This is a genomic window from Devosia rhizoryzae, assembly GCF_016698665.1.
In the GTDB taxonomy this organism is placed as follows: domain Bacteria; phylum Pseudomonadota; class Alphaproteobacteria; order Rhizobiales; family Devosiaceae; genus Devosia; species Devosia rhizoryzae.
On the sequence record NZ_CP068046.1, the window covers coordinates 2,245,255 to 2,302,925 of the forward strand.

At 62.2% G+C, this 57,671-nt stretch carries 50 protein-coding genes (2 of these 50 only partly in view); 19 read left to right on the top strand and 31 right to left on the bottom strand.

Annotation, left to right across the window (positions count from 1 at the left end; genetic code table 11):
* The 6 genes from JI748_RS11120 to JI748_RS11145 form a co-directional block, all read right to left on the bottom strand.
* Positions 1 to 1,080, bottom strand: the 5' portion of a protein-coding gene (locus tag JI748_RS11120; RefSeq protein ID WP_201630521.1) for an amidohydrolase family protein. The gene continues 213 nt to the left of window position 1, outside the view; only the first 1,080 of its 1,293 coding nucleotides appear in the window; its start codon is at positions 1,078 to 1,080; its stop codon lies beyond the left edge, outside the window.
* 13 nt (positions 1,081 to 1,093) lie between these two features.
* Positions 1,094 to 2,041, bottom strand: a complete 948-nt coding sequence (locus JI748_RS11125; RefSeq protein WP_201630523.1) for an ABC transporter permease — start codon at positions 2,039 to 2,041, stop codon at positions 1,094 to 1,096.
* Positions 2,042 to 2,043: 2 nt separating this feature from the next.
* A complete protein-coding gene (locus JI748_RS11130) occupies positions 2,044 to 3,126 on the bottom strand; it encodes an ABC transporter permease (protein WP_201630525.1) in 1,083 nt (360 codons plus the stop codon).
* Positions 3,123 to 4,652, bottom strand: coding sequence for an ABC transporter ATP-binding protein (locus JI748_RS11135; RefSeq protein ID WP_201630527.1), 1,530 nt, complete (start codon positions 4,650 to 4,652; stop codon positions 3,123 to 3,125). Before JI748_RS11135 ends, JI748_RS11130 begins: the two co-directional genes overlap by 4 nt.
* 48 nt (positions 4,653 to 4,700) lie before the next feature.
* Positions 4,701 to 5,696, bottom strand: a complete 996-nt coding sequence (locus JI748_RS11140) for a BMP family protein (protein WP_201637265.1) — start codon at positions 5,694 to 5,696, stop codon at positions 4,701 to 4,703.
* A 111-nt stretch (positions 5,697 to 5,807) separates the two neighbouring features.
* Positions 5,808 to 7,673 carry an adenine deaminase gene (locus tag JI748_RS11145; protein ID WP_201630529.1) on the bottom strand — a complete coding sequence of 622 codons (1,866 nt, stop codon included), beginning with the start codon at positions 7,671 to 7,673 and terminating at the stop codon, positions 5,808 to 5,810.
* Positions 7,674 to 7,872: 199 nt separating this feature from the next.
* Between JI748_RS11145 and JI748_RS11150 the strand changes: the two genes are divergently transcribed.
* From JI748_RS11150 to JI748_RS11185, 8 genes are read left to right on the top strand one after another with little or no spacing between them, the layout of a single operon-like run.
* Positions 7,873 to 8,907 (top strand): ABC transporter substrate-binding protein, encoded by a 1,035-nt coding sequence (locus JI748_RS11150; RefSeq protein WP_201630531.1) that lies wholly within the window; start codon positions 7,873 to 7,875, stop codon positions 8,905 to 8,907.
* A 55-nt stretch (positions 8,908 to 8,962) separates the two neighbouring features.
* Positions 8,963 to 9,787, top strand: coding sequence for an ABC transporter permease (locus tag JI748_RS11155; RefSeq protein ID WP_201630533.1), 825 nt, complete (start codon positions 8,963 to 8,965; stop codon positions 9,785 to 9,787).
* Complete coding sequence (locus JI748_RS11160) at positions 9,784 to 10,575, top strand: ABC transporter permease (protein ID WP_233280679.1); 792 nt, start codon at positions 9,784 to 9,786, stop codon at positions 10,573 to 10,575. Before JI748_RS11155 ends, JI748_RS11160 begins: the two co-directional genes overlap by 4 nt.
* 4 nt (positions 10,576 to 10,579) lie before the next feature.
* Complete coding sequence (locus tag JI748_RS11165) at positions 10,580 to 11,641, top strand: ABC transporter ATP-binding protein (protein ID WP_201630537.1); 1,062 nt, start codon at positions 10,580 to 10,582, stop codon at positions 11,639 to 11,641.
* Entirely contained in the window at positions 11,638 to 12,969 is a 1,332-nt protein-coding gene (locus JI748_RS11170) for an amidohydrolase family protein (RefSeq protein WP_201630539.1), read from the top strand. The genes JI748_RS11165 and JI748_RS11170 overlap by 4 nt, the downstream gene beginning before the upstream one ends.
* On the top strand, positions 12,956 to 14,350 hold the full coding sequence (locus JI748_RS11175) for a M20/M25/M40 family metallo-hydrolase (protein WP_201630541.1): 1,395 nt from the start codon (positions 12,956 to 12,958) through the stop codon (positions 14,348 to 14,350). Before JI748_RS11170 ends, JI748_RS11175 begins: the two co-directional genes overlap by 14 nt.
* Positions 14,347 to 16,146 (top strand): adenine deaminase C-terminal domain-containing protein, encoded by a 1,800-nt coding sequence (locus JI748_RS11180; RefSeq protein ID WP_201630550.1) that lies wholly within the window; start codon positions 14,347 to 14,349, stop codon positions 16,144 to 16,146. Before JI748_RS11175 ends, JI748_RS11180 begins: the two co-directional genes overlap by 4 nt.
* Positions 16,139 to 17,029: a nucleoside hydrolase gene (locus tag JI748_RS11185; protein ID WP_201630552.1), complete on the top strand. Its 891-nt coding sequence runs from the start codon at positions 16,139 to 16,141 to the stop codon at positions 17,027 to 17,029. The genes JI748_RS11180 and JI748_RS11185 overlap by 8 nt, the downstream gene beginning before the upstream one ends.
* Here the strand turns inward: JI748_RS11185 and JI748_RS11190 are convergent.
* Entirely contained in the window at positions 17,026 to 18,192 is a 1,167-nt protein-coding gene (locus JI748_RS11190) for a M20 aminoacylase family protein (protein WP_201630554.1), read from the bottom strand. The two genes, JI748_RS11185 and JI748_RS11190, sit on opposite strands and share 4 nt — an antisense overlap.
* Positions 18,193 to 18,265: 73 nt before the next feature.
* On the opposite strand from JI748_RS11190, the gene JI748_RS11195 reads away from it, so the two are divergent.
* Positions 18,266 to 18,961 carry a phosphoribosyltransferase gene (locus JI748_RS11195; RefSeq protein WP_201630556.1) on the top strand — a complete coding sequence of 232 codons (696 nt, stop codon included), beginning with the start codon at positions 18,266 to 18,268 and terminating at the stop codon, positions 18,959 to 18,961.
* A gap of 831 nt (positions 18,962 to 19,792) precedes the next feature.
* Here JI748_RS11195 and JI748_RS11200 read toward each other — a convergent pair.
* The 12 genes from JI748_RS11200 to JI748_RS11255 form a co-directional block, all read right to left on the bottom strand.
* The gene (locus JI748_RS11200) at positions 19,793 to 21,451 is read right to left on the bottom strand and encodes a gamma-glutamyltransferase (protein ID WP_201630558.1); all 1,659 of its coding nucleotides are present in this window, start codon (positions 21,449 to 21,451) and stop codon (positions 19,793 to 19,795) included.
* 2 nt (positions 21,452 to 21,453) lie between these two features.
* Positions 21,454 to 22,341, bottom strand: coding sequence for an ABC transporter permease (locus JI748_RS11205; RefSeq protein WP_201630560.1), 888 nt, complete (start codon positions 22,339 to 22,341; stop codon positions 21,454 to 21,456).
* On the bottom strand, positions 22,334 to 23,287 hold the full coding sequence (locus JI748_RS11210; protein ID WP_201630562.1) for an ABC transporter permease: 954 nt from the start codon (positions 23,285 to 23,287) through the stop codon (positions 22,334 to 22,336). The genes JI748_RS11205 and JI748_RS11210 overlap by 8 nt, the downstream gene beginning before the upstream one ends.
* Before the next feature lie 78 nt (positions 23,288 to 23,365).
* Positions 23,366 to 24,979, bottom strand: coding sequence for a peptide ABC transporter substrate-binding protein (locus tag JI748_RS11215; protein ID WP_201630564.1), 1,614 nt, complete (start codon positions 24,977 to 24,979; stop codon positions 23,366 to 23,368).
* A gap of 53 nt (positions 24,980 to 25,032) precedes the next feature.
* Complete coding sequence (locus tag JI748_RS11220; protein WP_201630566.1) at positions 25,033 to 25,962, bottom strand: 2-hydroxyacid dehydrogenase; 930 nt, start codon at positions 25,960 to 25,962, stop codon at positions 25,033 to 25,035.
* Positions 25,963 to 26,125: 163 nt separating this feature from the next.
* Positions 26,126 to 27,118: an ABC transporter ATP-binding protein gene (locus tag JI748_RS11225; RefSeq protein WP_201630574.1), complete on the bottom strand. Its 993-nt coding sequence runs from the start codon at positions 27,116 to 27,118 to the stop codon at positions 26,126 to 26,128.
* On the bottom strand, positions 27,111 to 28,133 hold the full coding sequence (locus tag JI748_RS11230; RefSeq protein ID WP_201630576.1) for an ABC transporter ATP-binding protein: 1,023 nt from the start codon (positions 28,131 to 28,133) through the stop codon (positions 27,111 to 27,113). The genes JI748_RS11225 and JI748_RS11230 overlap by 8 nt, the downstream gene beginning before the upstream one ends.
* Positions 28,130 to 29,749 carry a DUF885 family protein gene (locus tag JI748_RS11235; protein ID WP_201630578.1) on the bottom strand — a complete coding sequence of 540 codons (1,620 nt, stop codon included), beginning with the start codon at positions 29,747 to 29,749 and terminating at the stop codon, positions 28,130 to 28,132. Before JI748_RS11235 ends, JI748_RS11230 begins: the two co-directional genes overlap by 4 nt.
* On the bottom strand, positions 29,746 to 30,861 hold the full coding sequence (locus JI748_RS11240; protein ID WP_201630580.1) for a Gfo/Idh/MocA family protein: 1,116 nt from the start codon (positions 30,859 to 30,861) through the stop codon (positions 29,746 to 29,748). The genes JI748_RS11235 and JI748_RS11240 overlap by 4 nt, the downstream gene beginning before the upstream one ends.
* Positions 30,858 to 31,940 carry a ketopantoate reductase family protein gene (locus JI748_RS11245; RefSeq protein WP_201630582.1) on the bottom strand — a complete coding sequence of 361 codons (1,083 nt, stop codon included), beginning with the start codon at positions 31,938 to 31,940 and terminating at the stop codon, positions 30,858 to 30,860. Before JI748_RS11245 ends, JI748_RS11240 begins: the two co-directional genes overlap by 4 nt.
* A 15-nt stretch (positions 31,941 to 31,955) precedes the next feature.
* Positions 31,956 to 33,140, bottom strand: a complete 1,185-nt coding sequence (locus tag JI748_RS11250; protein WP_210338804.1) for a hypothetical protein — start codon at positions 33,138 to 33,140, stop codon at positions 31,956 to 31,958.
* An 11-nt stretch (positions 33,141 to 33,151) separates the two neighbouring features.
* Complete coding sequence (locus JI748_RS11255; protein ID WP_201630591.1) at positions 33,152 to 33,562, bottom strand: VOC family protein; 411 nt, start codon at positions 33,560 to 33,562, stop codon at positions 33,152 to 33,154.
* Positions 33,563 to 33,688: 126 nt separating this feature from the next.
* Between JI748_RS11255 and gcvA the strand changes: the two genes are divergently transcribed.
* On the top strand, positions 33,689 to 34,579 hold the full coding sequence (gcvA, locus tag JI748_RS11260; RefSeq protein ID WP_201630593.1) for a transcriptional regulator GcvA: 891 nt from the start codon (positions 33,689 to 33,691) through the stop codon (positions 34,577 to 34,579).
* Positions 34,580 to 34,907: 328 nt separating this feature from the next.
* Here gcvA and JI748_RS11265 read toward each other — a convergent pair whose 3' ends face one another.
* From JI748_RS11265 to murQ, 8 genes are all read right to left on the bottom strand, one after another.
* Positions 34,908 to 35,330 carry a GNAT family N-acetyltransferase gene (locus tag JI748_RS11265; RefSeq protein ID WP_201630595.1) on the bottom strand — a complete coding sequence of 141 codons (423 nt, stop codon included), beginning with the start codon at positions 35,328 to 35,330 and terminating at the stop codon, positions 34,908 to 34,910.
* A 2-nt stretch (positions 35,331 to 35,332) separates the two neighbouring features.
* Positions 35,333 to 36,451, bottom strand: coding sequence for an anhydro-N-acetylmuramic acid kinase (locus JI748_RS11270; protein WP_201630597.1), 1,119 nt, complete (start codon positions 36,449 to 36,451; stop codon positions 35,333 to 35,335).
* Positions 36,452 to 36,461: 10 nt separating this feature from the next.
* Complete coding sequence (locus JI748_RS11275; protein ID WP_201630599.1) at positions 36,462 to 37,454, bottom strand: serine hydrolase domain-containing protein; 993 nt, start codon at positions 37,452 to 37,454, stop codon at positions 36,462 to 36,464.
* The gene (locus JI748_RS11280) at positions 37,451 to 39,181 is read right to left on the bottom strand and encodes an ABC transporter ATP-binding protein (protein WP_201630601.1); all 1,731 of its coding nucleotides are present in this window, start codon (positions 39,179 to 39,181) and stop codon (positions 37,451 to 37,453) included. Before JI748_RS11280 ends, JI748_RS11275 begins: the two co-directional genes overlap by 4 nt.
* Positions 39,178 to 40,020: an ABC transporter permease gene (locus JI748_RS11285; RefSeq protein ID WP_201630603.1), complete on the bottom strand. Its 843-nt coding sequence runs from the start codon at positions 40,018 to 40,020 to the stop codon at positions 39,178 to 39,180. Before JI748_RS11285 ends, JI748_RS11280 begins: the two co-directional genes overlap by 4 nt.
* Positions 40,020 to 40,979, bottom strand: coding sequence for an ABC transporter permease (locus JI748_RS11290; protein WP_201630605.1), 960 nt, complete (start codon positions 40,977 to 40,979; stop codon positions 40,020 to 40,022). The genes JI748_RS11285 and JI748_RS11290 overlap by 1 nt, the downstream gene beginning before the upstream one ends.
* A gap of 50 nt (positions 40,980 to 41,029) precedes the next feature.
* Positions 41,030 to 42,541 (bottom strand): ABC transporter substrate-binding protein, encoded by a 1,512-nt coding sequence (locus JI748_RS11295; protein ID WP_201630607.1) that lies wholly within the window; start codon positions 42,539 to 42,541, stop codon positions 41,030 to 41,032.
* Between the two features lie 360 nt (positions 42,542 to 42,901).
* Positions 42,902 to 43,837 carry an N-acetylmuramic acid 6-phosphate etherase gene (gene murQ, locus JI748_RS11300; RefSeq protein WP_201630609.1) on the bottom strand — a complete coding sequence of 312 codons (936 nt, stop codon included), beginning with the start codon at positions 43,835 to 43,837 and terminating at the stop codon, positions 42,902 to 42,904.
* Positions 43,838 to 44,029: 192 nt separating this feature from the next.
* On the opposite strand from murQ, the gene JI748_RS11305 reads away from it, so the two are divergent.
* The 7 genes from JI748_RS11305 to JI748_RS11335 all read left to right on the top strand — a co-directional run bounded on the left by JI748_RS11305 (position 44,030) and on the right by JI748_RS11335 (position 50,921).
* A complete protein-coding gene (locus tag JI748_RS11305) occupies positions 44,030 to 44,881 on the top strand; it encodes a MurR/RpiR family transcriptional regulator (RefSeq protein ID WP_201630611.1) in 852 nt (283 codons plus the stop codon).
* A 181-nt stretch (positions 44,882 to 45,062) separates the two neighbouring features.
* Positions 45,063 to 46,124, top strand: coding sequence for an ABC transporter ATP-binding protein (locus tag JI748_RS11310; RefSeq protein ID WP_201630613.1), 1,062 nt, complete (start codon positions 45,063 to 45,065; stop codon positions 46,122 to 46,124).
* A gap of 50 nt (positions 46,125 to 46,174) precedes the next feature.
* Entirely contained in the window at positions 46,175 to 47,413 is a 1,239-nt protein-coding gene (locus tag JI748_RS11315) for an extracellular solute-binding protein (protein WP_201630620.1), read from the top strand.
* A gap of 85 nt (positions 47,414 to 47,498) precedes the next feature.
* Positions 47,499 to 48,419, top strand: a complete 921-nt coding sequence (locus tag JI748_RS11320; RefSeq protein WP_201630622.1) for a carbohydrate ABC transporter permease — start codon at positions 47,499 to 47,501, stop codon at positions 48,417 to 48,419.
* The gene (locus JI748_RS11325; RefSeq protein ID WP_201630624.1) at positions 48,416 to 49,279 is read left to right on the top strand and encodes a carbohydrate ABC transporter permease; all 864 of its coding nucleotides are present in this window, start codon (positions 48,416 to 48,418) and stop codon (positions 49,277 to 49,279) included. The genes JI748_RS11320 and JI748_RS11325 overlap by 4 nt, the downstream gene beginning before the upstream one ends.
* A complete protein-coding gene (locus JI748_RS11330) occupies positions 49,276 to 49,941 on the top strand; it encodes an N-acetylmannosamine-6-phosphate 2-epimerase (protein WP_201630626.1) in 666 nt (221 codons plus the stop codon). Before JI748_RS11325 ends, JI748_RS11330 begins: the two co-directional genes overlap by 4 nt.
* Positions 49,938 to 50,921, top strand: a complete 984-nt coding sequence (locus JI748_RS11335; RefSeq protein WP_201630628.1) for an N-acetylglucosamine kinase — start codon at positions 49,938 to 49,940, stop codon at positions 50,919 to 50,921. Before JI748_RS11330 ends, JI748_RS11335 begins: the two co-directional genes overlap by 4 nt.
* A 544-nt stretch (positions 50,922 to 51,465) precedes the next feature.
* Here the strand turns inward: JI748_RS11335 and JI748_RS11340 are convergent.
* The 3 genes from JI748_RS11340 to JI748_RS11350 form a co-directional block, all read right to left on the bottom strand.
* Positions 51,466 to 52,116: a DUF2161 domain-containing phosphodiesterase gene (locus JI748_RS11340; RefSeq protein WP_201630630.1), complete on the bottom strand. Its 651-nt coding sequence runs from the start codon at positions 52,114 to 52,116 to the stop codon at positions 51,466 to 51,468.
* A gap of 143 nt (positions 52,117 to 52,259) precedes the next feature.
* Positions 52,260 to 52,673, bottom strand: coding sequence for an SH3 domain-containing protein (locus tag JI748_RS17605; protein WP_201630632.1), 414 nt, complete (start codon positions 52,671 to 52,673; stop codon positions 52,260 to 52,262).
* A 296-nt stretch (positions 52,674 to 52,969) separates the two neighbouring features.
* Complete coding sequence (locus JI748_RS11350; RefSeq protein WP_201630634.1) at positions 52,970 to 53,587, bottom strand: arylesterase; 618 nt, start codon at positions 53,585 to 53,587, stop codon at positions 52,970 to 52,972.
* A gap of 64 nt (positions 53,588 to 53,651) precedes the next feature.
* Between JI748_RS11350 and JI748_RS11355 the strand changes: the two genes are divergently transcribed.
* The gene (locus JI748_RS11355) at positions 53,652 to 54,356 is read left to right on the top strand and encodes an ABC transporter ATP-binding protein (RefSeq protein ID WP_201630636.1); all 705 of its coding nucleotides are present in this window, start codon (positions 53,652 to 53,654) and stop codon (positions 54,354 to 54,356) included.
* Entirely contained in the window at positions 54,353 to 56,890 is a 2,538-nt protein-coding gene (locus JI748_RS11360; RefSeq protein WP_201630644.1) for an ABC transporter permease, read from the top strand. The genes JI748_RS11355 and JI748_RS11360 overlap by 4 nt, the downstream gene beginning before the upstream one ends.
* 11 nt (positions 56,891 to 56,901) lie before the next feature.
* On the opposite strand, the gene JI748_RS11365 is transcribed toward JI748_RS11360, so the two are convergent.
* A protein-coding gene (locus tag JI748_RS11365) for an L-serine ammonia-lyase (RefSeq protein ID WP_201630646.1) crosses the window boundary here: on the bottom strand, positions 56,902 to 57,671 show its 3' portion. It continues 628 nt past the right edge of the window; 770 of the gene's 1,398 nt are visible here — the last part of the coding sequence; its start codon lies off the right edge, out of view; the stop codon is at positions 56,902 to 56,904.

Genomic DNA, 57,671 nt, shown 5'->3' on the forward strand with positions numbered 1-57,671 from the left:
GTCGAGATGAAGAATTTCGGCCGGGCCTGTGGTGACGGCGGCAAAACACTGGCGCATGGCGTCGCGGCTGGTCATCTGCGCGACATGGAGGCCCATATTGGCGACCTCAAGCATGTCGGCCGAGCCCAGCGAATACCAGGGGTCCATCATGCAATCCTGGCCGAAGGCGCCGGTGATGCCGTAGCTCAGCATTTCGGGGAAACGGTTCATGCCGCGGCGCTTAGGATAGGTGTCGTGGCGGCCCTGGATGACGATGTTGATGTTGGGATTGGCGATGGCGGCAACCCCGGCCTCGGCCATCAGCGGCAGGAGCTTTGAGACGTAGTAATTGTCCATGGAATGCATGGAGGTGAGGTGCGAGCCGGCGACGCGGCCGCCAAGACCGAGGCGCTGGGTTTCGTAGGTCAACGTCTCGATGTGGCGGCTGAGCGGATCGTCGGTTTCGTCGCAATGGAGATCGACCAGGAGGCCGCGCTCGGCCGCGATTTCGCAGAGGGCGGTGACGCTGGCGGCGCCATCGGCCATGGTGCGCTCGAAATGGGGAATGCCGCCGACGACGTCGACGCCCATGTCGAGGGCGCGGTTGAGAAGATCGACGGCACCGGGATAGCGGTAGTAGCCGTCCTGCGGGAAGGCGACGAGCTGCAGGTCGATATAGGGGGCGACGAGGCGCTTGACCTCGAGCAGGGCTTCGACGCCAAGGAGGCGGTCGTCGCAGATGTCGACATGGGTGCGGATTGCGAGGAGGCCCTGCGAGACGGCGAGGTCGCAATAGGCAAGCGCGCGCTCGATGACGGCTTCGTGGGTGAGGAGCGGCTTGAGCTCGCCCCAGATCTGAATGCCTTCGAGAAGACGTCCGCTTTCGTTCAGCCGCGGCAGGCCGAGCGACAGGGTCGCGTCCATGTGGAAGTGGCAATCGACGAAGGGCGGGGACACGAGTTGGCCCACGGCATCAATGACTTCGCCAGCCTCGCCGCCGAGATTGGCTTCGATAGCGGCGATGCGCCCGTTGGAGACGCCGATATCCATGCCGGTGCGGCCATCTGCAAGAGTGGCATTGGTGAGCTTGAGGTCGAACATGGCAGTCTTTCGGTTAGTGGCGCTGGCCCTTGAACCAGGGCTGCAGCAAGGCACGGGGATAGTCGGCGCGGCGGGCCACAAGGACAAGCGCCACGATGGACAAAAGATAGGGCAGCATCAGGAAGACCTGGCCCGGAACGACCTGGCCGATTTCGGCCTGGAGGCGGATCTGGAAGGCGTCAAATGCGCCGAACAGCAGCGCGCCCAGCAATGCCTTGCCGGGCTGCCAGGAAGCGAAGACGACGAGAGCGATGCAGATCCAGCCACGGCCATTGACCATGCCGAAGAAGAAGGCGTCGAAGGCCGACATGGTGAGGAAGGCGCCGCCCAGCGCCATCAGCGCCGAACCGGCCACGACGGCACCGATGCGCAGGCCTCGGACGGACAGGCCCTGGGCTTCAACCGAGGCCGGATTATCACCGACGGCTCGAATGGCGAGGCCAAGGGGGGTGCGGTAGAGCACGATGGCGACAAGGGCGACGAATGCCAACGCGAGAAAGGTCAGCGGCGTTTGCTGGAAGAGCGCCGGGCCGATGAAGGGCAGGTCGCTGAGGCCGGGGATATTGAGCGGGCTAAACGGGACGATGCGCGGCGGCGAGGTCACGTTGGGAAGCGCTGTGCGGTAGGTGAAGTAACTGAGGCTCGTGGCCAGCAGGGTGATGCCGATGCCCGAGACGTGTTGCGAGAGGCCGAGGATGACGGTGAGTAGCGCATGCAGCAGGCCAAAGACGGCGCCGGTGAGCATGGCAACCAGGACGCCGCCCCAGAGACCGGCACCGAGATAGACGGCGAGCCAGCCGGCCATGGCGCCAGCAACGAAGATGCCTTCGATACCGAGATTGAGCACCCCTGCCCGCTCGCAGATCAGCGCGCCGAGAACGCCGAAGATCAGCGGGGTGGCGATGCGGATGGCGGCGGCCCAGAAGTTGGCGGAGCCGAAGATTTCGATCAGCACGTCCATGGCTATTCTCCCGCTACCGGCGCCGCGGCGGGTTCATAGCGCACGCGGAAGCGGAGGAAGAAAGCGCCGACGAGGACGCAGAGCAGCGACAGCGCGACAACGAGGTCGGCGAGGTAATTGGAGATGCCGGTGGCGCGGCTCATGGAGTCGGCGCCCACGAAGACGGCAGCGACGAAGATGGCGGCGAATACGGTGCCGACGGGGGAAAGACCGGCCAGCATGGCGACGACGATGCCGGAATAACCAAAGCCCGGCGAGAGGTCGGCGGAGAGGTAGCCCTTGACGCCCGACACCTCGCTGACGCCGGCAAGACCCGCAAGACCGCCGGAGATCAGCGCGACCTTGAGCATGGTAGCATCGACCGGGATGCCGGCAAAGCGAGCGGCTGCGCGGTTTTCACCGACGGCCTTGATCTCGAAGCCGAGCACGGTCTTGCGCACCATGAACCAGAGGATCAGTGCGCCGCCGATGCCGACGATCAGGCCCCAATGCATGCGCAGGCGAGGCACGAGCTTGGCGAACTTGGCCTCGGCAAGGAGCGGCACCGACTGGGGCCAGCCCATGGCGAGCGGGTCCTTCAGTGGACCTTCGATCAGCATCTGCACGAGGAGGATGACGACGAAATTGAGGAGCAGCGTGATGACGACTTCATCGGCGCCGAACCGCTGCTTGAGGATAGTGGGGAGTACCATCATCATGCCGCCAGCGAGGAAACCGGCAATCATCACGGTGGGGATGAGCAGCGCTGGCGGCATCTGCAGGAGGCCGCTGCCGACAAGGACTGCGGCGAGCGCGCCGATATAGAGCTGCCCTTCGGCGCCAATGTTCCAGAGCTTGGCGCGGAATGCCACGGCTGCTGCAAGTCCGGTGAGGATTAGCGGCGTGGCGCGGTTGAGCGTTTCGGACAGGGCGAAGAGAGAGCCAAAGGCGCCCTGAATGATGAGGCCATAGGCTTCGATGGGGTTGCGCCCGGCGAACAACACGGGGACCGCGACGAGGAGCAATGCGGCAAGGCCTGCACCGAGCGACACGGAAAGCTTGAGCGCCACGGACGCATCGGTGCGTGGTTCGAGACGGAAGCTCATGCGGCCTGTCCTGCCATCAAGAGACCCACCGCGCCGCGATCCAGGAGATCGGACGGTCCGGCATCGCTGACTTCCCCGGCATGAACGACGAGGAACCGATCGGCGAGCGCGAACAATTCATCGAGGTCTTCGGAGATGACCAGCACGGCGGCACCGCGATCGCGGGCAGCGATGATGCGGCGATGCACTTCGGCTTGGGCGCCGACATCAAGGCCGCGCGTAGGCTGATTGGCGAGAATGATCTGCGGCGTGCGTTCGAGCACGCGGGCGAGGATCAGCTTTTGAACATTTCCACCGGAAAGGAGTCGCGCCTCGGCGTCCGGGCCAGGGCAGCGGATGTCGTAGGCGGCGATGGCGCTGGTGGCGCGGCTTTCCATGGCTTTGCGATCGAGCAGGCCCATGCGCGAAAAGGCAGCGCCACGAACTTCTTCGATGGCGATATTGTCGGCGACGCTCATGGTGCCGACGACGCCATCATGTTGGCGGTCTTCCGGCATGCGGGCGACACCAGCCGCGACGAGAGCACGAGGATCTGCGGCATTTATCGGCTTGTCGTTGAGGAGCACTGCACCAGTGTCGGGTACGGCAAGGCCCGAGATCAAGGCGGCGATACCGCCCTGCCCGTTGCCGGAGACGCCGGCTAGGCCGACGATCTCACCGGCACGCAAGGCAAAATTGACGCCGCGCAGGGACTGACGTGCCGAGCCCTGCTTGAGGTGAACGTTCGTAAACTCGAGCAGAGTCTTGCCCGGCGTGGCAGGGGTACGGGCGACTTCGGCAACGGCTTTGCCGACCATGAGATCGGCGATGGCGCGGCGGTCGGCATTGGCGGTGACGAGTTCGCCCGCCTTGCGGCCACCGCGCAGGACGAGGATGCGGTGGGACACGGCGAGCACTTCGCCGAGCTTGTGGGAAATGAAGATGACGCCCAGACCATTGCTGGCCAGGCGGCGCAGCACGGTGAAGAGGCCGTCTGATTCCTGGGGCGTGAGGACGGCTGTGGGCTCGTCTAGGATCAGCACCCGGACATTGCGGTAGAGTGCCTTCAAGATTTCGACGCGCTGCTTTTCGCCGACCGTCAGCGCGGCGACAGGGCGATCGAGGTCAACATCGAGCCCGCTTTCGGCTATGATCTGTGCGACTTTCTTGCGGGCAGCGGCTTTGCCGCCAAAGGCGAAAAGCCCTTCGGTGCCGAGGCGGATATTGTCGAGGCCGGAAAGATTTTCGGCGAGGGCAAAATGCTGGTGCACCATGCCGATGCCGGCATCGAGCGCGGCGCCGGGCGAGCCGGGTGGCAGGGTTTGGAGATTGCCTTGGGCATCGGCGGCGCGGACTAGGCCCTCATCCTGCACATAGTGGCCGAAAAGGATGTTCATCAGCGTCGTCTTGCCGGCGCCGTTTTCGCCCAGGAGCGCAAGAATTTCGCTGCGACGCAGTTGCAGGTCGAGCGCGTCATTGGCGACGAGCTTGCCGAAGCGCTTGGTAATGCCTTCGAGCGAGAGGACGATGCTGTCGGAAAAGGCCATGCCCGCCCCAGAAAGAAGAGCCGGGCACCCGGGGCGCCCGGCAGAAAACTACATGGTGGAGGACGGCTCGGAGTCGTTGATCTCGACCTTGAAGCTGCCGTCGAGGATTTCGGCTTCCTTGGCCTTGGCGGCGGCGACAGCCTCGGGACCAGCCAGAGCCTCGTCGTAAACGGCGCTCGAGCCACCATATTCCATGAAGGCATAGATACCGTAGTCGGAAGCGGTGAAAGAGCCAGCCTTCACATCGGCAATGGCTTTGTCGATCATCGGCTCGCCATGCCAAAGAGCGCTGGCGAGAATGGTGCCGGGGTAATCGGCTGCGGTGTCGATGACGTTGCCGATGGCGAGGATGCCGCGTTCCTTGGCAGCGTCGGAAACACCGAAACGCTCGGCGTAAAGAATGTCAGCGCCAGCGTCGACCATCGCGAAGGCAGCTTCCTTGGCCTTTGGCGGATCGTACCAGGAATTGATGAAGCTGATCGAGAACTTGGCTTCCGGATTGACCGACAATGCACCGGCCATGAAGGCGTTCATGAGGCGGTTGACTTCCGGGATGGCGAAGCCGCCGACCATGCCGATGACGTTGGACTCGGTCTTGGCGCCAGCGATCATGCCGGTCAGGTAGCTCGGTTCCTGAATGAAGTTGTCGAAGGTCGCAAAGTTGGGTTCGACGGGCGGCAGCGACGAGCCCATCAGGAACTTGACCTCGGGATAATCGGCAGCCACGGCGCGGGCCGGCGCCTCGACGGCGAAGGCTTCGCCGATCAAAAGGGCGATGCCCTGCTCGGCATATTCGCGCATGACGCGCTCATAGTCGGTGGCAGTGGTGTTTTCGGAATAAACGTATTCGATCTCGCCGCGCTCCTGCGCCGCGACCAGCGCATTGTGCAGGCGGCTTGCCCATTGCTGTTCGACCGGCACGGTCCAGACCGCGGCGACCTTGATCACGTCCTGCGCAAAGCTTGCGCCGGAAAGCGCAACAGCGGTGCCGATGGCCAGCATCGACACGAAGGCGCGGCGTCCGAGTTTAAGTTGATCCATCATCATAGTTCCCGATCTGTGTAAAAAACGCCCACGCTTCCCGACTGCTCATCTAAGTGGCAAGGCATGGCTGTTGGCAAGGCCAATGATGGCTGGATTAACAGGCGCTTATGTTTACCAGACGATATCGTGCGTCTCTCCGGTGGCGACGTTGACGAAGCCATTGGGCGCCAGCGGGGACGGCGCGACAAGCACCCAGCGCCAGGGGGCGCAGGTGAGCGTTGCAAAGGCGAGGCGTTCCGGAAAGCCGGGCCACCAGCGCGGCGAGAAGGTCGGCTCATACATCCAGTCGATGGTTTCGCCAGCCTTGTAGAGCTGCTGCATTTCCCTATCGAGTTCGGGTGCCGGGCGGCAGGTCATGAGGCCGCCGACCTCGTATTTGACGGTCGCCAGGAGTTCGCCGCGCCCCACCAGGGCCCAGCCGCCCTGAGTTTCCCGCAAGGCGTTGACGGCCTTGGCCATGGCGGCGTCAGAGGAGCCGACCACCCAGATGTTGTGCTTGTCGTGGCCCATGGAACAGGCCAGCGCCGTATCCTCGGTACGCGGGCCCGTACCGAGCCAGAACATGGCCGAGGTTTTGCCTTCGCCGGAGAAGCGGTCGACGATGGCGAACTTGGTGATGTTTCGATCAGGGTCGCGCTCGACGAGACCATCGCGTACGGGGAGCTCGGTGGTGATGAAATCGTCGGCCCAGTGGAATGGCCGCAGCAGCGCAGCGTTGACGCTTTGCCGGCCCTCGGGTGCGTGGATGGCAAAGTCGTCGGCGGTCATTTCGCGATCGATGGTGACGGTTTGCGTCGCCCAATCCGGCCAGTCGATACTCGGGAGCGCTCCCACATAGTCCCGGCCCTTAGACACCTGCTGCCCATCGGCCCAGACCTCGGCGATGGACAGGGTTTGGACGTCGTCGAGTAGGACCAGATCGGCGAAACGACCGGGCGCGATCGAGCCGACCCATGGCGTGAGGCGCATGTGGCGTGCCGGGTTGATGGTCACGAGCTGGATGGCGATTTCGGGCGCAAGGCCAGCTTCGATGGCGAGCCGTACATTGTGGTCGGTGGCGCCCAGCTTCATGGTGTCGGAGCAGGACCGATCATCGGTGCAGAGCGCAAACTGCGACCAGTCCTCCTGGCCGGACGCCAGGAGGCCGGTGACGATCTCTTTGAGCGAATGCGGGCGGATTTCCATGAAGAGGCCACGTCGCAGCTTGTCGGCGACTTCCTCAGGGGTCCAGGCTTCGTGGTCGGAGGCCATGCCGGCTGCGGCGAAAGCGTTGATATCGTCGATGGCGCGCATGCCGGCGGCGTGGCCTTCGACAACGCCGCGCTGCTCGAAGGTTGCGCCGATCATGCCCCAAAGCCGCTCGTAAGATGGGTTTTCCGGGTTCCAGACGGCAGGCCAGTCCATGACTTCGTCGAGGCCGGCCACCATCAACTGGCTGGAAAGAAAGTCACGTTGTTCATCATAGCCGAAGTGACCGCCGCCCCATTCATAGGCTGTCGGCGGCACTGCCGAGCCGGGCAGCGGGAAGATCTTCATCGGCGAGCCGGCGAGACGTGCCTTGAGCCAGAATTCAAGGTTTTTCGGCCCGTTGACGTTGGAAAACTCGTGGCTGGCTTCGCAGGTCCAGGTACAGCCAAAGGGCAGAACGAGAGCCGCCTCGTATTCGGGCGTCAGGTGGCTCGATTCGATATGCTTGTGCACTTCGCCAAAGCCGGGGACAGCCGCCAGATGCGAGCGATCGATACGCTCGTCGACGACGCCGGGGTATTTTCCGGTCGGTCCCACCCAGGCGATGCGCCGGCCCGAAACCACGATTTCCTGGTCGTCATGCCAGCGGCGGCCGTGAACATCGAGGAGCCGGCCGACGCGAATGGCGCGGTTTGCCGGCCGCTTGCCCAAGGCGACCAAAGCAAGATTCTGGCGGATTTTGACTTCGTCAGCGGCGCTGATCAGGAGGTCTTCTGGCGCCTGGCTCATAGGGCTGGTCTCTCGTGCTTGATCTCGCCGGCAAACTCGTCAGAGCGCCCTATCGGGTCAAGCAAATAGATGTGGTGCAAAGCTGGTGCGCGCTTAAAGATTGAGCTTGCAGTCGCACCGCCGCAAAAATAGGCTTTGCAGCGGGGAGCAAAATATTAATCAGCCGTCGTGCCTAGCCGACGCGAACAGGAAGCCGTCTATGAACAAGTTCTTCGTTACCGCTCTGGCGATCTCCGCCACGGCCATGCTGTCTGCTGCCCCGGCAATGGCACAGGGCAAGACGCTGACCATCTCCTGGTGGGGTTTTAACGGCGAAAAGCTCGAATCCATCGTGCTGGCGCCCTTCCGCGAGCAGTGCGGCTGCGAGATCGTGTTCGAAACCGGCAACAATGGCGAGCGCCTCAACAAGATCCAGATCCGCAACGGCGCGGGCGTCGACGTCGCCTACTTCTCCGACAGCTTCAGCCAGCAGGGCATCGAAGCCGGCCTGTTCCAGAAGATCGATCCGGCCAAGTTGCCGAACCTTGCCGGCATCTATGATCTCGCCAAGGACCCGCAGGGCGGCTACGGCCCGGCTTATACGATTGGCCGCGTCGGCATCGTTTACGACACCGCCAAAGTCGCGACCCCCATCACGTCCTGGGAAGATCTCTGGCGCGAAGACCTCGCCGGTTCGCTGTCCCTTCCCGGCATCACCACCACGGCCGGTCCGATGGTCGTGATGAAGGCCGGCGATCACGCTGGCGTCGACGCCTTTGCCGACCAAGACTCAGCCTTTGCAGCAGTCGAAGAGCTCAAGCCGAATGTGGTCAAGAACTACAATACCGGCTCGGAAATGATCAACCTGTTCTCGACCGGTGAGATCACTGCCGCCGTCGCACAGGACTTCACCCTCGGGCAGATCCAGGCCGCCGTTCCGACCGTCGAGTGGGCCGAGCTTGAAGAAGGCGCGATCGCAACGCTTAACACCGTCAACATCCCGACCGGTGCTGCCGAGCCCGAGCTGGCCTACGAGTTCATAAACTTTATCCTGTCGCCCGAAATCCAGCAGCAGCTGGCCGAACAGGGCGTCGATGCTCCGGTCGTGACTTCGGTTGAACTGACGCCAGAACAAGCATCGCTTTGGACCTATGGTGCCGACGTGATCGCCGGCCTGCAGCGCATCGACTATGCCAAGATGAACGCCGCCAAGGGCGGTTGGGTCGACCGCTGGAACGAAATCTTCGGCATGTAATCGACTTTGGCGGGGTGGCCACGGCCGCCTCGCCGCTCTGCTTGAAGGCCATAGTATGAAACGTTTCGCCGGCTGGACTCTGGCCTCCCCTGCCACGCTGTTGGTCGTGGTTTTTCTTGTTCTGCCGGTGCTGGCGACGATCGTCACCACATTCACGACGCCCGGCGGCCCGTTCGCCACCTATGCTGCATTTTTCGGCAGCGGCTTTCGTCGCGCAGTGCTGTTTCGCACTATCCAGGTGTCGCTGGCCGTCACCGTGATCGCGCTGGTGATCGGATTTTTGACGGCCTATGTCGTGTCGCGCGCGCCCGGCTGGCTCAAATCCATCCTGATCATCGCAGCGGTCTTTCCGCTCTTGACCGGCGTTGTCGTCCGCTCCTTCGCTTGGCTCATTATTCTGGGCAAGAACGGCATCCTCAACTCGACCCTGATCAATCTCGGACTGATCGCCGAACCATTCCAAATGCTCTACACGCAGGGCGCGGTGATCGTGGCCATGGTCTACCTCTTCGTGCCGCTGATGATCCTGACTCTGGTCGGCGTGCTGGAATCCATTCCGGACGATCTGATCCAGGCCTCGTCCTCGCTCGGTGCAAAGCCCTCGGCAACCTTCATGCAGGTCACCCTGCCCCTTGCCGTTCCGGGCCTGATCGTCGGCGCGGTGCTGGTTTTTACCGGAAGCTTCACCTCCTACGCGACGCCGCAGCTTTTGGGCGGCGAGCAGGTGATGATGATGGGCACGCTGATGTACCAGCAGGCCATGGTCACCTTTGACTGGGTCGCCGCCTCCACCATCGCCGCCGTCATGGTCGTCATCACCATCGCCATCGTCGCCGCGATGAACGCCATGGCCCGCCGCCTCAACCCGATGACCGCCTGATGACCCGCAATATCCATCCCCTGCTTATCGCCGGCACTGCGCTGGTCTTCATGTTCCTGGTCGGGCCGCTGATCATCGTGCTCGGCGCGGCGCTCAGCGACACGACCTACCTGACCTTTCCGCCGCAAGGCCTGTCGCTACGCTGGTTCGAAAACATCTTTGCCATCGACGCGTTCCGCCGCACGATCCTGACGAGCCTGCAGATTGCCCTGCTCTCGACGACGATCGCCCTGATCATCGGTATTCCGGCCGCCTATGCGCTCAATCGCCACCGCATCCAGCTGCCGGGCTGGCTCTCAACGCTGTTCATCCTGCCCGTACTGGTGCCCGAGCTGGTGCTGGGCTTTTCGCTGCTCAAGAACGTCGCCGTCCAGTTGAACTCGCCGATCTACCTCTCGCTGCTGTTCGGCCACGCGCTGATCGTCTTGCCCTATGTGGTGCGGGTGATCAGCGCCTCGCTGGCCTCATTCGATTTCTCCATCGAAGAAGCAGCGATCAGCCTGGGCTCTCCACCGCTCAAGACCTTCTTCACCGTGCTTTTGCCCAACGTGCGCTCGGGCGTCATCGCGGCCTTCATTCTCGCCTTCATCACCTCGATCAATGACGTCTCCATCTCGATCTTCCTGACGGGGCCGGGGCTTTCGACCCTTCCCATTCAGTTGCTCGCGCATATGGAGCAGTTCTTCGATCCCACCGTAGCTTCGGTTTCGGTGCTGTTGATGATCCTTACCGTGGCCGTGATGGCCGTTGTCGAGCGTACGCTCGGCCTCACCTTCCTGGCCAAATGATCTTATGACCCAGTCCCTTACCCTCGATTCCATTTCCGCGCATTACGGCACCACCAAAGTGCTGGAAGACCTCTCGCTTGCCGTTGGCGAAGGCGAACTCGTCTCCCTGCTCGGCGCCTCCGGCTGCGGCAAGACCACGACCCTGCGTCTTGTCGCCGGCTTCCTGCAGCCGACATCAGGCACCATTACCCTGGGCGGCCGCGACCTCACCCGCCTGCCGCCACACCAGCGCGATATCGGGCTCGTGTTCCAGAACTATGCGCTCTTTCCGCACCTGTCGGTGGCGGACAATGTCGGCTTCGGTCTCAAGCAGCGCGGCATTTCCGGCGAAGCGAAATCCAAGCGCGTCACCGCCATGCTGGAGCGCGTGGGTCTCGCCCATCTTGCCGACCGCCTGCCTGGCGCCCTTTCGGGTGGTCAGAAACAGCGTGTCGCCTTGGCCCGCGCGCTCGTCATCGAGCCGCCGCTCTTGATGTTCGACGAGCCGCTGTCCAACCTCGACGCCAAGCTGCGCATCGACATGCGCGTTGAAATTCGCCAGCTGCAGCGGGCCAATGGCACGACCTCGGTTTATGTCACGCATGACCAGGAAGAAGCGTTTTCCATCTCGGATCGCGTCGCGATCATGCATGCCGGCCGCATCATGCAGCTCGACACGCCCGAGCGGCTTTACCAGCGCCCGGCAAATGCCTTTGTGGCGCGATTTGTCGGCTTCGAAAACCTGATCCCCATGACGGTTGTGGAGCGCGATGGCGCAAAGATCACAGCCGAGATGGCGGGCGGGGTGCGCTTGACGCTGGGACTCGAGCAGTTCGGCGATATTCCGGATCGCTTCATCATGGCCTGCCGGGCCGATGGCCTCCAAGTCACCGACAATGCCGCCATGGAAGGCATTCCGGCAACGCTCGGGCTGCGCACCTATCTCGGGCGCGCCTATCAGTATCAGGCCGAAACGCCGGCGGGCGCACTGATAGCCAATGGCCCGCTAACCCGGCCGCTGGAGCCTGGTGTCACCGTCAAGCTCGTGCCCGTCCCCGAACAGTGCACGATCCTATCGCCGGAATGACGATCCTTCTCACCAATGCCTGGGTTTTGACGCTCGACGACACTCTGAGCGAGCACAATCCAGGCTGGGTGCGCATCGACGGCTCGACTATAACCGGGATCGGGTCTGGCCTTCCGCCTACAAAAACTGGCGCTGAGATCGTCGACTGCGGCGGCGACATCGTCATGCCGGGCATGGTCAACACTCACTGCCATATGGGGATGTCCGTTTTCCGCGGCTTGGCCGAAGATGTGGACGATCGGCTTTATCGCTACATCCTGCCGCTCGAGCGCAAATTCGTTACGGCCGAGATGGTGCGGATCGGCTCGACGCTATCGGCTGTCGAAATGATCCAGGGCGGCGTGACCACAGTCGCCGACATGTATTATTTCGAGACCGAAATGGCAGAAGTCTGCGATCTCTCCGGGCTGCGCGCCATCGTTGGGCAGACGCTGGCCGATTTCGATCCGCCGGACCACAAGAGTTTCGACGCGGGTTTTGCGCGCGTTGACGAGTTAGTCGATCGTTACCGCGATCATCCCCTGGTGACGCCCTCGATCGCGCCGCATGCGCCCTACTCTACTGGCCGTGCCGTCATGGAGCGCATTGCTGACTGGTCCCATGCCAACCCGGATGTTCCGGTGCAGATGCATCTGGCGGAAAGCACGCTCGAAGTGGAATGGGCGCGAAAAACGCATGATCAGAGCACGGTCGCGGTGACGCGCGATGCGGGTCTCCTCAAACCCAATCTCATCGCCGCGCATTGCCTGCAGCTCGACGATGCCGACATCACCATGATGAGCGAGGCGCAAATCTGCGTCGCCACCAATCCGCGCTCCAATGGCAAGGCAGGGCGGGGCATTTCGCCGGTGGAAAAGATGCGCAATGCCGGCCTGCCCGTCGGCATCGGCAGCGACGGCGCGATGAGCGGCAATACGCTCGATCTCTTCTCCCAGTTCGCGCCGGTCTCGATGTTTGCCAAGCTTCTGGGCGGTTCGCGCAAGCCGCTGCCTGCTGTGGAAGTCGTGCGCATGGCGACCATCGAGGGCGCCCGGGTGCTGAGCCTTAACCTGCAGACCGGTTCGCTTGAGGTCGGCAAGCAGGCGGACCTCATCCGCATCAGCCTCGCCGCGCCACGCCTGCACCCGATCTACGACCCATATTCGCTGCTGGTCTTTGCCGCGATGCCCAGTGACGTTACCCATTCGATGGTTGCCGGTCGATGGCTGATGCGGGATCGTCGGCTGGAAACGCTCGACCCGGTCGGCGCCCTGCGTGACGCCGTCCAGATCGCCAATTCCTTCAAGGCCGAAATGCGCCGCATCGACGAGAGCCATGACCCAGCTTGACCGCATCCTCGCCCGCGTCGACGCCGACATTCCTGCCAGCCTCGACCGCCTGTTCGAGCTGATCCGCATTCCTTCGGTTTCGACTGAAGCCCAGTATGCATCGGACTGCCGGCGCGCTGCCGAGTGGCTGCGGGATCAGCTGTCGGCGCTCGACTTCGATGCCAGCGTGCGCGCCACCGCGGGCCACCCCATGGTCGTGGCCCATGGCCCCTCCAGCGAGGGGCCGCATGTCCTCTTTTACGGCCATTACGACGTCCAACCGGTCGATCCACTCAACCTCTGGAACACGCCGCCCTTCGAGCCGTCGCTTTCCCCGCAGCCGGATGGCGAGACCCATATTCTTGGCCGCGGCGCTTCCGACGACAAAGGCCAGCTGCTGACTTTCATCGAGGCTTGCCGCGCCTGGAAGGCTGAAACGGGCGCGCTGCCGATCAGGGTTTCGATGCTGTTCGAGGGCGAGGAAGAAGCGGGCAGCCCGAGCCTTGGGCCGTTTCTTGAACAGCATGGCGACAACCTTCGGGCCGATGTCATGCTGGTCTGCGACACCGATATGTGGGACCGCGACACGCCGGCCATTACCACGATGTGGCGCGGCTTCGTATCGGAAGAGTTCACTATCAACTGCGGCGACCGGGACCTGCATTCGGGCATGTTCGGCAGCGCGGCGCGCAATGCCGCGCAAGTCATCGGCAGCATTATCGGCAAGCTGCGGAACGATGAGGATGGCAGTGTTGCCATACCCGGCTTCTACGATGGGGTGGCGGACCTGCCGCAAGAGGTCGTCGAGCAATGGAGCCGACTGCCCTTCGACGCCGAAAAATTCCTGTCCGATGTCGGACTGACGACGCCCGCCGGCGAGAGCGGTCGCTCGGTGTTGGAGCAGGTTTGGGCGCGGCCGACCTGTGAGATCAACGGGGTCTGGTCGGGCTATACTGGCGATGGCTTCAAGACGGTTATTCCGGCTCAGGCTAGCGCAAAGCTGAGCTTCCGGTTGGTTGCCGGCCAGGATCCGCACCGCATAAGGCAGCTTTTCCGCGACTATGTGACAAGCCTTCTGCCACCCGATTGCACGGTGTCGTTCAAGGCCTATGCTGCGGCGCCTGCCCAAGCCATGCCGCTCGACGGCGCGCTTTTGAACGCGGCGCGCACAGCGCTTAGCGACGAATGGGGTCGCGAGACGGCGCTTGCCGGCACCGGCGGCTCGATCCCGATCCTCGGTGAATTCAAGCAGCGGTTGGGCATGGATGCGCTGCTGATCGGCTTTGGCCGTTTCGACAATCGCATCCATAGTCCCAACGAAAAATACGACCTCTCGAGCTTCCACAAAGGCATCCGATCCTGGGTGCGCATTCTCGCAGCCTTCGCGGAGACCAAGCCATGACCCTTAACCGCTTCTCCGTCGCGCCGCTTCATGCCAGCACGATGCATCTGGCGGCCGTCGCAGGTGGCCGCGCAACGGCGGACCTCGTGATCACCGGCGCAAGGGTACTCTCGACCTATTCCGAGCGCATCTCCGCGGATCGCGAAATTTGGGTGGCCAATGGTCGCATCGCTGCGGTCATGCCGTCGGGTGCGCATCGCAAGGGTCCAGCACCCAAGGCCGTTTATGACGCGCGTGGTGGCATCATCGCACCGGGTCTGGTCGATCCGCATATCCATATCGAAAGCTCGATGGTCACGGCTTGCGCCTATGCGGAAGCCGCGCTGCTTAACGGCACGACGACGATCTTTTGCGACAGCCACGAGATCGGCAATGTCATGGATGTGGCGGGCGTCGCGGCGATGCTGGAAGACGCGCGCCTGGCGCCGCTATCGATTTTCCTTACCGTGCCCTCGACCGTTCCAGCGACGTCGCCAGAACTCGAAACCGCTGGTGGCGACCTGACGCCGGAAAAAATTGGCGCCTTGTTCGACAAGTGGCCCGAGGCGATGGCCCTGGGCGAGAAGATGGACTTCGTACCGGTTGCCATGGGCGATCCGCGCAGCCATGCGATTATCGCCGAAGCCTTGAAGCGCAACCGCCCGGTGTCGGGCCATATCTACGGACGCGAATTTGTGGCGCCCTATGCCGCGGCCGGCGTGACCGATACGCACGAAGCCATCGACCGTGACATCTCCAATAATTTCGTTGATGCCGGGGTCTGGGTGTTCTTGCGCGGCGGCAATCCGGCGACGCCCTGGAACTCGATCGTCGAGGCGATCAAGCCGATCACCGAGCTGGGCGCCAGTCACAAGCGGTTTTGCGTTTGCACCGACGATCGCGATGCAGACGACCTCTTAAGCTTCGGCCTCGACTGGGTCGTGCGCGAGGCGATCCGCTGCGGCATGAAGCCGGAACAGGCCTGGTCCATGGGATCGCTGCATGGCGCGACCCGCTTCGGCCTGGGGGACGAGATCGGCGGGCTGGGTGGCGGACGCCGCGCGGACCTCCTGCTGCTCGACGACAGCATGAAGCCGATCAGCACCTGGTATGGCGGCGAACTTGTAGTCGACGACCGCAAGATCACGCCGCTGCTCGAGGAGACGCTCAACCAGCGCTACCGCTATCCCGAAGCGGCGTATAATACCGTTCACCTGCCCACGGGCCTCAAACTCACGCCGGAACTTCCGACCGCCCCGGTGGTTGCCAATGCCATCGGCATCGAGATGCCCGGCATCGTCTTGCCGCATCGGAAGGTCGCGATCGAGCCGGCTAATGACTGTTCGACGATCCTCGAGAAGCACAACCTGAGCTTCGTCACCATCATCGAACGGCATGGGAAATCCGACGGTGGCATCGCGCATGGGCTGCTGCAGGATTTTGGCATCACCAACGGCGCGGTGGGTTCAAGTGTCGGTCATGACAGCCACAACATCATCCTTGCCGGGACGAATGAGGCTGACATGGCGCTCGCGCTCAAAACGATTGAGGCAGCCAAGGGCGGCATTGTCGTCGTGCAGAATGGGCAGGTGAAAGCCTTTGTCGGCCTGCCGGTCGCGGGCCTCATGTCGGACAAGCGCGTGCATGAGGTCGCGGCGGAAAACCAGGCGCTCAAGACCGCATGGCAAAATGCCGGCTGCACCATTCCCTATATGGGCTTCAACCTGATCCCATTGTCGGTAATCCCCGAGATCCGCATCACCGACAAGGGGTTGGTGAAGGTTCCGGAAATGGTGCTGGCGCCGCTTTATGAATAGAAAGGTCATCATCGATACCGATCCTGGCCTCGACGACGCGGTGGCCATTCTTTTTGGCTTGGCGAGCGACCGCTTCAAGGTGCTGGGCCTGACGACGGTGGCGGGCAATATCGGGCTGGCGCGGACGACGGCGAATGCGGGGGGCCTGCTTGCCGCGATGGGGCGGAGCGACATTCCGGTCGTGGCCGGGGCGTCGGGGCCGCTGCGGCGCAAGACCATCGATGCGGCCGAAATCCACGGCAATGACGGGCTAGGTGGCGTCACGCTCCCGGCAGCAGCGCCGCTTTTGAGCGATGACGCGGTGGACTGGATGGCCGAGACGTTGCTGTCGGAGCCGAGCGGCTCGATCGATATCCTGGCGCTAGGTCCACTGACCAATGTCGCGCAGCTGATCGAAACTCATCCGCAGGCGGCAAGCCGTATCGGGCACCTGATCGTCATGGGTGGCGCCATTGTGGAAAAGGGCAATGCCGGACCGACGTCGGAATTCAACTTTGCCGCCGATCCGGAGGCGACCGCACTGGTGCTTGCAAGCGGCGTAAGAACGACGCTGATCCCGCTCGATGTCACGCGTCGCATCCGCGCCGATCGGGACTATGTCGAGGGACTGCGCGGCACGGTGGCTGGCGATACTGCCGCGGCGCTGCTGACGGCCTATGTTCAGGATGAAAAGACCAGCAGGCCGCTACACGATCCGTGCGTCATGGTGCTGGCGCTGGCGCCGGAGCTCTTTGGGGTCGACAGCTATCGGTTGTCGGTCAATGTCAGCGATGACACCGATGCCGGTGGGCTGATCCAGGACGAGGCTGGTTCGCCGGTATCCGTCGCGATGCGGGTCGACGCAGCAGGCGTGCTTGCGCTTTTGGCGGAGGGGCTGCGCTAGCGCAGCTCCTCTTCGACCACTGCGGTCCAGAAGCGGGCGCCGGTTTCGATGGCCGCATCGTTGAAGTCGTAGCGCGAATTGTGATGCAGGGCACCGACAACGGCGGGTCCGTTGCCGAGCCAGACATAGCAGCCGGGCACGCGATTGCCGAACTCGGCGAAGTCGTCGCCGGCCGTCGAGGGCGGGAAGTCGGTGACGACGGGTCGACCGGTAGCGGCCTCGGCGGCCTTGAGCGCTACCGAAGTGGGCCCGGCGGCATTGACGACGGGGGGAATGCGGCGCTTGAACTCGTAGCTGGCGCGAATGCCGAAGGTGGTGGCGATGCCCTGGGCCAAGGTGCCGATTTCGGCTTCCAGCTGATCGCGCACTTGAGGCGTATAGGCGCGGGCCGTGCCGCCGATGCGGACATCGTCGGGGATAACGTTGAGGGCCCGGAAGTCGCCGCCTGTGATGGCGCAGGCGCTGACCACGGCCGGCTGCAGCGGGTCGACGATGCGGGCAACGATGGTGTGAATGGCAGTGAGAAAATGTGCGGCCGCGGTCATGGCGTCGCGCCCAAGATGAGGCTTGGCGCCATGGGTGCCGACGCCGTGGAAGGTGACTTCCCAGCTGTCTGAAGACGCCAGTTGTGGGCCGACGACAACGGCCATTTCGTCTGTGGCGAGGCCCGGCATGTTGTGAAGGCCATAAACGGTGTCGATGGGGAAACGATCGAGGAAGCCGTCGTCCAGCATGGCCTTGGCACCGCCGCGGCCCTCTTCGGCGGGCTGGAAGATAAAATGGACCGTGCCGAAAAAGGCTCGGGTCCGCGCCAGGTGTCTAGCGGCGGCAAGCAGCATGACCGTATGTCCGTCGTGGCCGCAAGCATGCATGGTGTTGGCGGTGCCGGACTTATAGGGGACATCACCAAGTTCGGGCATAGCCAGCGCGTCCATATCGGCGCGGAGCGCGATCGAGCGGGAGCCATCGCCGACGCGCAGGGTGCCGACGACACCGGTCTTGCCCATTCCACGGTGCACTTCGATGCCGGCGGCTTCGAGCTCTGCGGCAACGATCTGGCTGGTGCGCTCTTCCTCGAAGCCGAGTTCGGGATGGGCATGAAGGTCGCGCCGAAGCTTGATCATGGCATCGAGGTCGAAAGGGTCGTTGTGGCCGTGGGACATGGGACTATAAGCTCATCGTTATAGGGTCGGCCTAGCATCCGCCCTCCGCCTTTGGCCAGCAAGGAAACCGTGATTGTCGCTTCTTCCCCACCAGTTCTGGCAGACCGTCGACCCCGCCGGCTCGCATGCTTCACGCGCCGAGGGGTGGGTCGACAGCTATCCGGTATCGCTTCCCGATGGTCGCCAGGTTCTGCTGCCCATTCGCGTCTTGCCGGGGGACGGAACGGCTGCGGTGGCGTCGCTGATCATCAATCAGGCGAGCTTTGCGGTGGAGGATGCAATCTCCGCCGCCCTGGCCGAAATGCTTCAGTCCTTTTCGCCCGATGTCATTATCGGCGTTCCCACGCTTGGCCTAACTCTGGCCAACAATGTTGCCCGAAGGCTGGGACATCCTCGCTTGGTGGCCTTGGGGACATCCCGCAAGTTCTGGTATCGCGATGAGCTTTCGGCCCCCATGTCTTCGATCACCAGCCCCACGCATCAAAAAACCTTATTCCTTGATCCCCGCTCCTTGCCGCTGCTGGAGAACCGCCGGATTGTTGTTGTCGATGATGTCATTAGTTCAGGAACGTCAATGGCAGCCGTATTGCACCTGCTGAGTCGAGCTGGATTAGCACCCCTAGGCATCGGGACGGCCATGCTGCAGGGCACAAGATGGCACGAGACCCTGGTTAATTGGCGCAGCAGGATCGTAGCGCCACTCGTTTCCCCTCGGTTTCAACGAACAGCATCCGGGCATTGGCGGCAGGCTGATGGCCTGGATGGTTAGTACTTCCGGGCTATAGCCACAAAGATGTGGCCATGCAAAGGACCGCGCTTGCCAATTCGGCCACCCCCATCCGGTATGTCAGGGAAAGGTGGGTTAAAGCCGTGCGCCGAAGCGCTGATGAATGGCAGCCATATCGATGTACCCGCCTGAGAGCTGCCGGTCAGCAACCGGGCCAATTGTACCCGCAGGTGATAATTCGAGGAGTGTCAGCAATAGGTCTGCCCTTCAGCGGTGATCTGATCAATGCCTTTATGCATACGAACGGCAGATCATCGACACTGTCGGCTGCCCACCGGACATCAGGCTTCGATAACGTTATTTATCGAACCACGACAACAATGACGAAAGAAGACTGGCGCGCCCAGCGAGCTTCGAACTCACGACCTCTGCCTTCGGTGCCGGTACGGAGCTATTTCCTATTTGCTTACAGTGTCTTAGGCGCCTACAAAGTATCGAATGCCTTCCTATGACGCAACACAACTTTGCATAGCTTTGTAGGTGGCGATGTCCCATTTCGTCCCTCCCCGCCTGTTCGCAAGTAAGCGTCGTCGCATCCATCAATTAATCGGTTAACGAATGCCACCCAGACTTAGCCGACTGAAGGGCGAGCTAACGACAGCTTTGCGTACGAACTGCTGCTTCCATTGTGGTCGGAGATGCGCCCCATTCCGGCCGTTCCGACGACCATTGCGATTTACCGGAAGGGGCCGTTCTGCTTTGGTGACGGCCGTGTCCTCAACGGGGTGGTTTGCTGCCGGCCCGCTTTAGGTAAAATCTCCGACTTAGCAGACGTCATGCAACCGTCAGTGGCGCGAATTTGTGGTGTCTATTTTAGCAAATGGCATCCGCGCTTCCCGTACGGCGGAAGTCGGCGCTGCTCTTGAGGCGGCCGCCGTCGCGCCAACTCATCTGGAACGATCCCTGGTTCCAGTCCCATTGCGGCATGGGTCCGAGCAGGAGGCCCATGGACGTGAGCTCCGTTACCGTCTTGGCTGACAGGCGGCTCTCGACATGAAGTGTGTAGTCATCCTCGAGTGGCAGCATGCGCGGCGCGTCGGATGCCTCCTGTGGGTCCATGCCGAAATCGAGAATGTGGACAAGCAACTGCGCCACCGTGGCATAGACATTGCCAGGCGTGCCGAGGGCCAGCCAAGGCGCACCGTCCTTGAGGACAAACGTGTTGCCCAAGATGTTGCGCATTCGCGCGCCGGGCACCCGAAAGTTCGAAAAATGCGAATTCATCGATGTCTGCTCATGCGAGCCCATCATGAAGACGCCATCCACCGCCATGCCTGGGATGCCTCCGGACTGGATGGTGTTCATCATCTGGATCCAGTTGCCTTGGGCATCGACGATCGAGATTTCGCAGGAGCCGACGGGCGGCTTGCGGCTGGCGCTGTTCCAGCCACTGGCGGCGAGAGCCGCGCGGCCTCGGGTAAGGCGGACATGCTCGGTGAGGTCGACATGCGGCTTGCTGGCTGCGATAAGCCTGGCTTGGCTCGCGTGATATGCCGGGTCCATCAACACCGCTGCCGCATCGCCCGCCACCATCGGATCATGCATGAAGCCGCAGGCGTGTTCAGCGAGGCGCAACGCATGTGCCATGGTGAAGACGTAATATGCGCCAAACGGCTCCATCTCATCGATGCCGGCATGATCGAGAATGCCCAGCACCATGGCGCAGAAAGCGCCTTGCCGCTCGGGCGGAGCCAGACCGACAATCTCGTGGCCGCGATGGGTGAAGCGCAGCGGCGTCTGCCAGCGCGGCGGATTGGCGGTGAGGTGGTCGAGGCGCACTGGCCAGCCGAGCTCGTTGCCAGCGGCGATAAATGCCTTGGCCCAGCCACCGGTCGTAAAATAATCCGGCCCCTTCTCCGCAAGCCGTTTCATGGTCACGGCAATGGCCGGGTTACGCACCACCTGCCCCACTGGCGTCAGATAGCCATTGGGCATGAAGACGGCGCGGCCGGACTCGAAATAGGTGCAGAACGGCGCGGCAAAGACGTTGACGCCATATTCGAACGAGGACACGGCATGGCCGCGTTCTGCCCATTCGACTGCCGGAGTGCAGAGCTCAGCCCAGCTTTTGCTGCCATAGCGTTCGTGCAAGGCGGCAAGTCCGGGCATGAAGCCGGGAATGGCGGCCTGCGGGCCGGGTGCCCCTTCGCGGGCCCAGCCTCCAACCCCATTGATCGGCCGGAACGGCGGCAGATCGGGCGCCAGCGTGCCCAAGGCGTTGAGCTGCTGCGCTTCGCCTTTGGCGCCATCCCAATACAGGCAAGACACCATGCCGGCATGGCTGGTCAGATGCGGCTCGACCACGGCTTGCACCAGCGCTGCTGCAATAGCCGCGTCGGCAGCGTTGCCGCCGTCGGACATGATGCGGATCGCGGTTTCTGTAACTATCGGATTACCCGCACTGGCCACGGCACGGCCCTCGGCCAAGGGTTTTGGTCCCTGGTCGGCGATATAGCTTTCGAGCGGGCGCATGCTTACTCCCGAGGCTCCATGGCGTCGCGCAAGCCGTCGCCGAGGAAGTTCACTGCTAGCACGGTGAAAAGAATTAGCAGGCCCGGCGGTATGGCTAGCCAAGGCGCCTGCGACAGCCACGAGGAAGCGCTGTTGAGGAGGTTGCCCCAGGTCGGCACCGGCGGCTGGATGCCAAAGCCGAGGAAAGACAAAGCCGACTCCAGCATGATGGCGCTGCCGACGGCGAGGGTCGACGCTACCGTGATCGGGCCAATGGCATTGGGCAGGATATGCCGGAACATGAGGCGCGGGCCGCTGGCGCCAAGCGCGCGGGCGGCTTCAACAAATTCGCGCTCCCGCAGCGCCAGGAATTGGCTGCGCACCAATCGTGCCGTACCCATCCAGATCAGGATACCGACAATGGCGACAAGGAGCGGCGGGCTCGGCCTGAACAGGCCTGAGAGCAGCAGCACCAGGGGCAAGGTCGGGATCGACATCATGACGTCGGTAAACCGCATGAGGATAATGTCGGGAATGCCGCGATAAAATCCTGAAACGGTGCCCACCAGGGTGCCAACGATCCCAGCGATCAGCGCACCGGCAAGACCAACAGCAAGCGACACGCGGCCACCGTGCAGAAGACGCGTCAGCGCATCACGGCCCAGCTCGTCTGTGCCAAGCCAGTGTTCGGCCGACATCGGGCCCGGCATGCCGAGCAGGTCGAAATCCTGGTAGTCGTAGCTATAAGGCGAAACCATCGGGCCGATGGTGACGACGATGCCGAGCAGGATCAGGAATGCAGCCCCAATCACCGCCAGCCGGCGCTTGAAGAACCGCTTGGTAACGCGTCGCCAATAGCTTTGCGGTGGCGAGGCGGGCGCGATGGCGGCAGGAACCGTTGCGTCAGTCATAGCGGATCCTCGGATCGAGCGCGGCATAGCAGAAGTCGGCGATGATGTTCGCGGCCACGATGGCGAGCGAACCCATCATCATCAGCCCCATCAGCATGGGATAATCCCGGCCGTTCATGCTCTCCATGAAGAGGCGTCCGATTCCCGGCCAGGCGAAAACGGTTTCGGTAATGACGGCACCGGAAATGATGGTGACGAAGTCCACAGCGATCACGGTGACCGCTGGGATCATTGCGTTACGCAACGCATGGAGGAATAGCACGGCCTTTTCGCCACGACCCTTGGCATAGGCCGTGCGGATATAGTCCTGGTTCAGCACGTCGATCATGCCGGAGCGGATGAAGCGGCTCCAACTCGCGACAGTCGCCAGCGAGAGAACCGAAGCCGGCATGATGATGTAGCGCAGGCGGTCGAGGAAGGAGCCGTCGCCGATGGACTGGTAGCCGGCAGAGGGCAGCCAGCCGAGCTGCACGCTGAACAACAGCTGCAGCAGCAAGGCGAGCCAGAACACCGGGGTCGAAATGCCGGCAAAGCTCAAGACGGTCACGGTCCCGTCGAGCTTGGAGCCACGGCGAGCCGCGCTGATCATGCCGACAGGAACGGCGATGATCAGGGAGATGATCATGGCGAGCCCGCCCAGCTGCAGCGTCGGTCCGAGGCGCAAGAGGATTTCGTCCAGCACTGGACGGCCGGTACGGATCGAGTAGCCCCAATCACCGACAACGATGGCCTTGAGCCACATGAAATATTGAACGGGAACCGGCTGGTCGAGGCCATAGCGCGCAGCGATCTGCGCCAGCGCTTCCTTACTGACCGACGGGTTTTCCGCATACATGTCCAGCGGGCCACCTGGCGCCAGCTGGATGATGACGAACAAAATAACCGAGATGCCCAACAAAAGCGGGATGGCGCCGAGAATTCGGCGAATAATAAAACCTAGGCTCATCTTGCTCCTCGGGGCCCCGGAGCCACCGGCCCTGCTGAAACAGGGCCGGCATGCAGTTGAAGATTGGCGCCTGGGGCCTTAGCCCTCAAGGTACCATTCCTTGGTGTCCACGAAATTGGTCATGTTGGTGGGGTTGGGAACGAAGTTCTTCAGTTCCACCGGCTTGGCAATGACCGACACGCCCTGGGTAAGAGCAATGGCAGGCAGGTCTTCGGCGATGATGCGCTGCATCTCGGAGGCAGCGGCCTTGCGCTCTTCGGCATCCAGCGTGTTTTCGAGACGTGCGAACACTACGTCGAGCTCTGGATTGGAATAGCCCTGGCCGTTGTTCTCGCCTTCCGAACCGTAGAAGGTCGAATAGACCGGGTCGGCAGAGGTAATCCAACGACCGTAGATCAGGTCATAGCCACCGTTGTAGCGGGCTTCACGGTAGGCAACGCCAGCCTTGTTGTCGGCGGTCGCTTCGATGCCGATTTCCTTGAGCTGGGCAATGATCACCTGCTGCACGTTCTCGTCGTCCGCACGGCCGGACTGGATCACAAAGGCAAAGCTCAAGCGCTTGCCGTCCTTTTCGCGGATGCCGTCGCCACCGCGGGCATAACCGGCGTCGTCGAGCAGGGCGTTGGCCGCTGCAGGATCATAGGCGTATTCGGGCGTCGCGTCGTCGTAGAGGTCGAAAATGGGCAGAACCAAGGACTTGATCGCGATCGGGAAGCCGCCCTGCACGCGGATCAGCGTCTCGCGGTTGATGGCATGCGCCACTGCCTTGCGGACGTTGACGTCGGCCAGCAGTTCATTGCGGAAGTTGAAGTCGAGGTGGCCCCAGCTCAGCTGCGGTCCGACGATGATTTCGAGACCTTCAACGCCCTCGAGCTGCGAGGCGCGGCCGTAGGGGACCGAAACCGCCATGTCGAGCTCACCGCTCTGCAGCTGCGTCAGCAGGGTGTTGCTGTCGGTAACGATGCGGAACACGAGACGATCAAGGTATGGCAGTGCATCCCCGTTTTCGGCAGTGCGCCAGTAATCGGTGTTCTTGTCGAGCACGACATACTGGCCACGCACGAATTCGGCGACCTTGAACGGGCCGGTGCCGACAGGGGTCTCGTTGTAGGACGAGGTGTTGAGGTCGGTGCCTTCGAGCAGGTGCTTTGGCATGATGCCGAAGGTGAAGAGCGTCGACGCGAAGTTCGGCTTCACCGTGTTGTAGTTGCAAACCACGGTGTAGTCGTCCGGCAGGTCGATGCTGTCGATGTCCTGCGTGCCATCCTTGGATTCGGCGATGAAGGCCGGGTCCTTGACCGCTTCCCAGGTAAACTTGACGTCGGCCGAGGTGAAGGGCTCGCCATCATGCCACTTCACGTTTTCCTGGAGGTGATAGGTGATGGTCATCTTGGAGCCATCGTCGGACAGGACGATGCCGCCATTGTCCAGCGTCGGCACTTCCTTGGCGAGCACAGGCACGTAGCGCGCATCCTTGTCGGGAGCGATAAGGCCCTCGATTACGGTGTGCTGCGCATCGGCCAAAAAGCCGGTGGAATAGGTGTTCATGGTGTCGAGCTCATAGGTGAGACCGACATTGAGCGTGCCGCCCGACTGCTGCGCCATGGCGGGGAATGCGCGCATGGTGGCGAGTGCGGTCGTGGTGGCGAGAATGCCTTGCAGTAAGACGCGACGTGAGAGTTTGGTGTTCATTTGGTCCCTTCCTTGATCTTCGAACGCTTGTAAGTGCCGGTTTTCCGGTCTTGTCAGTAACCCAGGCTGCGATCGACGACGTTGCGCACCGGCTCGCCGTTTTCGAAGCGTCGGATGTTTGCGGCCATCTCCTTGACCGCCATGTTCTGGTGGGTCGGCGCCGCCACATGCGGCGAAAGCCGGACCTTTGGATGCTTCCAAAGCGGGTCTTCGACCGGCAGCGGCTCGGTGCGGAAGACGTCGAGCGCCGCACCGCTAAGCTTGCCGCTGTCCAAAGCCGCGATCAGGTCGGCATCGACAACGTGGCCGCCACGCGCGCCGTTGATGAAGAAGGCACCGTCGTTCAGCACGCCGAGAAGCTTGGCATCGACCAGATCGGCCGTTTCGGCCGTCAGCGGCAACAGGTTGACCAGAATGTCGGCGCCGCGTGCCGCGTCGGGCAGTTGATCCTTGCCGGCAAAGGTCGTCCCACCCGCGACATCGTGCTTGGAACGCGCCCAGACGCGCGTATTGAAGCCGAAGCGGACGAAATGCTCCGCAACCGGTCGGCCCAACGCACCGGCGCCCAGCACGGTGACCGTCCGCTCATTGGCAAGCTTTTCTGCTTGCGGCGTCCACTCACCTTTGGCCTGAAGCTCGGTGTAGAGGAAGAGATTGCGGTGCCAGGCGAGCGCCTGCGCCAGCACCCACTCGGCCATGCCAAGCGCGAGGCCTTCATCGACGAGGCGGACGATCGGCAGTTCGTCCGGCACTTCGCCGCTGGCGAGCAGATGCTCGATGCCGGCGTTGAGGCTCAGGACGAGCTTCAACCCCGGGACGGCGCGGATGACGCCGGGCAACGGACGACCGACGATGATGAATGGCACGTCCGCATCGCCCGCTTTGGGCTGCTCGGTCAGGACCTCGAAATCCGGCAGCTCTGCACGGAAAAGTTGGGCCAGTTGTTCAGGATTTCCGCGCGAGGCGATGAATAAACGTTTCATGACAAGAGCATGATGTGTCCAGCTTGGATCATGCAATGGCCGAAAAAATTCAAATTCCCGGCACTTGAGATCATGCAACTTGGAATTTGGCTGCAAAACAGCAAAGCACGCGCCGGGTCTGGCGCGTGCTTACCCACAGTGCTCGCGATTTGATCAGGCAGACTTAGGACAGCGGCTTGCGCAGGTCCAGTTCGTGGCTGCGAATGCACGCTACCCGATGTCCGCTTTCGAAAGTCTCCAGCGGCGGCACGACCTCGGCACACGCCTCGACGGCGTAAGGGCAACGCGTGCGGAAGACGCAGCCGGATGGCGGGTTGATGGGGCTGGGTAAATCGCCCTTGAGCGTGATCCGCTCGCGCCGCACCGTCGGATCCGGCACCGGCGCCGCATCGAGCAGAGCACGCGTGTAGGGGTGGCGGGGATTGGAATAGAGCTCGGCGGCCGTTCCCATTTCCATTATGCGGCCGAGATAAAGCACGATGACGCGGTCGCAGAGAAATTCAATGACGGATAAATCGTGGCCGATGAACAGGAGTGACAGGCCGAGTTCGCGGCGGAGATCCTGGAGCAGGTTGATGATCTGCGCCTGGATCGAAACGTCGAGCGCCGAGACAGGTTCGTCGGCGACGATGAATTCTGGATTGACCGCAAGGGCGCGGGCGATGCCGATGCGCTGGCGTTGCCCGCCGGAAAACTCATGCGGGAAGCGCGCCGCGGCGCTCCGCGGCAAGCCAACCTTTTCCAGAAGATCGCCGACCCGCTGCTCTCGGTCTTTGCGCGTGCCGATCTTGTGCAGCATCAGCGCTTCGGCCAACGTCTGACCGACGCTCATGCGAGGGTTCAAGCTCGCATATGGGTCCTGGAAGATGATCTGCATCTTGCTGCGCAGGGCCTTGAGATCTCCCGCCGAAAGCGTCGTGACCTCTTGACCATCGAGTTGCACCTTGCCCGAGGTCGGCTCGACAAGGCGCAGCACGGCGCGGCCAAGCGTGGTCTTGCCCGAGCCGGATTCACCGACGAGGCCAACGACTTCGCCCTTGCCCACTGTAAAGGAAACGCCATCGAGCGCACGCAGGGTGACGCCAGGTTTGAAGAGCGTCTTGCCGATTGGATAATGGACCTTAAGGTCTTCAACGACGAGGAGCGGCTCAGCCATGGACTTCGTTCCAGCGGATGCAGCGGGCCCGATGTTCGGGAACGACCGGCAGGAGGGCAGGCACCGCGGCGCGGCATGCCGGAATAACCCAGGCACAGCGCGGATTAAAATCACAGCCTTGGGGCGGATTGCGCGGATCGACTACGCTGCCGGGAATAGCGCGGAGCCGCAGCCCTTGGCCCGATGCGCGGGCGGCATGATCGATCACCGGCAGGCTATCGAGAAGGCCGCGCGTATAGGGATGGCTCGGACGGGCGAAGAGCTCGCGCACAGGCGCGGTTTCGACGATGCGGCCGCCATACATCACCGCGACACGGTCAGCGACTTCAGCCACGACGCCGAGATTGTGGGTGATGAAGAGGATGCCCATGCCGATCTCGCGCTGCAGGCGCCGCATGAGTTCGAGGATTTGCAATTGCACCGTGACGTCGAGCGCGGTGGTTGGCTCGTCGCCGATCAGCAGCGCGGGATTGCAGGCCAGCGCCATGGCGATCATGACGCGCTGCCGCATGCCGCCCGACATCTGGTGCGGATAGACATCGGCGCGGCGGGCGGGATCGGGAATTTCGACCAGAGCCAGCATCTCAACGGCACGGGCCCAGGCCTGCTTGCGCGTGAGGTTCTGGTGCAGGCGAGCAGCCTCGGCGATCTGGGCGCCGACCTTTTGGGTCGGATTGAGCGAGGTCATCGGCTCCTGGAAGATCATGCCGATCTCGTTGCCACGAATGGCGCGCATGGCGTTTTCGGGCTGCTTGACGAGGTCGACGACCTGGCCCGAGCGCGTGCGGAACAGCATTTCGCCGCCCGTGATGGCGCCAACACCCTTCTGGATCAGGCGCATGACCGAAAGGCTGGTGACGGACTTGCCCGAGCCGCTTTCCCCGACCAGGGCAACGGTCTCGCCCTGCCCGATGGTGAGATCGACGCCTTTGACGGCGCGAACGACGCCGGTTTCGGTCGAGAACTCGGTGACGAGGCCACGGATGTCGAGCAGTGGAGTGGTCTGATCCGTCATGGGTTGAGGTGCCCTGCCCTTTCCATTTCCTCGCCGATCCAGGCCAGCGGCATGTGACCGTAGCTCAGCAGGTGATCGTGGAACCCGAGCGTGTCGCCCTTCCAGCGCTGGCGCAAGCTCTTGATGCCTTCTACGCCTAGCCAATACATCAGGCGCGAGCCGGGCAGCATGGAATTGCGCACCACTTCGCCTTCGACGCGGGCAGCGGCAAAGCCGGCCTCGCGGTAAAAAGCCATGGCCTCGTCGGGGCTCCAGTCGCTTAAGTGCAGCTTGATGTCGACAAGCACGCTTGCGGCGTTGCGGCGCTCGAATTGCTTGAGGAGCAGGATTTCGGCTGGGGTGTAGAAGCCCGAAACTTCCATCAGAAGGTCTTCGACGTAGCAGGCCCAGCCTTCGATCAGCGTGCCTGAGCCGAGGAAGGCAAGGCCGAGCGCGCAATCGGTGCCCGCAATACGCGCGAGACGCGACTTGGCGGTGCGGGCGCGGGTGTTTTGCGTGTGATGGCCGATGCTGCCGTGGTGCACGGCATGGATGGTCTTGGTCATGGCGGTGTTGTTGGCGCGCAAGAACGCACCCTCATCATCGCCGGGCGGAGTTACCCAGTAAACGCTGCCGGCACCGGGATTGAGGCCGGGGGGCGAGCGATAGAAGAGGAAATAGAGCGGCTGGCTGATCTTGCGGAAGCAAGGCGCCATCCACCGATAATCAAGATCGTATTCCTGCGCCGGAGTAACAAGCTCGGCGCCCTGGGCGATAGCGCGAACATCCCACTCCATGTAGCTGTCAAAAACCTCTTCGGCGTCCGACGGGTGGATGTCGGCTAGCCCGGCGATGATCTCTTCGGCCGTACGGCTAGGGTCGATGGCGTGCGCCATGTCCGCCATCTCGTCGCCCATGCGCTTGTAGGCAGCTTCTGCCAGATCGACGGCTTCGCGCGGCGACATCCGAAGGCCGTGGATCTCAGCCATGAGCTGGGTAAGATAGGCTTCACCACACGCCGGATCGGCATCGGGCTGGGTGTCGAGTGCGGCAGCAAAGGCTTCGAAGGCGTCGGCAGCCTGGCGCGCGGGCTCGGCCCAGTCATCGGCAAATTCTTCGTGCAGCTTTATGTCGGTGCGGAGGAAACCGGCCATGGCCGTCGCTTCCTTTTGCGCGCGCTTGACCCAGCCTTGGGCGGCCGGCACGCCATCGAGGCGTTCGGTCGCCGCGCGAAGGAAAGTGCCGATGCCGTTGAGCCTTGCGATCAGCGCCGCGTGGCGGATCGGCATGGATTGCGGCAGCAACAGCGAGATGATCGCGAATGCGGCTTCGCCCGAATACCATGCGGGATTGTGGAGGCGCGGACGCGTTTCGGCGGCGAGACGCTGCATGCGCAGCTCGGCCAGCATCATGCGCCGGTCGAGCCGATCGCCGAGGTCCTGTGGTTCTTCGCTTGCTTCCAACCGGGCAAGGAGATCTTCGATTTCGGCAATCTCTTCGACAAGCGTTTCGGGGCCGGCCGGCGGCAGCTCGCTATCATGAGCATTGTCGCCCATGAACGTCGCATCCACCGGGCGAAAGCGCCAGTGATGGGCGAGAAAGTCCTCAACCAGCGCCGGATCGTAAGTCACCATCATGCGCTCTTGCCCGGTAGGTCGACCCAGCGGCGCTCGAAATGCGCCTTGATGATCGCATCGACGATTTCCTGGCTCTTGGCTCCGTCGAAGAAGGTGCATTCCTGCGGCCGGTCTTCGAGAATTTCATCGACGAAGTGGCGGACGAGATTGCGATAATAGAGTTCTGGCCAGGGCGTGTTGAGCGTTGTTCCCGGCGGTAGGGCTTCGGGGCCGACATCGTAGGGGATGAACTCGACGGCCTCGGCCTTGGCGATCTTGAGGGTTTCGGCGGTGCCGAATTCCGAGATCAGGCGGGCAACGGCTGCACCCTTCGATCCGTAGACGCGGATTTCGACGCCGGGATAATTGCCCACGGCCACATAAGAGGTCTGGAGCAGACCCTGCGCGCCAGTTGCATATTCAACAAGCGCCACGGCACCGTCTTCGACCTTGATCTTCTGCAGCCCGACTTCACCGCGGACGATACGCTCGGGAATGAAATTCTTCATGGTCGAGGCGACGGAGCCGAACTCGCCGCCGAGCCAGCGCATCAGGTCGATCAGATGCGAGCCATAGCCGACGATCGAGGCCGGGATTAGCGAGTTGCGATCGACGCCCGGAGTAATCTGGCGCAGCGGCTCCTGCGGATCGAGCCATTGCGAATTTTGCTCGAAGCCGTGGATGTGGAAGACTTCGCCGAGCGTGCCGTCATCGATCCACTTCTTGATCTGACGGATGGCGGGCGAATAGCGGAAGGTGAAGCCGAGCTTGGTGCGGACGCCCTTTGCATTGGCCTTTGCGGCAGCATCAAAGGCGGGTGCGGCTTCGGTGTGCAGCGGCTTTTCCGAGAGCACATGCTTGCCGCCTTCGATGGCGATAAGGCTGAGCGGAAGGTGCGTATGGGTCGGAGTGCAGACGTCGACCATCTGCACATCCGCATCGGCGATCAGCTTTTCGGGGTCGGTGTAGACCTTCTTAGCACCGTACTTTTCGCCCATCGCCTTGGCGCGATCGGGATCGAGATCGCAGACGGCGATCAGGTCGACGCGCTCATGCGCCTTGTAACCGGGAAGGTGTGCCTTATCGGCCCAGGTGTGCGCGCCGATGAGACCGACGCCAAGCTTTGTGGTCATGGCAGTGTCTTTCCGATCTCGGCGGCATAGGCCTCAAGTTCATCATAATTATGGAAGCCGAGCTGGCGCTTGCCGTCCTCGATCTCGTAGATCATGCCGACCATCTTTTCGTTGAGACGGGTATCGGCACCGGCCTTCTTGCCGAACTCGATGAGTTTGCCGGCAAAGGCGCGGGTTTCGGAGGGGCGCTTGCGATAGACGATGTCCCACCAGATGCCCGAACCCTTTTTCTTGAAATTGTGGGTGGGCTTGTTGTCCTGGTCCTTCTTGAGGAGCCAGATGGCATGGTCGATATTGGCGAGGAGCTTCTTGGTATCCTCGGCCGTCTTCACGCGGTAATTGGCGGGATCGAAGAAATCGAAGGCCTGGATGTCGATATTGTTGGCGTCGGCGATCTCGAGCGCTTCCTTGACGATCGCGCCGGCAAGGCGGGCATAGCGCTCGACCCCAAGCGTGTCGCGGATCTTGGCGTCGGCGAGGGCTGAGAAGACGACCTGAGCGGAATAAACTTCCTTGGCCCAGATCTGTCCCCAGATGCGGTCCGAATACTGAACCTCGGTCAAGGCCGAGAGCGCATCGCCGATCTCCTTGAGCCGCGGCGTCGTCTCGCCGCTGAGTTCACCCAGCTGGATCGGGCCTTCGTGGACGAACTCGATGTAACCAGGGTCGACCAGCGCACCGCCATAGTTGGGGATCGAGCCGATCACGATGTCCTTGCCCGGCAGGCCGGCTTCGTCCAGCATCGCCACCATATCGGGCTCGTTGAAGCCGTTTTGGTAGGAGACGACAGCGCTGTCTGCGTTGAGCAGCGGCACGATCTGCTTGAGGGCTTCGAGCGTGTGCTGCGATTTGGTGGCGACGAGGATGACACCGAGATCGCCAGAGAGCTGATCAGGAGTCGCAGCCTTGACCTTGACGTTGAGATCGCCGCGGACTCCGTCGATGGTCATGCCCTTGTCGTTTAGGGCATCGACATGCTCTTTCCAGCGGTCAACCAGGAGCACGTCATGGCCAGCTTTGGTCATGTAGGCGCCAGCCAGACCCCCAATGGCGCCGGCACCGATAATGGTGAACTTCATGGGGCCTGAACCTTCTTAGTTGGCAACCTGGGGGAACATCGAGAGGCTCTCGGGCGAATTGGCATAGGAGTAGAGCGCCTTGATGAAGGCGGGACGCTGGGCATCGCTGACGCGCTCGCGCACCTTGCGGACGACTTCGTTGCCAGCCCAATAGGAGGAGATAAACGGCCCGCGGAACGGGTGGGCGGCCATGCGCAGGCGGCCCTGCACCCAGGCTTCCTGGCCCATCGCCGTGGTGCGGAGGTAATTGGCGACATCTTCGCGCGGCACACCATCGACCATCAGCATCCAGGCGGCGCTGGTCTGGGCAGCGGAACGGACACGGCGCAGTTCGATGTGGATCGCATCGTCGTCGTCTTCGACGAAATCGATCAGGTGCACGCCCTGGTCGCCAATGCCTTCCTGCACGCAGCCGGTAATGGCATCAGTGGTGATCAAAAGCGCGTCAGCAGGCGCCTCACCTGCATCGACGGCGGCCTTTGTCGACAGCAACTGCGTGGAGTGACCGGGATAGACCTCGTGGCAAACCAGGTGCTTGAGCGCAGCGCGCGTAAAGCTCAAGTCGAAATTGAGGTCCATCTTGCCTTCGTTGAACGAACACCGGGCGGTATAGAACATGCCCCGGACCGGGTTCAGGACCATGTCGTAGTCGCCGGTGTCGAACACCATGGCGTCGGTCTTTGCCTTGGCCTGCGCCATCAACTCGCGAAACACGGTCTCGACCTGTTCGGCCGGCACGGCGCGCGCCTCTTCCCAGGCCGCGACCCGCTCGCCCAGGCTGCCGTTGACGAACCCCGAACGCTTCAAAACCGCGTCGAGCTTGGCGCGAGCATCTTCGATAACCGCTGCGTCTTCGCGACCCGCAGGTGCACCGACCAGCTGAGTAACCTTTTCCTCAAAGGTCGGGCTCGCACCAGCCAGCATCTTGGTGGCGGTCCGCACCGAGCGGATCATGCCTTCGAGGAACACCTTGCGCGGCCCAGCCTCAAGCGCGGCGGCTTCGCTGGCCAACCTATCCAAATCCGCCTTGATGGTTTCGACGTCATCATACTGGCGGGGCACCACGCTGTCGGCGCCAAGGTAAATCGGCACCAGGCCTTCCCCGCCAAGCAGGCTACCATCGGCCGGCTGACGGCGCTCATAGGCATCGATGCCCATGGTGATGGAGGTAAGGTCGCGACCGATCTCGAAGGAATTCATGGCGCTCAAACTCAGTGTTCGAAAATGGCTTCGGGATTGCGGAAGGACTTGAACTCCATCGCATTGCCCGACGGATCGAGGAGAAAGAACGTGCCCTGCTCGCCCGGCTCGCCTTCGAAGCGGATTTTGGGCTCCATCACCAGCGGATAGGATGCGGCGCGCAGGCGCTCGACAAGCCCGTTCCAAGTTTCCCAGGGCAGCACGGCGCCGAAGTGGTGCAGCGGCACCATGTCGTTGCCGACCTTGGACTTGGCCTCGGACTTCGGGTCATTGTTGATATGAGCGGACAGCTGATGACCGAAGAAATCGAAATCGATCCAGTTTTCGGCCTCGCGACCGACCTTGCAGCCGATAACCTCGCCGTAAAATTTCCGGGTGCTTTCTTTGTCCTTCACCGCGAAGGCCATGTGGAATGGGATCATTTGGGCAGGTCCAGCCAAGAGAATGGGTCGGCGCTTATTGCGTCCTTGCGAAAAAGCTAGCGCCTTGGCAGCGCGCTGCAAGGCGCATAAAGATTGCCCTTGCATGATCCTATGGAATGATAATTTGTGAAACGGCGCGTTCTCCCTTCGCTCAACGCATTAAGAACCTTTGAAGCCGTTGCTCGGCACAACTCCTTTACGCGCGCTGCGGAGGAACTGAATGTAACTCAGAGTGCCGCAAGCCGCTTGGTGCATAGCCTAGAAGACTACCTCGAAGTGCCCCTGTTCACCCGCCGAAGCAGGCGTATCCAGCTGACCGACCAAGGCAGTTACTACAGCCGACTGGTCAGCCGTTCTCTGGACCTGCTCGAGGCGGGTACCGTAGAACTGATGTCATCCAAGGCTGGTAAGGGCACACTGTCGGTCGGCATGTTGCCCACATTTGGCACACGCTGGCTCCTGCCGCGTCTGCCTTCGTTTCAGGCACTCTATCCAGATGTATCGGTTAATGTCGTTTCAAGCGATGGCGAACTCGACTTCACGCGAGAACGCATTGATATCGCCATACGATTCGGTCATGGCCAATGGTCGGAGGCACTGATCGACCCTCTAATGGGCGAGGAAATCCAAGTCGTCTGCTCACCGGCGCTGCTCGAAGGTCGTCCGCCACTCACCGAACCGGGTCAGCTTGGCAGCTATCGCTTGATCGACCATTCGACGCGGCCTGACAGCTGGGAATACTGGTTCCGCTCGATCGGCTCTACCATGCCCGAAGTCAATTGGGGCCCACGGTTGGAGCACTTCTTCATGATAACGGAAGCGGCAAAGGCGGGCTTGGGGATGGCCTTGTTGCCGACCTTCTTGATTCAGGAAGAATTAGCAGAGGGTTATTTGGTCTCCCCTTTCCCTGAGCGGATTGCGGGCCCAGGCGCCTACTACCTCGTCACGCCAGATACAAAAGCCGGTCTGCCTCGAGTGACGGCCTTTCGGCAATGGGTTCTGGATCAACTAAAATAGCGGAAAGTCAAAAAACGCACTCGGTAGTCAGCGGCGGCTTCCGGAGCGCACTACGTGGTGCAACCGCTGAAATAGGGTCGAAACCACGCGTAACGCACACACGATACCGAGGCCTAACACCAACCAATTGAAACCGAGCTATTCCGAACAACGAACGCAGGGGCAGACGGGCATTGCCGAAGAAGAGCCTGACCATCGTGTTGCTTCCCTGTGTTCAGTGCGTAGCGTCTCGCGGTTAAATGACGCTCTCCATCAAGCGCACAACAGCGGACTTGGCTGGCAGCAAAGGGCCCAGCTGGGCCTCATTCGCGAAGCGGAGACCATGGTCTCACAAAGGTTTTTGAAGAAACGTTCTGGTGCGGCCTGGTGGGAAGTTCGGAAGCGACCCAAAGGACTCGTAACCAGCGCGCTGATAGGTTCTTAGGGCATCGGGGTTGAACGTATCGATGTAGGAACCATGGCACCCGCGTTTCTGCGCCGCGGCTTCTGCAGCGGCGAGCATTCGCGCCGCAAGGTTTTGCCCGCGGTGCTGCTCTTCGACCCACAGCCACTGCACGTAGAGCCAATCCCAGGCGGTGTAGCCGGAAATGCCGGCGACGACGATGCTGCCTGGATTGCGCAAGAACACGGCGAGCGGCAGCTTGTTGGAGGGGCCGACGTCGTCGTGATTGAAGTCGGCGAGTGAGTTTCCAATCAGCTCAAGGTCACTGGCACTGGGTACCTCAGTCACCTCGATCGTTAGTCCCTCCATGATCAGGCCGCCAAGACGCCGCCGATTAGCGGATGTGGCGCACCGGTCGTGGTGGGGAAGCTGATCGGCAGGCCGCGGAGCACTCGCACAGCCAGAAAAGCGAAGCATTCCGCCTCGACGGCGTCACCGCGCCAGCCGACCGCTTCGGCCGGTACGGCCTCGACCCGCGCGCGCTTATCGAGCATGGCCATGATCGCCGGGTTGTGTCGGCCGCCCCCGGACACGATCAGGCGCTGAGGACGCTGCGGCAGAAGGTCGAGTGCCTTTCCGACCGCCCCCGTGGTGAAGGCGGTGAGTGTGGCGGCGCCGTCTTCGGCGCCAAGCCCGTCGGCCATCGAAGACAAAAAGTCGAACCGGTCGAGCGATTTGGGGAAAGGTGCGGAGAGATAGCGATGGGTCAAGAGCCTGGCGAGCCGCTCTTCGTCCACCGTTCCCCGCAGGGCCATGGCGCCGTCGACATCCATGTCCCCCATGCCAAGACCTTTGACGAAGTCATTGATCGGCGCATTGGCGGGGCCGGTGTCGAAGGCAATCAGCGTATCGGCACCGTCCCAAAAGGTGACGTTGGCAACACCGCCCAAATTAAGAACGGCTGTCTTGCCGTCGGTCGCCCCGATCTTGCGCAACAGGGCCTGGTGATAGAGCGCAGCCAGGGGAGCCCCCTGCCCTCCTGCGCGGACGTCGGCGGAGCGGAAATCGTAGGCCACCTTGATGCCGGTCAGTTCATGCATCAGCGCGCCATTGCCGAGCTGGCGCGTGGCGCCGATGCGACCCGGCTGCGGCGCGCGATGCAGCACCGACTGGCCGTGAAAACCGATAATGCCAATGTCTTCCGGTCGCAGGCCCGCCTCGGCGACAAGGTCGAGGACGGCAGCCGATTGCGCGCGGGTCAACGCATCCTCTGCTTCGGCAAAGATGGCAGGCTCGGCGCCGGCAAAGTTCCACTGCCGCGCTTGTGACAGGGCTTCTTGGAGCGTGTCGCGGATCGACTGCGGATAGGGCGCAAGCGTATACGCGCCAAACTCGTCGACCGTTTCGCCATCGGTGCGCAGCAGGGCGACGTCGATATTGCCATCCAGAACGGTGCCGGTCATCAGCCCCACAGCCCAGATCGGTTCCATTGTCGTCTCCCTATTCGGCATTGATGGCGTCGCCCACGGCGCGCCGTAGCGGCAGGATGCCGCTATCGAAATGACGCGTCGGGTGCACCCTGTTGGTCAAAAGCGTCCAGGCATGACCGCGCTCGAAATCGATCCAGAGCCCGGTGCCGGTAAAGCCGGTATGGCCGATCGTCTGGCCGGAGTTGCGTTCGCCGCCTGACCAGCCCTCATAGGGCCGCTCCCAGCCGTGGGTACGGCGACCCGAAAGCGGCGTGCGGATCAGCGCATCCGGACCGGCAGTTGTGAGCTTGCCATGTGCAAAGTCGAGCACGCTGGCGACAGTGCCGAAAAGCCCGGCATGCCCTGCCCCCTCGAGCGCCGAACAGTTGTCGTCGTGCACTTCGCCCACCAGCACCCGATGGCGCCAGTAGCAATCCTCGGTTGCGGCAGCCGTCTCGGGACCGGCGGACCAGGCAAAGCCGGCACCGGGCTCCATCTCACGGATCCACTTGTCCTCGATGCGCTCCAGCGCGATGCCAAGGAGGATGAAATTGATATCGGAATAGACCGCTGGGCCGGCGGGAAATTCGTGCTGCAGCAGGAAGGTGCGCAATAGGTCGGGATCGCGGCCATAGGTATAAAGCGGAAAGACCGCAGGATAAGGCGTCTGGTGACCGAGGCACTGGCGGAAGGTGATCTTCCTCTCCCAGTTGTCGAGATTGTAGTGCCGATAGTCGGGAATGACGCTGGTCAACGGCGCGTCGAGATCGATGCGGCCGGCTTCGGCCAGCACCAGAATGCGTTCGGTGGTGAACAGTACCTTGGTCAGCGACGCCAGATCGAACCAGGTGTCCTCGGTCATCGGACGCGACTTGGGCACGGTTTGCGCCTCACCCATGGTGCGCACGGCGCGATTGCCATCGCGGTCGATGACGCCCAGGACGCCGCCGGGAATGCGGCCGCTCTCGATAGCCTTTTCAAGATGCACGAAGGCGCGGTCGAGCTTTGTCGAAACCGATGTCATGCTATTTCCTCGATGCGCACGCGATGATCCTCGCCCGCTTCGCGCCATTGCGCTGCCGGCGGCTCAAAGCCAGGAGGACGCACCAGCGACGGTACCTGCGTCATGTCGACAGTGAAATGCTGACGCCGCCGCTCTACTGCCGGCACGGCAGCGATCAAGCGCCTGGTGTAGCTGTGCTGCGGCTCCGATAACACCGAGCGCGCGTCGCCGATCTCGACCACCTGACCGGCAAACATCACCGCAATTCGATGCGCAATGCGCTCCACCACAGCCATGTCGTGCGAGATGAAGAGGTAGGCGAGGCCAAACTCTTTTTGCAAGTCGATCAGCAGATCGAGCACCCGCGCCTGCACCGAGACGTCCAGTGCCGATACGGCCTCGTCGAGCACGACGACATCGGGGTTCAGCATCAGTGCCCGGGCGATGCAGAGGCGCTGCCGCTGGCCGCCGGAGAACTGGTGTGGGTAGCGTGTGAGGGCGTCCTGAGGAAGCCCGACGCGGTCGAGCAAGAATGCCATGCGCTTGCGCAGGTCGGTATCGAGGCGCTGGCCATTGGCGATGGCGGGCTCCGCCAGCAAGGCTTCGACGTTGAGCCTTGGATTGAGCGAGGCGAACGGGTCCTGGAAGACCATTTGCACGGGACGCCTGGAGTGCCCTGTTCCGGCGACGATCCGTCCGCGGGTGATGGTGTTTAGACCCAGCAAGGCGCGCGCCGTCGTCGACTTGCCGCAGCCGCTTTCACCAACGATGGCTAGCGTTTCTCCGGGCACGAGATCGAAGCTGACGCCATCCACAGCATGGATAGCGCCCTTTGGCTTGAGCCAACCCTTGCCGACAGGAAAGCGGACGACGAGGTCGTCGACCGTGACGATCGGGTTTCGCGCCGGCTTGCCTTCTTCGGCAGCGCGCACCGACTTACCGGCGGTAAAATGCGGCACGGCGCGGAGAAGGTGCTTGGTGTAGTCGTGCTGCGGATGGTCGAGCACGCGATCGGCTAGATCCTGTTCGACGGCGACGCCGTTCTGCATGACCATGATGCGGTCGGCAATGCCCGCCACGAGGCCGATATCGTGCGTGATGAAGATCATCGCCATGCCGGTCTCGGCGCGCAACTCGGCTAGCAGCGCCATGATCTGCGCCTGCACGGTGACGTCCAAGGCGGTCGTGGGTTCGTCAGCGATAAGAAGGCGCGGGCTTGCGGCAAGCGCCATGGCGATCATGATCCGCTGGCGCATACCGCCCGAAAGCTGATGCGGATAATAGCCGAGGCGCGACTGGGCATCGGGAATGCGCACCCGCTGCAAGACGTCCAGCGTTGCCGCGCGCGCCTGGCTGCCGGTCAATCCCTTTGACAGGCGGAAGGCTTCCTCGATCTGGTCGCCTACGGTGTGCACCGGATTGAGCGAAGTCATCGGCTCCTGGAAGATCATGCCCACGTCATGGCCGCGCACGCTCCGCAGGATCCGCTCCTCGGCAGTGCGGACATCGAGAACGGATCCGTCGCTGCGCGTCAGGGCGATGCTGCCGCTGGTGATGCGACCGCCACCGAAATCGACCAGGCGGTTGATCGACAAGGCAGTGACCGACTTGCCCGAACCGGACTCCCCGACAATGGCGAGGGTTTCACCGGCGTCGAGGTCGAAGCTGACGCCTTTGACCACTTCATTGGCCTTCGGGTCGCGTCCGAAGCCGACCCGCAGATCTTTGACGGAAAGCAGCTTGGTCATGCTTCCCTCCTCTGGGTGCGTGGATCGAGAATGTCGCGCAAGGCGTCACCCGTGAGATTGAAGCCCAGGATCCCGAGCATGATGGTCAGGGCCGGGAAGATCATCAGCCATGGCGCGTGCTGCATGAGGTTTCGACTTTCCGCCAGCATAAGACCCAGGGAGGGTGTCGGCGGCTGCGTGCCGAGGCCGAGGAAGGACAGGCCCGCTTCGGTCAGCAGCGCCCAGGCAAGCGCCAGAGTCACCTGAACCGCCAGCGGGGCTACGAGATTGAGCAGCAGATGACGGCTCAGGATAAAGCCTTGCGAACTGCCGAAAGTGCGCGCGGCGTCGACGAAGTCGCGTTGTTTCAGCGACAGCGCCGGCCCACGCACGACGCGGGCAAAGATCGGCGTGTAAACGATGGCGATGGCCGCAACGCTGGTCATGGTGCCAGGCCCGACGATGGCGATGATCAACAGCGCCAGAAGGATTGCCGGGAAGGCCAGCAACACGTCCATGATGCGCATGAAGATACCATCCCAGATGCCACCCCACCAGGCAGAGAGCAGTCCGATAATTGTGCCGGCAAGGGTCGCGATGCCGACCGCCGCGAAGGCAATGATCATCGACTGGCGAATGCCGATGACCAGGCGGCTGAAAGCGTCGCGGCCGAGGAGATCGGTGCCGAACCAGTAGGTGCCGCTTGGTCCCTTGAGGCGATCGATGGCGAAGAGCTTGAGCGGATCATGTGGCGTTAGGCCGAGCGACCCCATAATGGCAGCGAGGAGATAAAGCCCGATGATCGCGACACCGATGCGCCCGGAGGGATGACGGAACAAAGCAGAAGCCAACCTACCCATCAGCGGCCCCCGATCCGGATGCGTGGGTCGAGCGCCACATAGGCGAGGTCGACAAGGAGGTTCACGACAAGGAAGTTGAAGGCAATGAACAGGATCGTGCCCTGCACCAGTGCATAATCGCGCTGGGTAATGGCATCGAGCACCAGCCGGCCAAGCCCCGGCAAGGCAAAAATCTGCTCGACGATCACGGCACCACCGAGGAGATAGCCGAATTCGACGCCGGAGAGGGTCACAACAGGGATCAGCGCGTTGGGCAAAGCATGGCGCCAGATGACGCTTCCGGGCGATGCGCCCTTGGAGCGCGCGGTGCGGACATAATCGTCGCTCAGCACATCGAGCATGGCGGAGCGGGTGATGCGCGTCACTGAAGCGGCAAAGGCAAAGCCCAATGTGATGGCTGGAAAAATCAGCTGGCCGATGCTGGCCAATGGGTCGGCGAAGAGCGGCGTGAAGGTGCCCATGGCAGGCACGAAGCCGAAAAACACTGACAGCACGTAGATGATCAGGATGCCGATAACAAAGCTCGGGGTCGACTGGCCGAGCATGGCGAGCACACGCACCAAAAGATCGCTCGGGCGCTCGTTGCGCGATGCGGCCAGCACGCCGAGCGGGATGCCGACGGATAGCGAGATCGCCATCGACATCAGCGACAGTTGCAGCGTCAGCGGGAAGCGCTCGAGCACAACGGTGAGCACGGGCTTGCCATAGATCGAGGAGATACCGAGGTCGCCGCTGAACAGACCACCAAGCCAGCGCAGATATTGCGACCAGATCGGCTGATCGATGCCGAAATAGGCCGCCAGCGTTTCGCGTTGCGCCGGGGTCAGCAGGCCTGCCTCGGTGCCGAGCATGGCCGTGATCGCGTCGCCTGGTATCAGGCGGATCGACACGAAGACCAGGATCGACACGCCGAGCAGGATCAGCGGAAAGGTCAGCAGGCGCTGGACCACATAGTTCATAAAAACAATCCAGGAGGTGGGCCGGCCGCGAGGCCGACCCGGGGGAGACGTTACTGCAGGCTGACCTTGGTCAAGCCGAACAGCGTACCGGTCGGCGATGACTCAAAGCCGGTTACCGCATTGGTCTGGGCGGTGTAGCTGTAGCCGGTTGAGAGCCAGAGCCACGGCGCCTGCTCGGCCAACCGGCTTTCAAAGGCCTGGAAGATCTCGACGCGCTTGGCCGGGTCGGTTTCCGCCTGGCCCTGCTTCATCAGGCTGTCGAGCTCGTCATCGGTGAAGTTCGAGACGTTGACGAGATTGCCGTCCTTGGTGAAGTAGCGGTTGTACATCGGGTACGGGTCGGGACGGCCGCCGTTCTGCGCCACCGCCATGTCGAAATCGCCAGCCAGCCAGCGATCCACATAAACGTTGAGTTCCATCATCTCGATCTCGAGCGTGACGCCGATTTCAGCCAGCTGCGCCTGTAACACCTGCGCTTCGGAAGCCGCGACCGGCGGCTCGCCGGTGGCGCCGATGACGGTGGCGGTAAAGCCATCGACACCGGACTCTTCCATCAGCTGCCGGGCCATATCGAGGTCCTGCTGGTAGCAGAAGAGATTGGCCGGGTCCTGCGCGAAGGCAGGCATGGTCAGCGGGCCGGTGACAGTGCCTTCGCCGGCGAGGGCGGCGTCGATGATCGCCTGGCGATCGATGGCACAGCTCATGGCCTGGCGGACCTTGAGATTGTCCATCGGCGGACGCGAGGGGTTGAGTTGCAGCACGTTATAGGCCAACACGCCGACGCGATTGAGCGTCAGATTGGCTTCTATCGGCACGAGCGTTGCGATCAGCGGATCGTTGAGCAGAGCAAAGTCGGTCTGGCCAGCGCGCAGCGATGCGAGGATCGCAGTTTCGTCGGGCAGCACGGAAATGGTGATGCCGTCGATCGCAAGATCGCCGCCCGCCCAATTCTCATTGGCCGAGAGCACTTCGCGGGAATTGGGTTCCCAGCTGTCCAGCACGAAGGGACCGGAGCCAAGCGTCTCGGTGCCGACAGTGTCAGCTTCGATGGTGGAAGCAGGGACGATGGCGGCATTGATGGTCGCCATGGCAACAAGGATCGGCACGTCGGCGGTCGATAGGTTGAAGACAACGGTCGTGTCGTCGGGCGTGTCGATGCTTGCGATCGACAAGAAGTTGGAGCGCGCGGCTGCGGCTGTTGCCTCATCGAGCAGGCGCTCGAAGGAGGCTTTGACGTCGGCCGAAGTCACCTGCTCGCCATTCGAGAATTTGGCATTGGGATCAAGCGTGAAGGTCAGCGTCTTGGCGTCCTCGGCGAACTGCCAGCTTGAGGCGATCGCAGGAACGACATTCAGTTCGGCGTCGAGGCGCACCAGCGGCTCGTAGATCAGCTCAAGCAGGCGCAGCGAAGAAAAGGCGGTCTGCGTGTGCGGATCAAGCCCGGTTGCGTCTTGCGACCAGGCCATCCGCAGGTCTGCAGCCTGTGCCGGCATGGCGACACCGACAGACGTCAGCGCCGTGGCCAGCGCCAAGCCTGTAAGAAGTTTTCTGGAAAAGATCATCTTGGAAGCCTCACCCTTGTTATGTTCGAACCAGGTCCCTCGACCTGTTCTTGTTTCCATCGGCCTTTTTAGGCGCTGGGACTGGACGATAGAAGTGGTTGTCGCCTGCGGTTGCAATCGCTGCTTGCGGACGTGCTGCCTGGTCGTACCGGGGACGTCGAGCATCGATGTGGAAGGCGATGAAATGATGTCTTTGCTTGCCGGAGCGCGCAAGATCTCTTCAGGAGTGCCAAGATTGCGCTTGAAGAGAAACACGCCGAGCGAGTTGGCGTTACGGAAGAAGGCCACTGCCGATGCGAAGAGTTCCTGATCAGGCATGCCGTAAGGAAGCGCGACAGGGGCTAGCGCCATCCTTTTACCTCAGCTTGCCACGCGCGGCTGGTGCTGCGCGGCGGCGCGGCGCAAAAACCCGTCGGCATTGTTAAGCGCAGTCTGGCCGTCAACTGCATTCATGCCGGTCAGCGCCATGAGGATTGCGAGCTTAACGTTGTTGTTTGCGGCCTTGAGGAATTGCTCGGCAGAATCGGCAGAGCACCCGGTGGCATCGACAAGAATGCGGTGCGCACGGGCGACGAGCTTTTCGTTGCTCACCGACAGGTCGACCATTAGGTTTTCGTAGGACTTGCCGATGCGGACCATGCTGGCCGTGGTCAGCATATTGAGCACGAGCTTTTGAGCCGTGCCCGATTTCAAGCGGGTCGATCCGGTCAGGGCCTCGGGACCGACAACGGGCGAGATGGCGATATCGGCCATGCGGGCGATAGCTGAATCCGGATTGCAGGAAAGCGCTGCGGTGAAAGCGCCAACCCCCTGGGCATAATCGAGCCCACCGATCACGTATGGCGTGCGACCGCTGACGGCGATGCCGACAACGACGTCTTTGTCGGTAAGATCGATCTTTTCGAGGTCACGCCGGCCCTCATCACGCGAGTCCTCGGCACCTTCGATCGGGTGACGCAAGGCACGATCGCCGCCTGCGATAAGACCGACAACCATGCCTTCCGGCACGCCGAAGGTGGGAGGGCATTCCGAAGCATCAAGCACGCCGAGCCGCCCGCTGGTGCCGGCGCCCATATAGATCAACCGCCCGCCAGCCCGGAAAGCCTCGACGATCTTGTCCACGGTCGCCGCCACCTGCGGAAGAACCTTGTTCACGGCCTCCGAAACGCGCGTATCTTCCCGATTCATCGCCGCGACGATTTCGGCAGACGACATAAGGTCGATCTGCATGGTCTTGGGATTGCGGGCTTCGGAAACGAGCTGTTCGAGCTCAGCCATGAGGTTGGTTTTTGTCATCGTGCCTATGCTCAAATTCCATGGTCGATGCTAGAAGCGATTATTCCGACTGTCAACGAAGGGCGGAATATTGTATTCCTATACCGATTGGCACTTGGGCTAGTGGATGGTAAACCCTTGTGGTGCCAGTTGCATTTTGGGCTGTGTCGGCTTTAGACCTCGCCGGTCGGCGCGGATTGGGTGGAAGTTGCCATGTCGGTTCTCAAAGTACTGAGCGCTCAACTCGACAGCATGACCCAGGCTGATCGGCAGATCGCGCGATTCATTATCGATCATCCCGAAAAGATGCTGACGCTTTCGTCGGCGGCCCTGGCGGAAGTGACCGGGCGCAGCCAGTCTAGCGTTGTCAAATTCAGCCAGAAGCTCGGCTATGGCGGCTATCAGCAGCTCAAGCTCGCGGTAAACAAGGCCAAGGCCATGGAGTGGCATACGCCGGGCGGCGTGATCCATGGCACCATCGATGCGGCGGATAGCTATGTCACCATCCTCCAAAAGTTGATTGGCTCGAAGCTGCTTTCGATGCGCGAAACGCTGGCGGCGAACAACGAGCAAACCATTGATTTGGCTTCGGAAGCTCTGGTCAGTGCTCGCAAGATCCAGCTTGCGGGTGTCGGCGCATCCTCCCTGGTAGCCAAGGACTTTTCCTTCAAGCTGTTGAAACTGGGGCGGGTCGCGCTGATCGACACCGACAGCCATATCCAGATTTCCAATGCCTCGGCGCTCAATGATGCCGATGTGCTGCTGGCGCTGTCTTATTCGGGGCGAAGCGTTGAAACGCTGCGGATTGCCGAGACTGCGAAGCAACGGGGCGCCACGGTGATCTCGATGACCGGTCTACAACCCAATCCGCTGCTCGATCTGGCCGATATCCACCTGTTTACGGTTGCCGACGAAGAGCGGGTGCGATCGTCGGCCATCACCTCGCGCGACGCCCAGCTCATGCTGATGGACATGCTGTTCATCCTGATGGTGCGGCAGCAGGCGGATGCGCATGACTTCATCCATAATTCCGAAACCGCCGTCACCGTTCTCAAGGTCCGCTGACGGGCGGGGTTGAAAACCTTTCGATGAACCGATGATGACGACCAATGTGTGAGAAAGCCGCAATCCGCTTCGTGATCGGATATTCTTGACACAATTAAAAATCGGAATTTACTATTCTACCGTGGCATTTGGATAAATGCCTTAGGACCTGCGTGGGGCGGGTCTGGTGGAGGAACACTTCGTGGCCCAACTTTCGCTTCGCGGTATCAAGAAGCGTTTTCGCGACACCGAAGTTCTTCACGGCATCGATCTTGAGATCGGCGACCGCGAATTCGTGGTCTTTGTCGGACCGTCCGGCTGCGGTAAGTCCACGTTGCTGCGCCTGATTGCAGGTCTTGATCCGATCAGCGATGGCGAGTTCGTACTCAACGGCCACCGCATGAACGATGTTGCCCCCTCACGGCGTGGCATTGCCATGGTGTTCCAGTCCTACGCGCTTTATCCGCACATGGACGTGTACGAAAACATGGCCTTTGGCGCTCGCCTCATGGGGCTCGACAAGGCAGAGGTGGAACGGCGCATCGCTGAAACCGCGCAGATGCTGCGGCTCGAGCCGCTGCTGAAAAGGAAGCCGCGCGAGCTTTCTGGAGGCCAGCGGCAGCGTGTTGCCATTGGCCGCGCTCTGGTGCGCAAGCCCGACGTGTTCCTGCTTGATGAGCCGCTTTCCAACCTCGACGCAGCCTTGCGCTCCGAAGTGCGGCTTGAGATTGCCAAGCTCCACCGCGAGATCGGCGGCACCATGATCTATGTGACGCATGACCAGGTCGAGGCCATGACCCTGGCCGACAAGATCGTCGTCATGAACAATGGCCGGATCGAGCAGGTCGGATCGCCGCGCGAACTCTACGAGACACCGGCCAACACCTTTGTCGCGACCTTTATCGGCTCGCCGCGCATGACTCTCGTCGACGTGACGCGCGAGGGTGACCGCCTGTCAATGGCAGGCGGAGGATCGGTTGCCTCAGGCACCCTGCCCGGCCCTGGCGCACTAAAGCTTGGCTTGCGGCCCGACGGTGTGCAGCTCCACCGCGGCTCCGGCGAGGGCTTTGCCGGCCGTGTTGAATATACCGAGTATCTGGGCGACAACGCCTACGTCTATGTGCGCCTCGCCGATGGCACGCTGCTGTCGGCCCGCACCACACCGAACGATCTTTATGCGCCCGACGAGGCCGTGACCGTCTCGGTCACGCCTGGCGCAGCGCATTACTTTTCAGCCGAGGATGGCCGGCGGCTGAACCCCTGAGGGGGTTGCACAAGACCATTACGAGACGTTTTCAAGGGAAGGGAATCCAGATGAAAACCATACTCCGCACCGGGGCTATTTTGAGCGCCGTGCTTGTTGCTGCCCCAGCCTTCGCCCAGGACCTGACGTTCTGGAGCTGGCGCCAGGAAGACCGCGCTGCCTACGAGCAGTTCATCGACACGTTCGAGGCGGCTAATCCGGGCATCACCGTCACCTTCGAAACCTTTGAAGCAACCAACTACAACACCATCCTCTCGACCGCCCTTGCCGGCGGCACTGGTCCGGACGTAATGATGGTGCGTGCCTATGGCGGGCTCGAGAACGTCGCCGTCGCTGGCTACCTCGAAGAGCTGACCACCGAAAGCGTCCCTGCCCTGGCCGAGTTTGCCGCTCCCGCAATCGCTGCCGAAAGTGTTCGCGCCGACAGCAAGATCTACGCCGTCCCCTTCGCCAGCCAGACCCAGCTCGTCATCTACAACGCCACGATCTTTGCCGATAACGGCGTCGAGGAGCCACAGACCTGGGACGAGCTGATGGCAGCAAGCCAAAAGCTCAAGGACGCCGGCATCATCCCCTTTGCCAACGGCACCGCCACCGCATGGCAGAACGAGACCGTAACCTTCGGCCTCGGCTCTTCGCTGATGGGCAAGGAATTTTACGACGAACTGATGGCTGGCACAGCCGACTTCACCGACGCGCGCTTCACCTCGGCACTGACCTCAGTCAATGAACTGGCCCAGGAATACTTCCCCGATGGCTTCATCGGCCTCGACTACCCATCCGCCCAGCAGTTGTTCTCCTCGGGCATGGCCGCAATGTTTGTGGGCGGCTCCTATGAACTCGCGACCTTCAAGGCGCAAAATCCCGATATCGAACTGGGTGTCTTTGCTGCGCCGGGCGAAAATGCGGATGACGCAAAGCTTGTCGGCCTTTACTTCGACGGCGGCTATGCGGTGAATGCGGCAACGCCCAACAAGGAAGCGGCGATCACCTTCGTCAACTACCTGGCAAGCCAGGAATTCGGCCAAGCCTTTGCCAACACGCTCAACAACATCTCGACCATTCCGGGCGTCACCTTCGACAACCCTCTGCTAGCCGAAGTCAACGAGCTCAACCAGTCCTCGATCCCCTACCTGATGCTCGCTCACTTCCGTTATGGCGAACCCTCCGGTTCGGTGCTGATCCAGGCTGAAATGCAAAAGCTGTTCTCGGGTGAAACGACCCCCGAAGCCATCGGCGAAGCGCTGACCACCGGCCTTGCCGCCTGGTACGAGCCCTTCCAGAACTAGGCGGCCACTCCCCCCGCCTTGTGGGGTGGAGCATCGGGTCCTCCGGCCCGCTTCTCCACCCCACCCTCACCTCAGCGAGCCCTCGATGCCCCACTTTCGGATGACCGGCCGCGGCCTTTGGATCACGGCACTGATCGTGCCGCCACTGTGCTTTGTGGCTCTGTTCATCGTTTATCCGATCATCTCGGCTTTCGCTTACGCCTTCTTCGACTGGCAGGGATTGCGCCGCCTCGACTTCGTCGGCCTCGAAAATTTCCACACCGTGCTGTTCGTTGAGCCCTATCGGAGCTGGACGCTCAACGCCTTCAAGAACAACATCATCGTCTTCTTCGCGCTGATGGTGCTGCAGAACGGGCTGGGCTTTATCCTCGCCTATGCGCTCTGGCGCGAACTGCCCGGTACCCGCTTCCACCGTATCGCGGTGTTCCTGCCCGTGGTGCTCTCGACCATCATCGTCGCTTACCTCTTCAAGCTCTTCTACCACCCGCTTTTTGGCGTCGTGAACATCAGCCTCAAGAGCATCGGGCTGGGCGAATGGGCGCAGCCCTGGCTCGGTCAATCGGGCACGGCGCTCTGGAGCATCATCGCGGCGCAGGCCTGGCATATGGTTGGCTTCCCGACCCTCGTCTTTCTCGCCGGCATGCAGCGCATCCCGGGCGAAATTCTCGATGCCGTGCGCATGGAAACCGAAAGCGAATGGGTCAAGATCACCAAGATCGTCTGGCCGCTGGTTGCGCCCAGCGCCACCATTGTTTTCACGCTGCTGTTCGTCGGCGCGTTCAACTGGTTTGAGCTGCCCTATATCATGGGCGGACTTGACGGTTCGCCCTTCGGCTCCACGGACGTGCTGGGCCTTTATTTCTACCGCACTGCCTTCGGCAACGTATCGGCCGGCCAGCAGGATTTCGGCCTTGGCTCGGCGCTGGCCGTGCTGATCTTCATCAGCATCGCCGCGATCGCTACCGTCATCACCACGCGCCTGCGCGCCCGGGAAATCCAATTATGAGCGTGGCCACCACCAATTACTATGATCGCCGGGGCATACTCGGCACGCTGGGCCGCGATGGTCTCTTGCAGATCATCCTCATCGCCAACACCATCCTGATGCTGGCGCCGATCGTCATCATGGTGTTTTCGGCCTTCAAGACCACGCCACAGATCTTCCAGTCGCCGTTCGGCATTCCGGACTTTAGCCAGGTCCAGAACTTCATCAAGATCTGGTCCGAAACCAACTTCCTGCGTTACCTGCTCAATTCGTTTCTGGTCACCGGCGCCTCGATGCTGCTGATCCTGACGCTGGGCACCATGGCCGCCTATGCCATCGGCCGCTATGCCTTTACCGGCGCGAACTTCATCCTGATGTTCTTTTTGGCCGGCCTGACGCTGCCGCTGAAGCTCGCCATCATTCCGCTTTTCATGCTGATGCGGGACCTTTCGATCCTCAACAATCAGCTCAGCCTCATCTTCGTTTATACCGCCATGGGCCTGCCCTCGACGGTCTTCATCATGACCGGCTTCATCCGCACCCTGCCCAACGAGCTCGAGGATGCCGCGCGCATGGATGGCGCCTCGGAAGCGCGCATCATGTGGTCGATCATGCTGCCGCTGGTGCGTCCCGCAATGGTCATTGCCGGCATCCAGAATGTCGTGCCGATCTGGAACGACTTCTTTTTCCCGCTGGTCTTCATCCAGAACGACAGTTTGAAGACCCTGCCCCAGGGCCTCACCACCTTCATGGGCGAATATACGACGGACTGGGGCGTGCTGTTCTCGGGGCTGACGCTGTCGGCTGCGCCGATCATCATCATCTATATCGTCTTGTCACGGCAGTTCATTGCCGGCATGACCTCGGGCGCCATCAAGTGACGTTGCCTAAAGGCCTCATCGTGTCTTGCCAGGCGCGGGCGGACAATCCGCTGCATGGCCCGCAGTTCATGGGCGCCATGGCGCTGGCCGCGCGCGACGGCGGCGCGGTGGCCATCCGCGCCAATGGGGCGGCGGATGTCGCGGCGGTCGCCAAAGCCGGATTACCAGTGATCGGCATAAACAAGGTCTTTTCGGACCGCTATCCGGTCTACATCACGCCCGATTTCGCGTCGGCTGCGGCCATCGTCGAGGCCGGGGCGGCCATTGTCGCGCTCGACTGTACGGAACGGGCGCGCGCCGGCGGGCACCCGAGCGTTTTGATCCGCCGCATCAAGGATGAACTGGGCGCCGAAGTTTTTGCCGATATCTCGACATTCGATGAAGGCATCAAGGCTGCCGATTGGGGCGCCGACTATGTCGCCACCACGCTTTCGGGCTATACCGAAGCCACCATGCCCAAGCCGGACGAGCCTGATCTGCGGTTGCTGGGGGCCCTGACCGCGCGACTCGCAGTGCCGGTTGTAGCCGAAGGCCGCTTCAACACGCCTGATCTCGTGCGCCAGGCTTTCACCGCCGGAGCGCATGCGGTGGTCGTCGGCACCATGATCACCAATCCGCGCGAGATCACCCGCAGCTTCGTCCAGCAGGGCGTACCCCGATGAAAAAGGTGCATCTGGGCCTCGATGTCGGCGGTACGGCCAGTCGCTGGGTCGCCTGCGACCCGGATGGACAGGTGGTGGCGCGTGGCAGTGTCGATGGCGCGACTGCTCATGTGTTCAACCCCGCGGAGCGGCAGCGGCTAGGCACGGCTCTGGCGCAAATGGCAGCAGCGCTCGTCGCGGAAGACCTTGTGGCGGTCGGAATGGTGGGCGGGTTGACGGGCTTCGGAAGCGCCGCAGCGGCCGAAATTGCAGCGCTTGCCAAGGAAGCGCTAGGGCTGGCGCCGGCGCAACTGCTTCTCACCGATGATATCGTTCTCGCCTTTGCGGCGCAGTTTCAGCCGGGCGAAGGCCATCTGATTTCCGCAGGCACCGGCTCCATCGGCGTTCACGTTGCGGCAGACGGCAAGATGACACGGGTGGGTGGCCGCGGCATCCTGATCGACGATGCCGGCTCCGGCAGTTGGATCGCCCTTCGCGCCCTTGATGCCATCTACCGTGTGCTGGACCGCACTGGGTCCTTAGCCGAGGTGCAACGGCTTGCAGGGGCGCTGTTCGCCTTAGTTGGCGGCAGCGAATGGCACCATGTGCGTCAATATGTTTATGGCGGCGACCGCGGACGGATCGGCGCCCTGGCAGTCGGCGTCGCGCAGGCGGCCGAAGCTGGCGACGCGACTGCCCTCCAGATACTGGCAGAAGCCGGCGCAGAGCTGGCAAGACTCGCGCAAGCTCTTCAGACCCGTGCCGGCGATCGACCGATAGCCCTCATCGGCGGCGTGCTGAACCTTCATGGGTCGATCGGCACTGAAATCCAAAATCGGCTGCCTGGCACCCCGATTTCGCAGCCTAACAGCGACACTGCCCTCGCCGCTGCACGCCTGCAAGCGAGTGGGGAAGAACATGCCTGGCGGGCGATCCTTGCGTCTATGCTGACCCCGCCGGTGCCTTCTTTGGGTTCTTCGGTATCGGCGGCCGCTCCCTGATTGTTCTAGGGCTGGTGGTTTCAACCGGCATGCCAATCTTAATGCCACTGGATCCTCACTTCTCGCCCCGACCGCCTTCGAGCTTACCACCACCCTGTGTTACGCTTATTCGGGTCTTGTTGACTGACCTCCCCCGTCGTGTTCACCGCGGTCGATTTGGCCAAGACCGTGAAGGCCAAACCTGACGTCGACGTGCCCCGCTATTCCCATCCTGGTGCGTGCACCCGGAAATGGCCTTTGAGGCGAAGATCGGAGCCTGGGTCGAGGCAATGCACCCCGCGTTAAGTCATCGGAGCCGGTACCAACGAGTGGCGGCATCATCGCGAACGGCTGCTTCGGGCAAGCGAAATTGAATGTTGAAACGCAATGGGGTCGTGAGCTGCCGATCAGCAATGCGCCCCATTTCAATCATCTCGACGTCGGTATGCAGTTCCTGAAAGCCGCCATTCCCTTTGGGAGGTTAGCTCAGCGGGGCCTGCCGTGCCTGCCGTGCATCTTCTTGATGTTTGTGCGGCAGGTCAGCGTACGGTGCCTGGGCTGATCGTCAGTCCTGTGGCGGCAGCACCGAAGCTCGACCAAGCTCGGTTAAACCGTAGATGCCTCTGCTCTCTCGTACAAACCATCCATAAACATTGTTTCGGAGGATTGCGGGAGCCCTGGCGACCAGCGTCTTCAGCTGCTTCGGACTTTTTGAACCGGCCACTAACGAAGCGGCGCATAGCATGCAGTCCTGCCTGTAGGCCGTCATGATCGGCTTGCCGCGACCTCCCCCGACCTGCGGGTCACCCACCCTGCGCTTGTGTTCATCAAGAAGGCGAGACCGTCTTTTCGCATCACGGCGTGGCGTTGCTGCAAAGGGAGCGACGATTACAGCGACATCTCCGGCGTCTGTCACCGAAAGGGCCCCGAAACCAAGCCGCCGACAAAGATTGCGAAAGCGAGCATCATGCTCACGTCCCCGGCCAGTCTTTGATGCTCGTGCTGCAAGCCAGACTTCATCTGAGAAGGATGCCCGCTGCACTCCTTGCATGACCAGTTCGAGGTTGAAGGCGAGCTTCATCTCACAGATGACGACAACCGGCGGCTCGCCATCTTTCACACCAACAAGATCGCATCCGTCGACCTCTCCTTTGACGGCATAGCCAGCGCCTTCAATGAAGGACTTCAGAGGAAGGTAAAGGTCAGTCTCAGCCATTGAATTACCTAAGATCGAGGTCAACGAGCTTGTGGTACTTAAGCCGCGTAGGCGCCCCGTTCCAGTTGTCGCTCACCGTTGGGGAGCGAAGCAAGCGAACGTCCCAGTGAGGATTGTCTCTTTCGAGGCGCGATCCCCTTTCGTTAACGAGAGCTAACCAGTGGAGCAGGCGGCACATATGGTTGCAGTGGGGCTTGAACGGTGGTGAACCGCTCGGTGACCCAGCCCTCTAACGTCGGGCTGAGGTCAATAAGAAGCCACCCATCTTTCCGGTCCAGAACTTTTATCGGCGTGCCGCGCGGCAGCGCCATAATCAGGGGCCCCGACGCACTCGGTGTGTGCCGAACGTTGAGGGATGCAACATTGACATAACGCGGTTTGTTGAGCCGCTCTGAGGCGGAATCCGATTGTGTCGCTCTGGTTGGGGACGTCACTTGCTGAGCCTGGCTCGCAATTCGGCCAATTCCGTCCAAAATCCCGGATTGATAGGCGACGACGCCTAGAAGTCCGGCGATGATCCAGCCCGCCAAGTGCGAGCTCTGCTTTCTTTTGGCCATGGTGCGCGATTCCTCCACCCCCTAATTTGGGTCGGGCATCTTAACAGATGGCGAATAGATGGGGCGCGCCAGAAAACGAACGAAAAGGAGCGTTCAATGGCCAAGCGGCGGATGAACGGGCTTAGCTGCCGGGCCCCTAGCGAAAAGCAGACTTGCCGACTTGAGCACCCTCCCCAGCTTTGCGCCCCATTCCAGCCGTTGCGGCCACCGTTGTTGCGGGCTGGAACCTGCCGTTCCATTTCCGCTAACTGGGTCGAAACGGCGAGTCCATTGAATTGGAGTAGAATAAGACGGACTTATTCTGCCAGCAGCGCCTCAACTGACGGCTTCATCGCCGCAACGATGCGGCGCACGCCTTCAGAATTAGGATGGATGCCGTCCGACTGGTTAAGCGCCGCGTCGGCCGCAACGCCATCGAGGAAGAACGGATAAAAGGCCGTGCCATATTGCTGCGCAAGCTCGGGAAACACGGCTTCATAAGCGGTTACATAGTCGCTACCTAGGCTCGGACTAGCCCGCATGCCCGCCAGAAGCACGGGGATATTCTCCTCGGCGAACCGATCGAGAATGGCACTGAGATTGTCACGCATGGCCCCGACCGGCAGGCCTTGCAGCATGTCGTTGGCGCCCAGTTCAAGGATCACCGCATCGGGCCGCTCGCCCAGCGACCAGTCGAGGCGCGCCAGCCCGTCTGCCGAAGTGTCTCCCGAGACGCTGGCGTTTACGATGGTGACATCGTCGCCCAAGGCCCGGCTGAGCTGGCCAGCGAAGCCGTCAGTTTCGGAGAGGCCCAGGCCTGCCATCAGGCTGTCGCCGTAAAGCATCAAGGTCTTTTCCGCGGCCATGGCCGGCGCGACACTCAACGCTAGCACAGCGAGTGAAATCGCAGCGTCACGAATAATTCTTGCTGTCATCGCTGGTCTTTCTTCGCCAACCGCATACTTCTCAAACACCCGTCAGGACCAAAGGTGCCGTCGCATGAGCAGCCCCGTCGTTTCGACTGCCGCAATGAACCTGCACCTTCGGTCGGGCAAGACGCCGCTCCACATTCTCAAGGACATCGATCTGTCGATCGAAGCCGGAGAAGTGATAGCCGTTGTGGGGCCGTCGGGCAGCGGCAAGACTTCGCTACTGATGGTACTGGGTGGGCTCGAACAGGCAAGCAACGGAAGCGTGACCGTCTCCGGTACGGCAATCACCGGCAAAAGCGAGGATGAGCTGGCGATCTTTCGCCGGCAGAACCTGGGCATTCTGTTCCAAAACTTTCACCTCATCCCCTCGATGACTGCGCTCGAAAACGTGGCTTTGTCGCTCGAGATTGCCGAAACCGGGCAATCTTTCGCCAACATCGCTGCCTCTGCCAAAGCGGCTTTGACGGCGGTGGGGCTGGGTGACCGGCTTGACCATCGTCCCAGCGCCCTTTCCGGGGGCGAACAGCAGCGCGTGGGTCTCGCGCGCGCCATCGTCGGCAAACCCAAATTGCTCCTGGCCGACGAGCCCACCGGCAATCTTGACCAAGACACCGGCGCGCGCGTCATCGAAATGATGTTCGCGCTGGCGCGAGACAACGGCACGGCGGTGTTCCTGATCACCCACGATCCGGCGCTGGCGCGACGCGCCGACCGCATTCTTTCGATGAACCATGGCCGCCTGACGCCGATGACCGAAAGCATGCCCGCATGAGCCGGCTGCTTGGCTGGGTGCGCATCGCAGTGATCGACCTGCGCGGCGATCTGCGCCGTTTCGTCATCCTCTTTGCCTGCCTCGCGCTGGGCGTTGGAACCATCGCGGCCGTCTCCTCCGTCGGGGCCGCCTTGCAGGCGGCGGTCGCGCGCGACGCGCGCGTCATCCTGGGCGGCGACATCGAAGTGCGCCAGCGCGGCAGCGACGTCTCCGACGCGCAGCGCGCGGCGATCGAGGCCCTGGGCGAAACCGCCCGCTCGATCGATCTCAGCGCCCGCGCCAGCGCCAATGACCAGAGCCTCTTGCTGGACCTGCGTGCGGTCAGCGACAACTATCCGCTGGTCGGAGAGGTGGTCGTGGATCCCCCAGCCTCCTTAAGCGACCTGCTTCCACCAGTCGACGGTTTGCCGGGCACGGTGGTCGACCAGGGCGTGCTCGACCGGCTGGGCCTTGCCGTCGGGCAGAACCTCAAGATCGGCAATGCCGACTTTGCCATTCGTGGCGTTCTGGTCAGCGTTCCGGACCAGGCCGCACAGGGCTTTCAGCTCGGCCTGCCGGCGATCATTTCCGATGCCACTCTGGCCGATGCCGGCCTCCAGCAGCAGGGCGTCTTGAGCCGCTTCGGCTATAAGGTTCTTCTTGGCGACACGCCCGCCGTAACGGCCATGGCCGAACTCGACCAGGCTTTTCCCGACAGCAATTGGGATATTCGCGAGCCGGAAGACGCAGCCGCCAACCTGCGGCGGTTCTTTGATCTCTTCGCCCGCTTCCTGACCCTGGTCGGACTGTCATCGCTGCTGGTCGGCGGGGTCGGTGTCTCCAATGCCATAGCCGCCTATATCAGCGAGCGCCGCAGTTCCATCGCTACCCTCCGCAGCCTGGGTGCGACCAACGCGCGGATCATGGTGCATTTTTTGACCCAGGTCATGCTGCTCGCGGCCGGCGGCGTGCTGCTCGGCCTCCTTCTTGGCGCCGCCACGAGCCTTCTGGCCCTGCCGGTCTTGTCGGGCATGCTGTCGCTCGACCTGCCGCCAAGCGTCGACCCCCTGTCGCTCCTGGCCGCCGCGGCATTCGGCTTTCTGATCGCGGTGACCTTCGCGCTCTTGCCGTTGCGCGGCGCGCAAAGATTGAAGCCGGCGAGCCTTTTCCGGTCATCCAAAAGCGATGAGACGCGCCTTGGCTGGCGCGATCTCGTTGTCTGGCAAACCTTGGTCCCGCTTGTGTTGATGCTCGCCGCACTTGCCGGATTGGCGGTTCTGAGCACTGGCGCGCCATGGCTCGTCTTCTGGTATGCCGTCGGCGCTCTTGTCGCCTTTGCCTTGCTGCGCGTCGCCGCCTGGCTGCTGCAAGCCGCCTTGCGACGCCTGCCGCCCCTGCCCGAGGCCAAGCTGCAACAGGCAATCCGGGCCATTCATCGCCCCGGCTCCGCAGCGCCCGTGGTCGTGCTGTCGCTGGGACTGGGCCTGGCACTCCTGCTCATGATCACGCTTCTCGATCAGAGCCTGCGCGCACAGATCGACAGTGCCGTGGCGGAAGACGCACCGGCCTTCGTCTTGCTCGACATGCCCAAGGACATGCTGCCTGCAGTCCAGGCCTTCGCCGCTGCGGATCCGGACATTGATGAGCTCGAAACCATCGCCATGCTCCGTGGCAGTATCGAAAGCGTCAACGACACCGCCTCCGGCGATCTTGGCGCGCTGCCCGACGACATTGCCGATATGTTCGAGGGCGACACCGCATTGAGCTGGGCCAGCGATGTACCCGAGGGTTCGACCGTCACCGAGGGCGAATGGTGGCCAGCCGACTATGACGGCCCGCCCCTGGTTTCGCTCAGCACCGAGCTGCGCGACGCGCTCGGGCTGGCCCTTGGCGACACTATGCGCATCGCCATTGCCGGCCGGCCGATCGAGGTCACCATCGCCAATTTCCGCGGTATCGACTGGCGCGAGGGCGGTCTCAGCTTCCGCCTCCTGTTTTCGCCCGGCATCATCGAAGCGGCGCCGCAGACGCTGATGGGCAGCATCGCCGTCGCCGATGGCGCCGAACCCGCAGTCGAGACCCGTCTCGGCCGCGCTTTCCCGACGCTCAGCTTCCTGCCGGTCGGCGATGCGCTCAAGCAAATCGAAGACATCCTCTCCAACCTCGCCAACGCCGTGGCGCTGGTCGGAAGCCTTGCGGTCATTTCAGGCGTGCTGGTCCTGGCCGGCGCCATGACCGTGGGCCGCAAGCAACGCGAAGCCGATGCGGTGGTGATGAAGGTCCTGGGCGCCACCAGCCGCGACGTCATCTTGGGCTTTCTGTTGGAATACGGGCTGCTTGGCCTCCTCGCCGCGGCAATAGGCGCAGGGCTCGGCATCGCGGCCGCCTGGTCGATCCTCACCTTCGTCATGGATATCGCCTTCGCGCCCAATGCCCTGACGATCGTCTTGGTCATTCTGGGCGCCGTCGTCTCGACCATCGCCACAGGCGTCCTCACCACCTGGTCGGCCATGTCGGTGCGCCCAGCCAAGCAGCTTCGGCAAGAAACCGTGTAACGGCCGCTCGCTCAGCAGACGGTCACATTGGCGGCCAAGCCGGCAAGGCTGGTTTCCTTGTAGCGCTCGCTCATGTCCCGGCCCGTCTGGCGCATGGTTTCGACGCAGGCATCGAGCGAGACGATGTGAGCGCCATCGCTGTTCAAGGCCAAGGAAGCCGCCGTCACCGCTTTGACGGCGCCAAAGCCGTTGCGCTCGATGCAGGGGATCTGCACCAGCCCCGCCACCGGATCGCAGGTCATGCCCAGATGATGCTCCAGGGCGATCTCGGCGGCATTTTCCACCTGCGCAGGCGTGCCGCCCATAACGGCGCATAGCCCCGCCGCGGCCATGGCGGAGGCGGCTCCAACCTCCCCCTGGCAGCCCACTTCGGCGCCGGAGATGGAGGCATTGTGCTTGATGATGCCGCCGATCGCCGCGGCCGTAAGGAGAAAATCGTGCACCTCCTTGCGCCCCGCTCCGGATACGAATTCGAGCACATATTTCAGCACGGCCGGTACCACGCCCGCGGCACCATTGGTGGGTGCGGTCACGACCCTTCCACCGGCGGCATTCTCCTCGTTCACCGCCATGGCGAAGGCGCAAAGCCAGTCATTGCCGCTCAGTGGCCCCGCCAGGTTCTGCCGCGATGACTTGCTCAATTGCCGAAAGAGCCCCGGCGCGCGCCGCTTGACGCCAAGCCCGCCCGGCATGATGCCGCATTCGTCGAGACCGCGTGCCATGCAATCGGACATGGCCGACCAGATGGCATCCATGCGTCGATTGAGGTCGTCCCGGCTCC

Coding starts and splice junctions, on each gene's coding strand:
- JI748_RS11125 (WP_201630523.1), bottom strand. CDS start 2,041: ATGGACGTGCTGATCGAAATCTTCGGCTCCGCCAACTTCTGGGCCGCC.
- JI748_RS11130 (WP_201630525.1), bottom strand. CDS start 3,126: ATGAGCTTCCGTCTCGAACCACGCACCGATGCGTCCGTGGCGCTCAAG.
- JI748_RS11135 (WP_201630527.1), bottom strand. CDS start 4,652: ATGGCCTTTTCCGACAGCATCGTCCTCTCGCTCGAAGGCATTACCAAG.
- JI748_RS11140 (WP_201637265.1), bottom strand. CDS start 5,696: ATGATGGATCAACTTAAACTCGGACGCCGCGCCTTCGTGTCGATGCTG.
- JI748_RS11145 (WP_201630529.1), bottom strand. CDS start 7,673: ATGAGCCAGGCGCCAGAAGACCTCCTGATCAGCGCCGCTGACGAAGTC.
- JI748_RS11150 (WP_201630531.1), top strand. CDS start 7,873: ATGAACAAGTTCTTCGTTACCGCTCTGGCGATCTCCGCCACGGCCATG.
- JI748_RS11155 (WP_201630533.1), top strand. CDS start 8,963: ATGAAACGTTTCGCCGGCTGGACTCTGGCCTCCCCTGCCACGCTGTTG.
- JI748_RS11165 (WP_201630537.1), top strand. CDS start 10,580: ATGACCCAGTCCCTTACCCTCGATTCCATTTCCGCGCATTACGGCACC.
- JI748_RS11170 (WP_201630539.1), top strand. CDS start 11,638: ATGACGATCCTTCTCACCAATGCCTGGGTTTTGACGCTCGACGACACT.
- JI748_RS11175 (WP_201630541.1), top strand. CDS start 12,956: ATGACCCAGCTTGACCGCATCCTCGCCCGCGTCGACGCCGACATTCCT.
- JI748_RS11180 (WP_201630550.1), top strand. CDS start 14,347: ATGACCCTTAACCGCTTCTCCGTCGCGCCGCTTCATGCCAGCACGATG.
- JI748_RS11185 (WP_201630552.1), top strand. CDS start 16,139: ATGAATAGAAAGGTCATCATCGATACCGATCCTGGCCTCGACGACGCG.
- JI748_RS11190 (WP_201630554.1), bottom strand. CDS start 18,192: ATGTCCCACGGCCACAACGACCCTTTCGACCTCGATGCCATGATCAAG.
- JI748_RS11200 (WP_201630558.1), bottom strand. CDS start 21,451: ATGCGCCCGCTCGAAAGCTATATCGCCGACCAGGGACCAAAACCCTTG.
- JI748_RS11205 (WP_201630560.1), bottom strand. CDS start 22,341: ATGACTGACGCAACGGTTCCTGCCGCCATCGCGCCCGCCTCGCCACCG.
- JI748_RS11210 (WP_201630562.1), bottom strand. CDS start 23,287: ATGAGCCTAGGTTTTATTATTCGCCGAATTCTCGGCGCCATCCCGCTT.
- JI748_RS11215 (WP_201630564.1), bottom strand. CDS start 24,979: ATGAACACCAAACTCTCACGTCGCGTCTTACTGCAAGGCATTCTCGCC.
- JI748_RS11220 (WP_201630566.1), bottom strand. CDS start 25,962: ATGAAACGTTTATTCATCGCCTCGCGCGGAAATCCTGAACAACTGGCC.
- JI748_RS11225 (WP_201630574.1), bottom strand. CDS start 27,118: ATGGCTGAGCCGCTCCTCGTCGTTGAAGACCTTAAGGTCCATTATCCA.
- JI748_RS11230 (WP_201630576.1), bottom strand. CDS start 28,133: ATGACGGATCAGACCACTCCACTGCTCGACATCCGTGGCCTCGTCACC.
- JI748_RS11235 (WP_201630578.1), bottom strand. CDS start 29,749: ATGATGGTGACTTACGATCCGGCGCTGGTTGAGGACTTTCTCGCCCAT.
- JI748_RS11240 (WP_201630580.1), bottom strand. CDS start 30,861: ATGACCACAAAGCTTGGCGTCGGTCTCATCGGCGCGCACACCTGGGCC.
- JI748_RS11245 (WP_201630582.1), bottom strand. CDS start 31,940: ATGAAGTTCACCATTATCGGTGCCGGCGCCATTGGGGGTCTGGCTGGC.
- JI748_RS11250 (WP_210338804.1), bottom strand. CDS start 33,140: ATGAATTCCTTCGAGATCGGTCGCGACCTTACCTCCATCACCATGGGC.
- JI748_RS11255 (WP_201630591.1), bottom strand. CDS start 33,562: ATGATCCCATTCCACATGGCCTTCGCGGTGAAGGACAAAGAAAGCACC.
- JI748_RS11265 (WP_201630595.1), bottom strand. CDS start 35,330: ATGGAGGGACTAACGATCGAGGTGACTGAGGTACCCAGTGCCAGTGAC.
- JI748_RS11270 (WP_201630597.1), bottom strand. CDS start 36,451: ATGGAACCGATCTGGGCTGTGGGGCTGATGACCGGCACCGTTCTGGAT.
- JI748_RS11275 (WP_201630599.1), bottom strand. CDS start 37,454: ATGACATCGGTTTCGACAAAGCTCGACCGCGCCTTCGTGCATCTTGAA.
- JI748_RS11280 (WP_201630601.1), bottom strand. CDS start 39,181: ATGACCAAGCTGCTTTCCGTCAAAGATCTGCGGGTCGGCTTCGGACGC.
- JI748_RS11285 (WP_201630603.1), bottom strand. CDS start 40,020: ATGGGTAGGTTGGCTTCTGCTTTGTTCCGTCATCCCTCCGGGCGCATC.
- JI748_RS11290 (WP_201630605.1), bottom strand. CDS start 40,979: ATGAACTATGTGGTCCAGCGCCTGCTGACCTTTCCGCTGATCCTGCTC.
- JI748_RS11295 (WP_201630607.1), bottom strand. CDS start 42,541: ATGATCTTTTCCAGAAAACTTCTTACAGGCTTGGCGCTGGCCACGGCG.
- murQ (WP_201630609.1), bottom strand. CDS start 43,837: ATGACAAAAACCAACCTCATGGCTGAGCTCGAACAGCTCGTTTCCGAA.
- JI748_RS11305 (WP_201630611.1), top strand. CDS start 44,030: ATGTCGGTTCTCAAAGTACTGAGCGCTCAACTCGACAGCATGACCCAG.
- JI748_RS11315 (WP_201630620.1), top strand. CDS start 46,175: ATGAAAACCATACTCCGCACCGGGGCTATTTTGAGCGCCGTGCTTGTT.
- JI748_RS11320 (WP_201630622.1), top strand. CDS start 47,499: ATGCCCCACTTTCGGATGACCGGCCGCGGCCTTTGGATCACGGCACTG.
- JI748_RS11325 (WP_201630624.1), top strand. CDS start 48,416: ATGAGCGTGGCCACCACCAATTACTATGATCGCCGGGGCATACTCGGC.
- JI748_RS11335 (WP_201630628.1), top strand. CDS start 49,938: ATGAAAAAGGTGCATCTGGGCCTCGATGTCGGCGGTACGGCCAGTCGC.
- JI748_RS11340 (WP_201630630.1), bottom strand. CDS start 52,116: ATGGCTGAGACTGACCTTTACCTTCCTCTGAAGTCCTTCATTGAAGGC.
- JI748_RS17605 (WP_201630632.1), bottom strand. CDS start 52,673: ATGGCCAAAAGAAAGCAGAGCTCGCACTTGGCGGGCTGGATCATCGCC.
- JI748_RS11350 (WP_201630634.1), bottom strand. CDS start 53,587: ATGACAGCAAGAATTATTCGTGACGCTGCGATTTCACTCGCTGTGCTA.
- JI748_RS11355 (WP_201630636.1), top strand. CDS start 53,652: ATGAGCAGCCCCGTCGTTTCGACTGCCGCAATGAACCTGCACCTTCGG.
- JI748_RS11360 (WP_201630644.1), top strand. CDS start 54,353: ATGAGCCGGCTGCTTGGCTGGGTGCGCATCGCAGTGATCGACCTGCGC.